The 57,671-nt window shown below is 46.1% G+C and carries 51 protein-coding genes and 1 pseudogene (2 of these 52 running past the window's edge); 39 read left to right on the top strand and 13 right to left on the bottom strand.

Translation table 11 applies throughout. From position 1 onward, the window contains the following. On the top strand, positions 1–1,210 hold the 3' portion of the coding sequence (locus tag GKG41_RS04520) for an adenylosuccinate synthase (protein ID WP_154257382.1). The gene continues 71 nt to the left of window position 1, outside the view; 1,210 of the gene's 1,281 nt are visible here — the last part of the coding sequence; its start codon lies off the left edge, out of view; it ends in the stop codon at positions 1,208–1,210. Between the two features lie 215 nt (positions 1,211–1,425). Beyond that, a pseudogene (locus GKG41_RS04525) lies at positions 1,426–1,648 on the top strand (CGGC domain-containing protein). Positions 1,649–1,791: 143 nt separating this feature from the next. On the opposite strand, the gene GKG41_RS04530 reads toward GKG41_RS04525, so the two are convergent. Next, positions 1,792–2,640 (bottom strand): HAD family phosphatase, encoded by an 849-nt coding sequence (locus GKG41_RS04530; RefSeq protein ID WP_226903056.1) that lies wholly within the window; start codon positions 2,638–2,640, stop codon positions 1,792–1,794. 299 nt (positions 2,641–2,939) lie between these two features. On the opposite strand from GKG41_RS04530, the gene GKG41_RS04535 reads away from it, so the two are divergent. From GKG41_RS04535 to deoD, 13 genes are all read left to right on the top strand, one after another. Beyond that, positions 2,940–3,959, top strand: coding sequence for a LacI family DNA-binding transcriptional regulator (locus GKG41_RS04535; protein ID WP_154257383.1), 1,020 nt, complete (start codon positions 2,940–2,942; stop codon positions 3,957–3,959). A gap of 492 nt (positions 3,960–4,451) precedes the next feature. Beyond that, positions 4,452–5,900 carry an extracellular solute-binding protein gene (locus GKG41_RS04540; protein ID WP_154257384.1) on the top strand — a complete coding sequence of 483 codons (1,449 nt, stop codon included), beginning with the start codon at positions 4,452–4,454 and terminating at the stop codon, positions 5,898–5,900. A gap of 184 nt (positions 5,901–6,084) precedes the next feature. Then, entirely contained in the window at positions 6,085–6,954 is an 870-nt protein-coding gene (locus GKG41_RS04545; RefSeq protein ID WP_072849019.1) for a sugar ABC transporter permease, read from the top strand. Positions 6,955–6,964: 10 nt separating this feature from the next. Beyond that, positions 6,965–7,807 (top strand): carbohydrate ABC transporter permease, encoded by an 843-nt coding sequence (locus tag GKG41_RS04550; protein ID WP_072849017.1) that lies wholly within the window; start codon positions 6,965–6,967, stop codon positions 7,805–7,807. Positions 7,808–7,837: 30 nt separating this feature from the next. Then, positions 7,838–9,970: an ADP-ribosylglycohydrolase family protein gene (locus GKG41_RS04555; protein WP_154257385.1), complete on the top strand. Its 2,133-nt coding sequence runs from the start codon at positions 7,838–7,840 to the stop codon at positions 9,968–9,970. Between the two features lie 2 nt (positions 9,971–9,972). Further along, positions 9,973–12,069 (top strand): ADP-ribosylglycohydrolase family protein, encoded by a 2,097-nt coding sequence (locus GKG41_RS04560; protein WP_154257386.1) that lies wholly within the window; start codon positions 9,973–9,975, stop codon positions 12,067–12,069. Positions 12,070–12,080: 11 nt separating this feature from the next. Next, complete coding sequence (locus tag GKG41_RS04565; RefSeq protein WP_226903059.1) at positions 12,081–12,989, top strand: carbohydrate kinase family protein; 909 nt, start codon at positions 12,081–12,083, stop codon at positions 12,987–12,989. Next, positions 12,983–13,897: a nucleoside phosphorylase gene (locus GKG41_RS04570; protein WP_154257387.1), complete on the top strand. Its 915-nt coding sequence runs from the start codon at positions 12,983–12,985 to the stop codon at positions 13,895–13,897. Before GKG41_RS04565 ends, GKG41_RS04570 begins: the two co-directional genes overlap by 7 nt. 47 nt (positions 13,898–13,944) lie before the next feature. After that, positions 13,945–15,084: an SIS domain-containing protein gene (locus GKG41_RS04575; protein ID WP_154257388.1), complete on the top strand. Its 1,140-nt coding sequence runs from the start codon at positions 13,945–13,947 to the stop codon at positions 15,082–15,084. 11 nt (positions 15,085–15,095) lie between these two features. After that, a complete protein-coding gene (locus GKG41_RS04580; RefSeq protein WP_072849004.1) occupies positions 15,096–15,503 on the top strand; it encodes a secondary thiamine-phosphate synthase enzyme YjbQ in 408 nt (135 codons plus the stop codon). A gap of 74 nt (positions 15,504–15,577) precedes the next feature. Then, positions 15,578–16,525 carry a nucleoside hydrolase gene (locus GKG41_RS04585; protein WP_154257389.1) on the top strand — a complete coding sequence of 316 codons (948 nt, stop codon included), beginning with the start codon at positions 15,578–15,580 and terminating at the stop codon, positions 16,523–16,525. A 9-nt stretch (positions 16,526–16,534) separates the two neighbouring features. Next, positions 16,535–17,656, top strand: coding sequence for a nucleoside 2-deoxyribosyltransferase (locus GKG41_RS04590; protein WP_226903060.1), 1,122 nt, complete (start codon positions 16,535–16,537; stop codon positions 17,654–17,656). Further along, positions 17,653–18,357: a purine-nucleoside phosphorylase gene (gene deoD, locus GKG41_RS04595; RefSeq protein WP_154257390.1), complete on the top strand. Its 705-nt coding sequence runs from the start codon at positions 17,653–17,655 to the stop codon at positions 18,355–18,357. Before GKG41_RS04590 ends, deoD begins: the two co-directional genes overlap by 4 nt. A gap of 185 nt (positions 18,358–18,542) precedes the next feature. Here the strand turns inward: deoD and GKG41_RS04600 are convergent, their stop codons facing one another. Both GKG41_RS04600 and GKG41_RS04605 read right to left on the bottom strand, forming a co-directional pair. Then, a complete protein-coding gene (locus GKG41_RS04600; RefSeq protein ID WP_154257391.1) occupies positions 18,543–19,658 on the bottom strand; it encodes a J domain-containing protein in 1,116 nt (371 codons plus the stop codon). Further along, entirely contained in the window at positions 19,655–21,388 is a 1,734-nt protein-coding gene (locus GKG41_RS04605; protein WP_154257392.1) for an Hsp70 family protein, read from the bottom strand. The genes GKG41_RS04600 and GKG41_RS04605 overlap by 4 nt, the downstream gene beginning before the upstream one ends. Before the next feature lie 189 nt (positions 21,389–21,577). Between GKG41_RS04605 and GKG41_RS04610 the strand changes: the two genes are divergently transcribed. From GKG41_RS04610 to idi, 3 genes are all read left to right on the top strand, one after another. Beyond that, positions 21,578–22,612 carry an aminotransferase class I/II-fold pyridoxal phosphate-dependent enzyme gene (locus tag GKG41_RS04610; RefSeq protein ID WP_154257393.1) on the top strand — a complete coding sequence of 345 codons (1,035 nt, stop codon included), beginning with the start codon at positions 21,578–21,580 and terminating at the stop codon, positions 22,610–22,612. Between the two features lie 89 nt (positions 22,613–22,701). Then, entirely contained in the window at positions 22,702–23,994 is a 1,293-nt protein-coding gene (locus tag GKG41_RS04615) for an FAD-dependent oxidoreductase (RefSeq protein ID WP_154257394.1), read from the top strand. A gap of 45 nt (positions 23,995–24,039) precedes the next feature. Then, a complete protein-coding gene (gene idi, locus GKG41_RS04620; RefSeq protein WP_154257395.1) occupies positions 24,040–24,549 on the top strand; it encodes an isopentenyl-diphosphate Delta-isomerase in 510 nt (169 codons plus the stop codon). A gap of 87 nt (positions 24,550–24,636) precedes the next feature. Here idi and GKG41_RS04625 read toward each other — a convergent pair whose 3' ends face one another. Further along, positions 24,637–25,539 (bottom strand): LysR family transcriptional regulator, encoded by a 903-nt coding sequence (locus GKG41_RS04625; RefSeq protein WP_154257396.1) that lies wholly within the window; start codon positions 25,537–25,539, stop codon positions 24,637–24,639. A 293-nt stretch (positions 25,540–25,832) separates the two neighbouring features. Here GKG41_RS04625 and GKG41_RS04630 point away from each other — a divergent pair, with 293 nt between their 5' ends. From GKG41_RS04630 to GKG41_RS04680, 12 genes are all read left to right on the top strand, one after another. Continuing rightward, positions 25,833–27,260 (top strand): non-oxidative hydroxyarylic acid decarboxylases subunit C, encoded by a 1,428-nt coding sequence (locus GKG41_RS04630; RefSeq protein ID WP_072848989.1) that lies wholly within the window; start codon positions 25,833–25,835, stop codon positions 27,258–27,260. A 17-nt stretch (positions 27,261–27,277) separates the two neighbouring features. Beyond that, positions 27,278–27,484, top strand: coding sequence for a non-oxidative hydroxyarylic acid decarboxylases subunit D (locus GKG41_RS23710; RefSeq protein ID WP_264296063.1), 207 nt, complete (start codon positions 27,278–27,280; stop codon positions 27,482–27,484). Positions 27,485–27,571: 87 nt separating this feature from the next. Next, positions 27,572–28,948: an SLC13 family permease gene (locus tag GKG41_RS04635; RefSeq protein WP_154257397.1), complete on the top strand. Its 1,377-nt coding sequence runs from the start codon at positions 27,572–27,574 to the stop codon at positions 28,946–28,948. A gap of 88 nt (positions 28,949–29,036) precedes the next feature. Continuing rightward, positions 29,037–29,603 carry a UbiX family flavin prenyltransferase gene (locus GKG41_RS04640; protein ID WP_154257398.1) on the top strand — a complete coding sequence of 189 codons (567 nt, stop codon included), beginning with the start codon at positions 29,037–29,039 and terminating at the stop codon, positions 29,601–29,603. Next, on the top strand, positions 29,603–29,992 hold the full coding sequence (locus GKG41_RS04645) for a hypothetical protein (protein WP_154257399.1): 390 nt from the start codon (positions 29,603–29,605) through the stop codon (positions 29,990–29,992). The genes GKG41_RS04640 and GKG41_RS04645 overlap by 1 nt, the downstream gene beginning before the upstream one ends. Before the next feature lie 13 nt (positions 29,993–30,005). Beyond that, positions 30,006–31,481 (top strand): UbiD family decarboxylase, encoded by a 1,476-nt coding sequence (locus GKG41_RS04650; protein WP_154257400.1) that lies wholly within the window; start codon positions 30,006–30,008, stop codon positions 31,479–31,481. Positions 31,482–31,620: 139 nt separating this feature from the next. Further along, on the top strand, positions 31,621–33,453 hold the full coding sequence (locus tag GKG41_RS04655) for an HlyD family efflux transporter periplasmic adaptor subunit (RefSeq protein ID WP_154257401.1): 1,833 nt from the start codon (positions 31,621–31,623) through the stop codon (positions 33,451–33,453). Between the two features lie 79 nt (positions 33,454–33,532). Continuing rightward, positions 33,533–34,375: a hypothetical protein gene (locus GKG41_RS04660; protein ID WP_154257402.1), complete on the top strand. Its 843-nt coding sequence runs from the start codon at positions 33,533–33,535 to the stop codon at positions 34,373–34,375. A gap of 167 nt (positions 34,376–34,542) precedes the next feature. Further along, complete coding sequence (locus GKG41_RS04665; RefSeq protein WP_154257403.1) at positions 34,543–36,093, top strand: efflux RND transporter periplasmic adaptor subunit; 1,551 nt, start codon at positions 34,543–34,545, stop codon at positions 36,091–36,093. Next, entirely contained in the window at positions 36,090–37,469 is a 1,380-nt protein-coding gene (locus tag GKG41_RS04670; RefSeq protein WP_154257404.1) for an ABC transporter permease, read from the top strand. The genes GKG41_RS04665 and GKG41_RS04670 overlap by 4 nt, the downstream gene beginning before the upstream one ends. Positions 37,470–37,473: 4 nt before the next feature. After that, a complete protein-coding gene (locus tag GKG41_RS04675) occupies positions 37,474–38,097 on the top strand; it encodes a hypothetical protein (RefSeq protein ID WP_154257405.1) in 624 nt (207 codons plus the stop codon). Between the two features lie 4 nt (positions 38,098–38,101). After that, entirely contained in the window at positions 38,102–38,836 is a 735-nt protein-coding gene (locus tag GKG41_RS04680) for an ABC transporter ATP-binding protein (RefSeq protein ID WP_347563261.1), read from the top strand. Positions 38,837–38,901: 65 nt separating this feature from the next. Here the strand turns inward: GKG41_RS04680 and GKG41_RS04685 are convergent, their stop codons facing one another. Further along, on the bottom strand, positions 38,902–40,344 hold the full coding sequence (locus GKG41_RS04685) for a trimethylamine methyltransferase family protein (RefSeq protein WP_154257406.1): 1,443 nt from the start codon (positions 40,342–40,344) through the stop codon (positions 38,902–38,904). A gap of 18 nt (positions 40,345–40,362) precedes the next feature. After that, positions 40,363–41,607 (bottom strand): MFS transporter, encoded by a 1,245-nt coding sequence (locus GKG41_RS04690; RefSeq protein WP_154257407.1) that lies wholly within the window; start codon positions 41,605–41,607, stop codon positions 40,363–40,365. 245 nt (positions 41,608–41,852) lie between these two features. Between GKG41_RS04690 and GKG41_RS04695 the strand changes: the two genes are divergently transcribed. Beyond that, on the top strand, positions 41,853–42,269 hold the full coding sequence (locus GKG41_RS04695; RefSeq protein WP_154257408.1) for a GntR family transcriptional regulator: 417 nt from the start codon (positions 41,853–41,855) through the stop codon (positions 42,267–42,269). Position 42,270: 1 nt separating this feature from the next. After that, positions 42,271–42,924, top strand: a complete 654-nt coding sequence (locus GKG41_RS04700; protein WP_154257409.1) for a GntR family transcriptional regulator — start codon at positions 42,271–42,273, stop codon at positions 42,922–42,924. A gap of 117 nt (positions 42,925–43,041) precedes the next feature. Here GKG41_RS04700 and GKG41_RS04705 read toward each other — a convergent pair whose 3' ends face one another. Then, the gene (locus GKG41_RS04705; RefSeq protein WP_173015496.1) at positions 43,042–44,226 is read right to left on the bottom strand and encodes an amidohydrolase family protein; all 1,185 of its coding nucleotides are present in this window, start codon (positions 44,224–44,226) and stop codon (positions 43,042–43,044) included. A gap of 122 nt (positions 44,227–44,348) precedes the next feature. Continuing rightward, complete coding sequence (ald, locus tag GKG41_RS04710) at positions 44,349–45,464, bottom strand: alanine dehydrogenase (protein ID WP_154257411.1); 1,116 nt, start codon at positions 45,462–45,464, stop codon at positions 44,349–44,351. 374 nt (positions 45,465–45,838) lie between these two features. Here ald and GKG41_RS04715 point away from each other — a divergent pair, with 374 nt between their 5' ends. Continuing rightward, positions 45,839–46,696, top strand: coding sequence for a MurR/RpiR family transcriptional regulator (locus GKG41_RS04715; RefSeq protein WP_154257412.1), 858 nt, complete (start codon positions 45,839–45,841; stop codon positions 46,694–46,696). A 28-nt stretch (positions 46,697–46,724) separates the two neighbouring features. On the opposite strand, the gene GKG41_RS04720 is transcribed toward GKG41_RS04715, so the two are convergent. The 4 genes from GKG41_RS04720 to GKG41_RS04735 form a co-directional block, all read right to left on the bottom strand. Continuing rightward, entirely contained in the window at positions 46,725–47,381 is a 657-nt protein-coding gene (locus GKG41_RS04720) for a GTP pyrophosphokinase family protein (RefSeq protein ID WP_173015497.1), read from the bottom strand. Positions 47,382–48,056: 675 nt separating this feature from the next. Next, entirely contained in the window at positions 48,057–48,512 is a 456-nt protein-coding gene (locus GKG41_RS04725; RefSeq protein ID WP_319018955.1) for a rhodanese-like domain-containing protein, read from the bottom strand. A 135-nt stretch (positions 48,513–48,647) separates the two neighbouring features. Beyond that, positions 48,648–49,916 carry an amidohydrolase family protein gene (locus GKG41_RS04730; protein ID WP_154257415.1) on the bottom strand — a complete coding sequence of 423 codons (1,269 nt, stop codon included), beginning with the start codon at positions 49,914–49,916 and terminating at the stop codon, positions 48,648–48,650. Positions 49,917–50,148: 232 nt separating this feature from the next. Further along, positions 50,149–51,060, bottom strand: coding sequence for a hypothetical protein (locus GKG41_RS04735; protein WP_154257416.1), 912 nt, complete (start codon positions 51,058–51,060; stop codon positions 50,149–50,151). A 160-nt stretch (positions 51,061–51,220) separates the two neighbouring features. Here GKG41_RS04735 and GKG41_RS04740 point away from each other — a divergent pair, with 160 nt between their 5' ends. The 4 genes from GKG41_RS04740 (at position 51,221) to GKG41_RS04755 (ending at position 55,335) form a co-directional block, all read left to right on the top strand. Beyond that, on the top strand, positions 51,221–51,721 hold the full coding sequence (locus tag GKG41_RS04740) for an SEC-C metal-binding domain-containing protein (RefSeq protein ID WP_154257417.1): 501 nt from the start codon (positions 51,221–51,223) through the stop codon (positions 51,719–51,721). A 73-nt stretch (positions 51,722–51,794) separates the two neighbouring features. Beyond that, positions 51,795–52,553, top strand: coding sequence for a YdcF family protein (locus GKG41_RS04745; RefSeq protein ID WP_173015498.1), 759 nt, complete (start codon positions 51,795–51,797; stop codon positions 52,551–52,553). A gap of 445 nt (positions 52,554–52,998) precedes the next feature. After that, positions 52,999–54,951, top strand: coding sequence for a threonine--tRNA ligase (thrS, locus tag GKG41_RS04750; RefSeq protein ID WP_154257436.1), 1,953 nt, complete (start codon positions 52,999–53,001; stop codon positions 54,949–54,951). 69 nt (positions 54,952–55,020) lie between these two features. After that, positions 55,021–55,335, top strand: coding sequence for a DUF1540 domain-containing protein (locus GKG41_RS04755; protein WP_072848966.1), 315 nt, complete (start codon positions 55,021–55,023; stop codon positions 55,333–55,335). A 45-nt stretch (positions 55,336–55,380) separates the two neighbouring features. Here GKG41_RS04755 and GKG41_RS04760 read toward each other — a convergent pair whose 3' ends face one another. After that, positions 55,381–56,736, bottom strand: coding sequence for a sodium-dependent transporter (locus GKG41_RS04760; RefSeq protein WP_154257419.1), 1,356 nt, complete (start codon positions 56,734–56,736; stop codon positions 55,381–55,383). Positions 56,737–57,119: 383 nt separating this feature from the next. Between GKG41_RS04760 and infC the strand changes: the two genes are divergently transcribed. After that, positions 57,120–57,614, top strand: coding sequence for a translation initiation factor IF-3 (infC, locus tag GKG41_RS04765; RefSeq protein ID WP_154257420.1), 495 nt, complete (start codon positions 57,120–57,122; stop codon positions 57,612–57,614). A gap of 36 nt (positions 57,615–57,650) precedes the next feature. Beyond that, a protein-coding gene (rpmI, locus tag GKG41_RS04770; RefSeq protein WP_072848961.1) for a 50S ribosomal protein L35 crosses the window boundary here: on the top strand, positions 57,651–57,671 show its 5' end (the start). It continues 177 nt past the right edge of the window; only the first 21 of its 198 coding nucleotides appear in the window; the start codon lies at positions 57,651–57,653; the stop codon falls past the right edge of the window.

Genomic DNA, 57,671 nt, shown 5'->3' on the forward strand with positions numbered 1-57,671 from the left:
AGAATCTGATATTATAGTAAGATTTCAGGGCGGAGCCAATGCAGGCCATACCATTGTTAATAATTATGGAAAATTTGCATTACACACACTGCCTTCCGGTGTATTTTACGATCATACAACAAGCGTAATTGGGAATGGGGTTGCTCTCAATATCCCTATTCTTTTTCATGAGATACAGGGGATTGTAGAGCGGGGAGTACCCGCCCCTAAAATTAAAGTTTCGGACCGGGCGCAGATGGTAATGTCTTACCACATTAAGTTCGATGAGTACGAGGAGGAACGTCTGGGGGGCAAGTCTTTTGGTTCTACAAAATCAGGAATTGCGCCTTTCTATTCGGATAAATATGCAAAAATCGGGTTTCAGGTAAGCGAACTGTTTGAGGAGTCTTCACTGAGGGAAAAGGTAACCCGGGTCTGTGAGATGAAAAATGTTACTCTGGAACATCTTTATCACAAACCTCTGCTTAAGCCGGAAGAGGTATTCCAGGAACTAATGGAATATAAGAACATGGTAGAGCCCTATGTATGTGATGTTTCTCTGTATCTGTGGAATGCTATGAAAGAGGGAAAAGAAATTCTTCTGGAAGGCCAGCTTGGGTCGTTAAAGGATCCGGATCACGGGATTTACCCTATGGTTACCTCATCCTCTACTTTAGCGGCCTACGGTGCAATCGGTGCCGGACTTCCTCCTTATGAAATAAAGAAAATAATTACAGTGTGCAAAGCATACTCCAGCGCAGTGGGAGCGGGTGCATTTGTGTCCGAGATTTTCGGGGAAGAGGCAGATGAGCTCCGCAGACGGGGAGGCGACGGCGGCGAGTATGGTGCCACCACCGGACGTCCGAGACGCATGGGATGGTTTGATGTCGTAGCTTCCAAATATGGCTGCAGAATGCAGGGAACCACTGATGTAGCTTTTACAGTATTGGATGTGCTGGGATATCTGGAGGAGATCCCCGTATGTGTGGCATACGATATTGACGGCAGCATTACCACGGACTTTCCCACAACCTGTATGCTGGAAAAGGCCAAGCCTGTGATTGAGGTGCTTCCTGGGTGGAAGACAGACATCCGCGGAATAAAAACCTATGAAGAACTCCCGGAGAACTGCAGAAAATATATCGAATTTGTGGAAGAAAAGATAGGCTTCCCAATTACCATGATATCCAATGGGCCGGGACGTGAAGATATTATTTACAGACAAATTTAGCAATAGATTCAGAAGCACTGCACGTGAAAGACTTCTATGCAGTGCTTCTTTTTTGATTTTTTTGTGGTATACTTTAACGAACAATGGAAGCCGTGAGTCCGCCAGATGACATGGATGAAAGGGGAGTGCTGCGTATACTTTAGCCGAGAATGGTTTGAAGCAAGCAGGCTTGCAGCCACATGTGCCAACCGGGACCGTATAGGAAGGAGTTGCTTATGAAAGTAGGGATAATCAGATGTATGCAAACAGAGGACTACTGTCCTGGAACCGCAGATTTTCAGGTGGTAAGAGAGAAGGCGGGAGTATTTGAAGGCGTTACACAGCTGTATCCAAAAGGGAACCCCTATCGGATATCCCTGTCCATTTGCTAAAAGAATGAAAGATTTGATTGCAAAGGATGTAGGTGACAGCATTAAGCTTTTAGATTATACACATTAAAAATACATATTTTAGACCCCAGGGAGCTCTTAATACATATCTTGCGGGCAGACGTATGGCGTTCGTTGCAGATATAGTTTAGACTACCAAGATAACAGCCGCAGAAGTTTGTACTGCGGCTGTTATTATAAAATATCAGAGGCTTATTTTACTCCAAATTCCCGGAGCTGGGCAACTGCTTCTCTTCTGGAGGTAAAATGAATGGCGTTAAGACCCTGTGCGCGTGCTTCCGCAACGTTTTCCAAAAGGTCGTCCAGAAATACCGCATGCTCAGGTACAATGTTAAAATCTTTTATAAGCCGCTGATAAATCGCAGGGTCTGGCTTCAGCAGCTTGATTTGATAAGACATATACCCCCCGTCAACCTTTGACAAAAATGAAAGCTCATCTTTTGCCTGTTTATAGAGCGGTTCTGAGAAATTAGAAAGGATATAAAGCCGATAGCCCTTATTTTTTAAAGAGTCCAGCCATCTTTCTGTATATGCGTATGTATGCACTGTCTTGCCGATGTTTTGAAAGGTTTCCCGAATTTGGGTCTCATAGGCGGGATTATTTTCTATAAAAGCCTGCAGGAGTTCCTCTTCACTTAATACGCCGCGATCCCCTTCTACCCAGTCCTCGTTCAGGAACACCGCCTGGGAAACCGCATCTATGGTATTCTCGTCATATCCCAGATTCTGGAGAACATCCAGCCACCCATAATTCACAAGTACCTTCCCAATGTCAAAAATAATAGTATCGATCTGGTATTCTTCCTTATAAAATTCCTGTTCCTTCTTCTTGCCGGGGGTGTCCTCTTTAGGGTGCTGCCATCTGTACACCAGCATAAAGGCATATAATAGAACTGGAATAATGACAGTGGCATAGAGGGACGCCATCAGCAGCGAAGAAGCATCGGGACGGCCGGACAGGGCAAATATCAGAGTTATGACATACATGCCAACCAGGAGAACAACTCCTGTAAGAGCGGCAATTCTTTTTATGTTTTTCACTTTTTTATCTCCTTATTTTAACCTATGTTAGTATTATAAGTATTTTGCTGGCTAGAGTCAACCAAATTCCCTTTTGGGGACGGTGAGAGAAATTTACCTCGAACTTCATATATACATAACTATCATATTCCGGTCTTCCTACTGATTTCCATCCGCCTGTTGGTAATCTGGTAAAAAATATTGATAAAAATATTGACTATTTTATCAAAACCGTTATAATAATTCTAAAGAACGATGTAACACTTCCGGCACGTATATGAATACCGGGAATATGTACAGTAAGATTGTGGGAGAAGTTTATGAAGGTAACAGTAAAGGATGTTGCGAATAAGGCGGGGGTATCTGTGACCAGTGTATCTCTGGTTTTGAACAACAGGCCCTCAAGAATAACTCAGGAGACAAAAGAAAGGATTATAAAGGCAGCGGAGGAATTGGGATACAGGCACACGGCCAAAGAGGCTGCTAATGAGCCGGCAACGAAGCTTTTAGGGGTGATTCATCCCAACTGCAGCAATCCATTCTTTAACCAGTGTATCAAGGGGATTGAGAATCATGCGGCAGTGAACGGGTATAAGGTTGTTCTGTGCAATGTAGAGAATTCTATGGAGCGCTGCCTGGGATATCTGGAGATGCTGGCGGATCTGCGGGTGGAAGGGATTATAGCAATGCCTCCCATAGATATGAATCTCAATGATAATAATATGAAAATGGGCAAGTTCTTTGAGCGCACCAAAATCAGGCTTCTGCTCCTGGATCGGGCCGTAGATCGTGTGTTCTGTGATTTCATAACAGGGGACAATAAGCAGGGGGCATATCTGGCTACTGAGCACTTGATTTTGTCCGGCCACAGAGATATTGGGATTGTCTCAGGACCAAGAGAGGTCTATAATTGCAGAAAAAGGCTGGAAGGATATAAGGAAGCGCTGGTGTATTACGGAATCTCCATTGCCAGGGAAAATATTTACTACGGGGATTTTTCCTCCAGATCCGGGTATCGTGCGGCGGAATACTTTGAGGAACGGGATGTGACGGCGATCTTTGCCTGCAATGATCTGATGGCTCTCGGAGTTTACCAGTATGCCGCAGAGCACGGGCTTAAGATCGGAGAGGATCTTTCAGTGGTAGGATTTGACGATATTCCCTATTGTGATTTGCTGAACCCTCCTCTTACTACCATTCAGCAGCCGGCAGAGCTAATGGGAAAACGGGCTTGTGAGCTTATGATCAAAAGGATTTCCGGGGAGGAGCAGGAACCGGCAAGAGATACGTATTTTGCTCCGTCGCTGATAGAAAGAAAGTCTGTTAAGGTTCTTTTGTGACAGAAGAATAGAAAAGGGCCATGAGGGATACCATAAGGAAAGGCTGAAGATTATTTGTGAATCCTCTCCTTATGGTATTTTTCATGGCTTTTTGCAGCTTGTTAGTCCCTGACGCATGACTTTAAAAACGCGTACAAGCTTGCCGGAGAGGCAACGCCTGTACGGACGATTTGGTTCTGATAATATAATTTGATAAAATATCGGGAAAGTGATAAAAATAGTGGTAAAAATAATTGTTTTATCAATAGTTTACCAATACGGCTGGAACAGTTTACACAAAAGACATAGATATACTTCATGATAAATTAATAATTACCCATTATTACCCTTGAAAATTGTGAAATTATTACGAAAATAAAGGAAAATAAGATTCCATATTGACAAAAAGTGATAAACTGCTATAATGAAAATATAGTTAAATTTATCACTTTTTTACCAAACATTTACCAAAGTTTATGTTCCCCACAGGAACGAAAAAAGGAGGAAGAAGTAATGAAGAGAAAAATGATTGCTATGTTACTGTCACTGGCAATGGTTGGCAGCATGCTCACCGGATGCTCCGTATCCACAGGTTCATCTGACGATGACAAAAAGACAGAGGATGATGCAAAAGGAGAAGAGTCCGCTGACGCAGAAGACGGTACCGTAACAAAATCTGACCCGAATATGAAAGACAGAGAAGAAATCAACTTATGGTTCTGGGGCGCAGAGCCCTATGCACAGGAGGCAATGCAAAAGATTCTGGCTGATAAGTACAATGCTTCTCAGGACAAATATCAGCTGGTGATTGAGTTCAGACCTTCCGTAGACACAGATATGTCCACAGCCCTGGCAGCGAATCAGGGACCGGATATTGTATATGGCTCAGGCCCGTCCTTTGTTATGCCTTTGGTAGAAGCCGGCAAACTGGAAGCTATGGACGCTTACGCAGAGGAATACGGATGGAAGGACAGAATCCTTCAGCCATACTATGAATCAGGTACTGTAGACGGCAAACTGTACAGCTTGGTAAATGGTGTCAGCACCATGGGTGTATTCTATAATAAGAAAGTATTAGAAGATAACGGATGGGAAGTGCCTACCACCATCGAAGAGCTGGAAAGCGTTATGGATCAGGCTCTGGAAAAAGGGCTTTATGCATCTGTAACAGGAAACAAAGGCTGGAAGCCTGTTAACGAAAACTACGGTTCTCTGTTCCTGACACACATTGCGGGACCAGATACTGTTTACAAATGCTTAACAGGAGAGGAAAAGTGGAACAATCCTAATGTGCAGGCCGCTATTGAAAAATCAAAAGAATGGTGGGATAAAGGCTATCTGGCAGGAGAAGATTATGTAAACTTAAACTTCAGCGAGTCCTTACAGTTATTAGCTGACGAAAAATCTCCATTCTTCATTGGGCCATCTATCGCATTCCAGTGGGCAGCCTCTTTCTTTACAGATGACAAAGAAGAAAATATCGCATTCATTCCATTCCCGGCCACAGAACAGGTTCCTGACGAGACATATACTTTAGGTGCCGCATGTACTCTGTCAATCAATGCAAATGTGAGCCAGGAACACAAAGATGAAGCTGCTAAAATTATTGATATGATGATGCAGCCGGAATTCATGCAGGAAATGACAGAAGCATGGCCAGGATACTGGGGAACTCCTCTGAAAGATTTATCAACTGTAGATACCAGCAACATGGGATACCTTTCCAAATCTTTCGTTGACGTAGTACAGAATATTTCCGGTGCCGTAAATGCAGGAAACTTTGGTTTCTACGACAATGTGTTCTTCCCAGCAGCAACTCAGCAGGCAATTGTCAATATCGAAGACGTATGGTATGACACAATATCAGTAACGGATTATCTTGACAACATGGATAAAGAGTTTGCAGCCGAATTCGAAAAAGGCCTGGTTCCGCCAATCCCGAAACCAGCAGGCATTCAGTAATTCCATCAGGAAACGATAACCGAGGCCGGTATGTTTGTGAACATACCGGCCCTATGTTTCTAAACGTTTCCAGGACAGCGCCCGGCGGACAGCCAAGGGTGTCCGGTGAGCGTTGTCCTGGAGAGAACAGGAAGGGCAGTACATAACTCTCAGAAGGAGCAAGAGAAAACAAGGAGGCTGAATCATGAGCAGAAAAAAGTTTAACTGGAATTACTTATTAATAGCGCCTGCGCTGCTAATTAGTGTTTCCATTATCCTGGTGCCGGGTATTTTAACCATTATTTCATCCTTTACGGATTGGAACGGCATCTCCCCCAATATCAATTTTATAGGATTTGAAAATTTCAAAGAGCTGTTTCACGATAAGATCTTTTTCATTTCCATCCGAAATAACGTCATATGGACCGTAATGTTTGTAACGATCCCTGTGTGTATCGGTATGCTGGCTGCAATGCTGCTGCTGAGCCGCAAGAAAACCAGAAGTATTTATCAGGTGGCATTTCTGATTCCCTACGTGCTGGCGCCGGCGGTGAACGCAATGCTGTGGCTGAACATTATCTTCAGCCCTGTGGTTGGTCTGGTTGCCTATTTTAAAGGTCTCGGATTTGATATCAGCTCTCCTTTGGCCAGCATGAAATCAGCCATCTATGCCTGTGCCGGTGTAGACATCTGGCATTACTGGAGCTATCTTACGGTTATCTATCTGGCGGCGCTTCGCCAGACACCCACCGATCAGGTGGAAGCAGCCAGGATCGACGGATGTAATGCCTGGCAGCTGTTCCGGTATATCTATATGCCAAATATTAAGGCAACTGTAAGCCTGATGTTTGTTATGATCGTGATTGGTTCCTTCCTGGCCTTTGACTATGTCAAGCTGTTAACTGGAGGCGGCCCGGCACATTCCACAGAAGTGTTGGGTACGTATGCATATTCCTACGCTTTCAGCTCTATGCAGGTAGGAAAGGCAGCAGCGGTAGGTTTGTTTATGAGCTTCTTCGGATTAATCGCATCGGGAATCTATGCCAGATTAAGCCGCAAGGAAGAAATGCAGTAGGAGGGGTATTATGGCCGTTACATCTAAAAAGAAACGAGTTGCATCTAATTTTATCATACACGCAGTCCTGCTGATTCTTGTTTTTATCTGTCTGTTCCCTATCGCCCTGGTAGTGATCAACAGCTTTAAAGAGAATGCAGATATCGTAAGGAATCCTCTGGCCCTGTCCCAGGTCATCCATCTGGAGAACTATATACAGGCATGGGAAACCGGTAAATTTGCCAAAGGATTTATCAACAGTGTGAAGCTGTCCGGATGTACCATTTTAATCATCTTAGTCTGCTCCACACTGGCTGGTTATGTACTGTCAGGCAAGAGAATTAAGGGAAGCGGCGGAATTCTTATGTATTTTATGATGGCTATGACAGTGCCCATCCAGCTGTTCCTGTTTCCGCTGTACTATGTGTATGCAAGATTTAATTTAATAGGAAACATTCCCGCTACCAGTATGATACTGGCAGCAGTTTACATGCCGCTGTCCGTATTCCTGATGAGGACCTTCTTTTTGAATGTCCCGAGGGATTTGGAGGAGGCGGCCAGAATCGACGGAGCAAATACTGCCCAGGTAATCTGGCATGTAATGCGGCCTGTGGTATCTCCCGGACTGATCACGGTAGGGGTGTTGGTAGGGCTGCAGTCTTGGAATGAGTATCTGATCTCTTCTACCTTCCTGCAGGGAGAGAAGAATTTTACTGCTACTCTGGGATTCCTGGCAATGAACGGAAGCTATGGATCTAATATGTCTATTTTAATGGCTTCGGCGGTAATCTTAATCGCACCTATCGTTATCTTCTTCTTGTGTGCGCAGAAGTACTTTGTGGACGGTATGGTAAGCGGAGCGGTAAAAGGATAATGATACTTACTAATTGGGAGGAAAGAATATATGGAAATAAATCGAATCAAAGAGGACATCTACGCGGGTGTATTGGGAAAGATGATAGGAGTCTATCTGGGACGTCCCGTGGAGGGCTGGACCTATGAAAAAATCCAGAAGTACTTTGGAGAGATCTACTATTATAAGAATCATAAGACAGGAGCGCCCCTGATTGTACCAGATGATGATATTTCGGGAACCTTCGCGTTTTTCAGAAGTTTGGAAGATAACGGCTATGATCCTGAACTCACGGCGGAAGCCATCGGCGATACCTGGCTGAATTACATTATAGAGAACCAAACCATTCTCTGGTGGGGAGGTCTTGCCAGGAGTACAGAACATACCGCATATCTCCGGCTGAAAAACGGAATAAAAGCCCCTAAAAGCGGTTCAGTGGAATTAAACGGGAGAAGCATGGCCGAACAGATTGGCTCAGAGATCTTTATTGACACCTGGGCGCTGGCAAATCCCGGGAATCCTGAGCGCACGGCAAGAATGGCAAAGGCTGCAGCCAGTGTAAGCCACGGGGGAGTTGCCATTGACGCAGCAGTTTATCTGGCGGTGATGGAATCCATGGCATTCGAGGAGAAGAACATAGACGCGCTGCTGGATGGCGCAATGGAGTATGTGGACAACCAGGAGTTTAAAGACCTGGTACAGGAACTGCGTGCCCAGTGCGCAGGTACAGATGACTGGCATCAGGTGCGCCGGTGGATTGCAGACAATCACGGATACGAGAAATATCCGGGGAATTGCCCTATGATTACCAATCATCTGGTTGTCTTAATGGCTCTGCTTATGGGAGGAGATGACTTCCACAAATCCTGCATGATTGCCTGCAGTTCCGGATGGGACACGGACTGCAATTCCGGCAATGTAGGCTGCCTGAACGGGATCCGTCTGGGGCTCGAGGGATTTCAGAAAGGAAACGACCTGAGAAAGGCAGTGGCAGATCGGATGTATATTGTAACCAGTGACGGCGGTTCCTGCATCTCCGATGCTGTTTTGGAAACACGTAAGATTGTAAAGGCAGCGGCTGCACTGAACGGAGAAGAGGTTTGTCTGCCCGGGGAAAGGATGGCATTTGAATATCCGGGTTCCGTGCAGGGTATTATCCCTTATGACAAGGAAACGGAAGAACAGGTGCTCACCAGAATTGAGAATACCTTTGATTCTACCGGAGAATACGGATGCAGGCTCTCTTACGAGAGACTGGGTGCAGGGGTGCATGCCTCTGCCTGCGTGGATACTTTTGTGGATTTGAAACCAAAGGGGAAGGACGGCACCAGCTATTTTGATGTGCTGTGTTCGCCTACTCTGTACAGCGGCCAGACGGTTACCGCCTGCGTAAAGGCTGAGGACGCACAGAATCCTGATTTCAGGTTTTTTATAGAATATTTTAATGAAGAAGATGAACTGGAGGTGCTTAAGAGCCCCGTGTTTGCACTGGAAAGGGGAGAGAACCTTCTGACCTGGGAAGTGCCGGATACAGAGGGACATGCCATCTACCGTTTGGGTATTGCTCTGACCAGTCAGACGTGTGTGGACGGAAGTATTATTCTGAAAACGCTGGACTGGTCCAATGTTCCGGTACGCTATACTATGGGGCGTTCCATGGAGATGACGCCGTCCCTGACTCCGTGGACAACGAAGACCTCCTGGCTGGCTACCTTTGTATCCTCTGCGGACTGCTATTGTCCGGATTACACAACCACCTTTTCTATCTCTCACAGCGGTCATAACGGAGTGGTAACCACGGGAACCCTGGACTGGGATAATTACTCTGTGAGCTCTGCCCTGACTCTGGGACAGCAGGAGGCTGCAGGACTTGTGGCAAGAGCAAAAGGCCACAGAAGATATTACGGTGCGGTGCTCACCAACGGACAGGCAGTAATCTATCGGCAGAAAGACGGGGAGAGGATTACCGTTGCAAGTGAAAGTTTTGACTTTGAATCAGGCGTGGATCACATTTATAATATGAAATTCACTGTGAATAAGGATACCCTTACCCTGTATGTAGACGGGAAGGCGGCAGTATCTGGGCAGGATGAAGCTTATACCTGCGGGGGCGCCGGATTTGTGGTGGATTACGGTGCGATTTTAGCAGACAGATTTGAGATAATAAGAGTAAAAGGAGAATAGAAATGGCTGTTACCCAATTCAGAAACCAGATCTACTCAGGTGTTCTGGGCAAGCTTATTGGTGTATACCTGGGGCGCCCGGTAGAAGGCTGGAGTTACGAAAAGATTCAGGATACCTTCGGGGATATTAAATATTATGTACACGAGGAAGTGGGAGTTCCCCTGATTGTAGCGGATGACGATATATCAGGAACCTTTGGATTTTTCCGGGCCCTGGAGGATAACGGTTATGACAAGCATCTTCCGGCAAAGGCATTTGGAGATACCTGGCTGAACTATATTATTGAAAATAAAACCATTCTCTGGTGGGGAGGTCTTGGCCGCTCCACAGAGCATACGGCATATCTGAACCTGAAAAACGGCATGGAGGCTCCCCAGAGCGGTTCCATAGAGACAAACGGGAAAACGCTGGCAGAGCAGATCGGAGCACAGATCTTCATCGATGCCATCGCCATGGCCTGCCCGGATAATCCGGATCTTGCGGTGGAGCTGGTGAAAAAAGCTGCCAGTGTCAGCCATGACGGGATTGCAGTAGAGGCTGCCTGCCATCTGGCAGCTCTGGAAGCTATGGCGTTCACGGAAAAGGATCTGAATGTTTTGCTGGATCGGGCAGAAACGTACCTGTCTAATGAACAGCTTATCGCTATTATCCGCGATGTGCGGGAGATCTGCAGCAGGGAATCAGACTGGAGAGCTGTGCGGGAGTATCTGAACCCCAAATATGGCTATGAAGTTTTCCCCGGCTGCTGTCATATGGTGCCTAATCATGCCATGGTGATTGCCTCTATCCTTCTGGGAGGAGACGATTTCCAGAAATCCATCAGCATTGCCTCCTCCGCGGCCTGGGATACGGACTGCAATGCGGGTAATGTAGGGGCATTTAACGGAATCCGGCTGGGGCTTGCCGGCATCAACGCAGGGGCTGATTTCAGAACACCAGTGGCAGATCTTATGTATGTAGTGACCTCCGACGGCGGATCTGTGGTGACCGATGCAGTGATTGAAAGCAAGAGAATTCTGAAAGCTGCAGCTATGCTGGCAGGGGAGGAAGCTGAGATTTCCCCTGAGAGGTTTACCTTTGAATTCCCCGGCTCTCTTCAGGGATTTGCCCCCTGTACCTTTGCCCATGGGGCCATGGCACAGGTGGAGCTATCCAATTACAATGAATTTACTGAGGGAAGGAACGGACTGGTTATCGGGTGCAGGCATGTGGCCGATGGGGTGACAGCGGATGTATCCACCCAGACTTTTATTGACTTTTCAAAGCTGGCGGCCAACTTCTCTACGGTGGCCTCTCCCACCTTGTATTCCTCTCAGAAGGTGGTTACCTCTGTAAGCCTTATGGAAGAGGGTGAGGTAAGTCTTCGTCCGTATATATTATACTATGACATTGATAATGTGGAGCAGGTGATCTACGGAGAACCCGTGGTTGTTACAAAAGCAGTGAATACCTTCTCCTGGACAGTTCCGGATACTCAGGGAATGTCTATCTTTAAGCTGGGATATGAGATTTCCAGCGAAAAGCGGTTTGACGGGCACGTGATTCTTCACTCCATTGATTGGAAGGGCGCTCCGTCCAGGTTTGCCCAGCGGGGAATGCTTATGACCTCCATCTGGAATACGAATCCCCTGTGGCTGGCTGGGTTTGCAAGCTCTGCCGTACAGTTTGCCGCAGACTTTAAGTATACGTACTGTGTCTCAAACGTGGAAGATGACGGCCTGGTGACTATTGGAAGCCGGGAGTGGGAGGACTATACGGCAGCATCCACCCTTCATTTTGCCCTGCACCAGTCCGGCGGACTGGTAGTCAGAAGTGTGGGACACCGCCGCTATTACGGGGCTGTGCTTCAGAACAAAAAAGAAGCGGTTATCTATATGCAGAAGGACGGTCAGAGAACCATACTGGGCACCGCGCCTTATGCCTACAAAGAGGATCTGGGGTATGAGTTAAAATTCTCTGCCCATAAAAATCAGCTGTCTCTCAGTGTGAACAATGAGACGATCCTTACTGCTGAGGACGATACCTATACCTGCGGCGGGGCAGGCTTTGTGATATCAAGGGGAACCATGACCTGTGACAGCCTGATTATCTCAGAGTAGGGGGTGCAGATGTGGATTATATAGTTGCATCAACTGCAGTGACAGACGAGATTCGCTTTTCAGATGGAAAAACAGTGGAAAAGGTGGCCGGAGGTGCCGGAATCTACGCCCTGTGCGGTATGAAGCTGTGGAGTGACAGCGTTCTTCTGGCGACGGGGGTAGGGGCCGATTACCGGGAGATCTACGGAGAATGGTATGAAACAAACGGGATCTCCATGGAGGGGCTTCTTGTAAAAGATGAGAAAACCCCTCATACCGTCATCCAGTACTTTGAAGACGGAGAACGGACCGAGACTCCTCTGTACGGACCAGACCACTACAAAAAAATAGAAATTACCCCTGAGGATCTGAAACCCTATTTTTCTGCTTCCAAAGGAATCTATATTTTTAAAAACGACAGCCCGGATTTCTGGGAGAAGATTTTGGAGATGAAGAAGGAATCTTCCGCGGTGGTAATGTGGGAAATCGCTAATGACGCCACCTGCCTGGAGAAAAAGAAGCATGTCAGGGAGATCGCATCCCGCCTGGATATACTGTCAATTAATATGACAGAAGCCAGGGCGCTTCTCGGCCTGGAGAAGAAGGAAGATATTATACAGGAATTTCAGTCCTGGAATCTGAGGCTTGTATTTCTGCGTCAGGGAGCCAGGGGAGCTGTCATGATTACCCCGAAAGAGGCTGTGGAAGTACCTTCCTGCCAGGGGGTAAAGGTAATGGATCCCACAGGCGGAGGCAACAGCTCCTCGGGAGCTGTCTTATGTGGATACTGCCAGGGACATTCCCCGGCAGAATGTGGAAGAATGGGCAGTATTTCTGCCGCAATGTGTATATCTCAGTACGGAGTGCCTAAAAGAATACAAAAAGAGGAACAAGAAGAAGCACTCCGTCTATTAAAATCCATGGAGGATCAGACATGTTAAGTGATGAAATGCGAAAAAAACCATCTATTCAGCGGATGCATAAGCAGTATGAGTATTATAAAAATGTACCGGAAAAGGGCTTGGTGATAAAGGGGCGTCCCGCGCTTACCCAGATCGATCATACAAAGGTAGGCGACTTCGTTTTGATTACCGTAAGGGATCCTCTGTGTGCCTATGATGAGGACCCGGCAAAGAAAATTGCAGACCGTCTGGAGAATGCGGAGCTAATTGGCAATTCCGGAATGTTTACTACATATTCCGGCACATACAAAGGAGCCCGGATAACTGTTGTAAGCGGAGGAAGCGGTTCTCCGGAGATGGAATTAATTCTCTATGATTTCATGGAATATACAGATGCCTCCACCTTTCTCAGAGTCGGAGGTTCCGGAGGCCTGGGAGACCAGGTACATCCCGGTGATGTGGTGATTGCCAGCGGCGTGGTGCGGGAAGAAGGTATGACAAAGGCATATATTCCCGCTGCCTACCCGGCCGCCAGTCACTATGAGGTAATTAATGCTATGGCGGCTGCGGCGGAGGAGTTAAAAGCTCCCTACCATGTGGGCGTTACCCTTTCTGTAGACAGTGATTTTGTGGGTGGCGGCCGGCCGGGTGTGGGAGGATACCTACAGCCGTGGAACATAGAAACTGCCGGGATTTACAACCGTGCCGGGGTGCTTAACGGGGACAGAGAATCTGCTGCTATTGTTACCCTGTCGGCATTATTTGGCCGCAGAGGCGGATCTGTTTGTTCCGTGGCAGATAACCTTTGCACGGGGGAGACCTTCTCTGAAGGGGCAGGGCATAATTATGCCATTGATATTGCGCTGGAGGGATGTGCAGTGCTCCAGCAGATGGATGAGAAAAAGAGAGCTGCCGGGAAGAAAAACTGGAATCCCACGCTGTGGTAACAGGACACAAAGAAACAGACTGTTTGGAAGATATAAGGGAGAAATTTATGAGTAAATATGACAATCCAATGAGCCGTCAGGTATTCAGCCTGCCGGATCTGATTGAGACACAATACGACGATTTAGAAGAAAAAGCGAGGCTTGTTCTGAGCTTCCAGGAGATATTCAATATCCAGAGAATTGTACTCACAGGATGTGGTGACTCCTATGCGGCATCTCTGGCCGCCAAACCGATCTTTGAGATGCTCACAGGAATTCCCACAGAGGTGGTGACAGCCATTGATCTGAGCCGCTATTACTGTGAAAAGCATATGGGGGTTGACTGCAGAAATCCCCTGGTAATTGCGGTGAGCAATTCCGGAACAGGAGCCAGGGTTGCAGAGGCCGTACAGCGCGCCAGGCTCCATGGCTGTTATGTGCTGGGAGTCACAGGAAATGAGAAATCCCCTCTCGGCATGCATTCCGACAAAATCTTAAAACTAAACATCCCGGAATTTGAGGGTGCGCCGGGAACCAGAAGCTATATGGTAAGTGTGATGTCTCTTCTTCTTTTGGCCATCCGCTTTGGAGAGGTGAGGGGCAGCTATACCATGGACCAGGCTATGGACTATCGTTTTGACATGAGGGCACAGGGAGAGGCACTGAGAAAGCTTCTGCCTCAGATGGAAAGCACTTGTGTGAAGGCAGCTGAGGAGTGGAAGGACTTTCCCTACTATGACTTTGTGGGAGCCGGATTCGACTATGCTGCTGCGTGGTTTGGCTGGGCCAAGATGCTGGAGGCCACAGGAAAGGTGGCTATGCATATAAATTCAGAGGAATGGTTCCATCTCAACTTCTTTGCAAGGGATGCCAGAAATCTGGGAACCGTTGTGGTGGGCAATACGACGAATCCAGGCCTGAGCAGAACCAAAGAGATGGTACACTATGCCAATGTCCTGAAACGTCCGCTTCTTGTTGTTACGGATGGAACCAAGGAGGATTTCAATGGAGAAGAGGGAACTTATGTACAAGTGCCCGCTCCCAAATATCCCCTGAATATGCCTCTGACCCAGTTTGCGCCTGTCTGCCTGCTGGCCGGTTATATCTCAGAGATGATAGGTGAGAAGTACGGCCGGGGCTGCGAGGGGGACTGGTCCTTTGCAGAAGGAGGAGCAGGAGTGAAAAACAGCGAGATTATTGTGAAATAGGGGGAAGTCAAATGCTTAAGAATTATAAATTAGAGACAGTATACAACGGGGTTCATGACATTACAGAACAGTTGATTCAGGCGGTAGAGGAGAGCGGCGTGCAGGAGGGTACTTGTCTGGTATACAATCCTCATTCAACGGCAGGGCTGGCTGTATTTTCCCCCTGGGATCCGGATGGGTTTGTGGATTTGGACGAGGAAATTCGAAGGCTGGTTCCCACAAGAATTGACTTTAAACACCAGCACGATACCCCGCAGGATGCTGCGGGACATATTAAGTCTGCTCTCTTGGGGGTATCTGACGGATTTATCATTCACGAAGGAAAACCGCTTATCGGCGGCTCCCAGCATCTGTATTTTCTGGAATTCGACGGCCCCAGAAAGAGAGAGTTTTTTATAAAAATACAGCCAGATGTATAGAACTGGTACAGGAAAAAGAAGAAAACAGCCGCTTGTGCGTCTGTAAAATGAATAAATAAAGAAAGAGGTGCGGTATGAAAAAGATTATATTAGACTGCGATCCAGGTATGGACGATTCCATGGCAATTGTAATGGCGGCAAAATCTCCGGATCTGCAGCTCATGGCGGTAACTACAGTTAACGGCAACTACCCGGTTGATGTCACCTGCGTAAATGCCAGAAAAACACTGGAATTGCTTGGGCGTACAGACATTCCTGTGGCAAGAGGACTGGCAAAGCCTATTATCAGAGAATGCCCGAAGGATCCTTTTACCCACGGAACCGACGGACAGGCAGAGAATCACCTTCCGGCACCGGCCATGCCGCTGAGCGAGCTTGACGCTGTAGATCTTATGATAAAGATTATAAAAGAGAACCCGAATGAAGTGTACATCATTTCCACAGCGCCAATGAGCAATATCGCGCTCGCTATGATAAAGGCACCGGAGATCAAGGAGATGATACCGGCGATCTATGCAATCTCCGGTTCGTTCGGATTGAATAAGTATGCATTCTTAAACGCTACGGGGGATACACCCCAGAGTGAGTGGAATGTATACGTAGATCCCGAGGCGGCGGACCTGGTGTATAATTCAGGCGTAAAATTAGTAGCTCTGGGACTGGACGTAGCTACCCATTTTGATGTGGACTTCAGCGATGATGACCTCAAAAAAATGGAAGAGAGTGATAAAAAAGAGGCAAAGTTTCTTCTCAATGCCATCCATTTTATCCGGAACAGAGGATTTGACGCCTACTGTACAGTGATAGACTGTATGGCGGTTGCCTATGCTATTGATCCTACTCTTGTAGAAACCATGGAGGCTCATGTAGGGGTAGAGACAAAAGACGGACTCACACTGGGAATGACAGTAATTGACAGACGCCACCATTTTGTATGGGAGCACCTGCCTTTGATCCAGGTAGGCTGTAAGGCAGACTGCGGAAGGTTCCTGCAGCTTTTGCTGGAACTGGTACTGAAATAGGAGGAGACTATGCATCAGTATGAAATGTTTAATGGGGAGGCAATCTATATTGCCGGACCTGAGTGCTTTTATGTAAATGGATACGATTCCCTTGGGGCGATGCGGAAAGAGTCTGAGTATTATGGGTTTGAGGTTACCCTTCCAAACGATAATCCTCTGAATCTGGAACATGAGGATCTGAGAAAGAATGCAGATGAGATTTTTGAGAACTGCGCCAAAAGTATGAATGCATCAACCGTGATTATAGCCGATCTGGAGACCTTTCGGGGGTGTGAACCGGACGGAGGCAGTATCTACGAGATCGGCATGGCCTATGCCAGGGGGATCCGCTGCTACGGATACACCAGAGATTTGAGAAATATGGTTCACAAATACCCTCTCGCGGTACTCAAAGACGGGGTGGTATATGACCACGACGGCAGAGTGCTTCCTTACCAGGACCTTCCCTTCTCCCCCTGTGTGATGGCTTCCTGCAGGGTAATTGAGGGCGATTATAGTGACTGTCTGAAGCAGCTGAGGCTGGACATACACGAGGAGCAGAAGGAGTCTGTGATCCGCAGCAGGAAAAAAGAAGCCTTTGTACCCGGCCCCACCCTGGAAAAGCAGGAAAAACCAGTGGTTTATCTTGCCGGACCGGAGCGCTATGACAGTGACGCTGAGCTTCTGTACGAAAAAAGAAAGGCCCTCTGTGAGTCCTATGGACTTCAGGTGTTTACCCCTGCAGATGACGCTCCTGGTGTGGAGAGGATTACCAGCAGGGATCCTTATCTTCAGGCCTACAATGATTTTGACCGCTGGCAGCAGCATGTGCGCAACTGTGACATCATCCTGGCAAATCTAAATGATTTCCATGGCTGGGAGCCTAACAGCGATACCTCTTTTGAGTGCGGCATGGCCTGGCAGCTGGGCAAGCGGTGCTTCGGCTATATGGACAGTACAGAAATAATGAGAAAGCGGATTCCTCATTATGGGGAAGATAAGAATAACAAAGATATCTATGGAAATGATGTAGAGAATTTTAACTATCCAATCAACCTGATGTTCTCCTCATCCATGCCTATTCTGGAAGGGAATTTTGAACAGGCTTTGGAGCAGATGGCAGAACAGCTGAAAAAGGAGGGAATCTTATGAGTACACCCCATAACGCAGCCAACCCCGGAGACATTGCAGACAAGGTCCTTCTCCCGGGAGATCCCCTGAGAGCAAAATTTATTGCCGAGAATTTTCTGGAAAACCCTGTCTGCTACAATGAAGTAAGAGGCATGTATGGTTTTACTGGAACCTATAAGGGAAAAAAGGTTTCTGTGCAGGGCACTGGTATGGGAATGCCGTCCATGTCTATTTATGCCAATGAATTGATGGAGTTTTACGGTGCAAAGCGTCTGATTCGAGTGGGCACTTGCGGAAGCATTCATCCGGAAATTAAATTAAAAGATGTGGTAATTGCTTTGGGAGCCTGCACCGATTCTAATATGAATCATGACCGTTTCGGAACCATTTCCTTTGCGCCAACAGCCAGCTTTTCCCTTTTAGACGCAGCCTATCAACTGGCAGTAAAAGAAGGGATGCCGGCAGTGGTAAGAAATGTATTCACCAGTGATAAGTTTTACGATGACAGGATTAAGGAAAAGACACAGCTGATGGCAGATTATGGTGTGGCGGCTGTGGATATGGAGACCTGCGAACTGTATTCACTGGCGGCAAAACATGGAGTAGAGGCGCTGACGCTGATGACAGTAAGCGACTCCCTGGTGACAGGGGAGGCCTGCACGCCGGAAGAGAGACAGACTACATTTCAGGATATGATGAAGATTGCGCTGGAGATTATATAAATACTGCAGATGACGTTATATAACAGATAGAGTGTATCCGGTCCCGTACCCAGGATGAACGATGAGCTGATACAACGGGCTGGCCGGCTTTTGACTGCATACAGTCAGGATATTATGAGAAAATTAATATAGTACTAATAAATGCCTCTTATCCGGTTCGTAACCGGTAAGAGGCATTTATAACTCTAAAATCTCTTGTTCTTGTTTTTTACCCAGACTGTCAACGACCATATTCCGGCAATTAGCCCATAAAAAATTCCAAAGCAGAGTACCCCATAGCAGACATTGGCCAGAGACTGGCTTCTCATGACGCCAACCTCAATCTGATTGCCTGCAAGAACAAAGATACTCACAAGAATCAAAAGCAGTGCAAACAAAGCATTTTGATACGCCATGTTCAGCCGCTTACGGATACTGACGAAAAGCACAAGGAATCCCAGGGTAAGAATGCCTCCGAGTAAAGAAACCGGTATTTCGGCTCCGCTGCCATGTCCTCCCCGTCCCAGGAGAATCCCGGAACCAAACATAAGAATGACAGCGCCGGCGGAGAAGGCATTTTCTCTGGATCTGACCTTCACCCCCTGATACCTGGAATCCAGTACCCCATATATTTTTTCATAAGCTCCTCTGGGGGGCTTCTGGAACTTGGAAATATGAAAGGCTTTGTCGTGGAGCTTCCATATCGGACGTTTCATCTGCCTGCATCCTGAGAGAAAATCTGCATAGGCGTCCAGGAATACCTGAGTATCCTTCAGACGGAGGAACTGTGCGCTGTTCAGGAATTCATTCCAGGCTTTTATATTGGATCTGGTACGTGCATCCTCTATGAGGGAGCGTGCTTCTGAAACCAGAGCTTCTGCGGCCTCTGCCGTCTGCCGAAGGCGCTGAAACTTTTCCTGTTCAAAAAGCTGCTCATAGTTATACATATCCCCGGTGTCTTCCTCTGAGGAATCTGCCGGCTCATCTGCAGGGTATAGGAAGGAGGGCACTCTGTCAGAAGATGCATCTCCGCCTGCAGCTCCAGGATGATATAAGCCGGATGACGCAGGGGAAGATCCTCCTGAGTGGTGTGGATTACGGGGAGCAGATGCAGAAGGGGCATGGCCGGTTGCAGGAGCGGACGGCGGGATATTTCCTGATTTCGCGATTTTGAGAGCCTCCCCGTAGGCTTCGTGCAGTCTCTGGAATTCCTCAGGAAATTCTTCCGGGTGATAGACAGCGGCCAGCCTGGCATAGGCTTTTTTTATCTGCCGTACATCAGTGGTAGGCAGGATTTCCAGAATATCAAACGGGTTTGTCAATCTTCATCCTCCTCGTACCTATCCTCTTCATAATAATACAGGAAGGGATCTTCTGATTCCAGAGCATCCAGGGTATCTTTCAGCTGCTGCTGTGCCTCCTGCTGCTGCCTGCGGGACCCGTGCTCCAGCATCCACTGGAACTGAGTTAAGGCTTTGCGGACATATTCCCTCCGTTCCTGCACACATTCCACATAGAGGCGTTCGCCTCTGGCCATCAGCATCTTATTCTCTGCCTGATCCTGGGGAGCTGATTTTAATTTTTCCAATTCTTTCATTCTGGCTTCTATCTGCGTGTCGCTCATATAACTGTCTTTGGGAATGACCTCTTTCTGTACATGCATTTGGGTCATGGGCACGAATGCCTCTGTCTGGAGTATTCCATTGATATCATACGTAAAGCGGACTTCAATGGGTACGGCGCCCTGCTTTCTTATAGGAAGAGAGATCTTCAGCTCTGATAGTTTCCGGTTATCCCTGGCATAGTAGGAGTCCCCCTGATATATATTGAATTTTACAAAGCTCTGGAAGTCCCGCGCAGTAAAAAAGGTCTTCTTTTTTGAGCAGGGAAGGGTAGAATTCCGCTCTATTACCGGTTCAAAAAGAGGTTCTGACGGGTTTTGCTCATTGACCACATCGGTGCCGATTGAGAAGGGACAGATATCGGTGAGCAAAAGTTCTTTTATGCCTTCCTCCCTGGACTTCATAGCTGCCGCAAGAGCACAGCCTTTGGCCACTGTTTCATCACAGCGGATGTCTACAATGGGCCGGCGCCCGAATAAATGCTCCAGATAACCCTGTACCACAGGCATTTTACTGGAGCCGCCTACCATTATTACCTGACTGATTTCTTCCAGAGTATAATTGCTGTCAACAATGGCCCGCCTGAGAACCTCCTGCATCCGAAGAAATATAGGACCGCTGATATCTAGAAGCTTTTGGCAGGTATATGAGGAGCTATAGTCTGAGCCATGCAGATGCAGGCTCATCTGTGCTTCCTCCTGCTCTGTCAGCTTGTGTTTGCACAGGAGAGCCTGCTTTTGCAGCAGGGCCTTGGACTGTGGGTCCAGCTTATCCGCAGACAGGTGATGCTCGGCACAAAAGTTTTCTGAGAGAAGACCCTGGAAGTCATCTCCTCCCAAATGATTGTCTCCGGAAACAGAAAGAATTTCTATAATATTTTCAAAACTATCTACAATTGAGACATCCAGTGTACCCCCGCCGAAGTCAAACACCAGAAATACGGCGTCTTCCATTCCCTGCTGGAAGCGAGCCCACAGGGCGGCAGCGCTTGGTTCGTTGATAATGCGTTCCACCCGTATTCCGGCCAGGGCTCCGGCCCTTTTCGTGGCTACCCTCTGTTCATCTGTGAAATAGGCGGGAACACTGATAACTGCCTCCTCCACAGGCTCTCCCAGATAGGACTGTGCATCAGCTAAAAGCTGGCGGATGACAAAGGCGCTGAGTTCTTCCGGGAGATATTTTTTTCCTCCCAGACAGCATACTTCCTTCTGTCCCATGAGCCGTTTAAAACTAAAAGCAGTGGCTTTTGGGTGGGTGATCAGGCGCTCTCTGGCAATCTGGCCTACGAGTATCTTTCCTTCCTCGTCCACAGAGACCACAGAAGGAGTCAGTGTTTTATGAAATTGATTGGGGATTAGGATACATTCCCCATCCTTATAGACGCTAATCAGAGAATTGGTGGTTCCCAGATCAATTCCCACAATGGCCATAGAATAACCTCCCTGTTATGTATGATCCAGGCTTCCCTGCCGTGATTGTGCATGAGGGGAGCCTTACACATACATTTTACTACATTATCTTACAGGTTGTAAATGAAAGCCAGCAATTGGATTCCTATAGAAAGTCTGCTATAATCAGAGAAACAACGTAAAACCATACCATACCGGAGGGAATGCAAGATGATTTATTTTAACTGTGATTATAATGAGGGGGCGCATCCGGCTATCTTGGAGATGCTGGAGAAAACCAATTGGGAACAGACCATAGGATACGGCATGGATCCCTACTGTGAAAAGGCAAGAGAGCTTATCCGCAGGGAGTGCCGCGCACCGGAGGCTGACGTTCACTTTCTGGTAGGGGGCACGCAGACCAATACCACAGCTGTTTCTTCTGTGCTCAGGCCTCATCAGGGAGTGATCAGCGCAGAGAGCGGTCATATCCAGGCGCATGAGACTGGTGCCATTGAGGCCTGCGGCCACAGGGTGATAACCGTTCCGTCAAAAGACGGAAAAATAACGGCAGAGCAGATTCACAGGATCTGGACCGGCCATTGGGAAGACAGCAATCACGAGCATATGGTTCAGCCTAAGATGGTATATCTGTCACATCCGACAGAATCGGGAACGCTTTATTCTTTAGAGGAACTGGAGGCTGTCAGCAATATCTGCCGGGCGTGCGGGATGTATCTTTACCTGGACGGGGCCAGACTGGGCTACGGCATCTGCGCCAGGGACAGCACCGTGAGCCTTCCGGATATTTCCAGATTATGTGATATCTTTTATATCGGGGGAACCAAGCAGGGGGCACTGTTTGGAGAGGCCTTAGTAATAACCAATACTGATTTGAAACCGGATTTCCGTTATTTTATCAAACAAAAGGGCGGGATGCTGGCAAAAGGAAGACTGCTGGGGCTCCAGTTTATTGCATTATTTGAGGATGGAATCTACTATCAGATTGCGGAGCATGCGGACAGAATGGCGGACTGTATCCGGGAAGCCTGTGTCAGAAAAAGGATTCCGTTCCTGTTTGAGACAAAAGCAAATCAGCTTTTTCCGGTTTTGACTCATTCTCAGGTTAAAAAGCTGGAAAAAGAATTTGTACTTTCCCTGTGGGAAAAACTGGAGGGAGACAGATACGGGATGCGGATCTGTACCAGCTGGGCTACAACAGAAGAACAGGTTCAGGCACTAACTGTGGCAATTGATAAGCTGTAATATCTGCTTTAATTTAAAGATATTCCCATCCCGGGGAATATCTTTTTTTGATTCTGCGTACCATGATAAATAGCAGGAGGAGAAGAGATATGAATAGAGTAATCATCGCAGGGGGCGGATGGTCAGGATGTGCGGCGGCTGTTCAGGCTAAGAAAGAAGGAGTGGATGTAACTCTCCTGGAACGCACAGACATGCTTCTGGGAACCGGACTGGTGGGGGGGATCATGCGCAATAATGGAAGATTTACTGCCGCTGAGGAAATGATTGCCATGGGAGGGGGTGAACTTTTCCAGGTGATTGAAGAGAACCTGAAGCACAAAAATATTAGTTTTCCAGGCCATGAACACGGGGACTTATATGATATCGGGCAGATATCGGGAGCTGTATCCCGTTTTCTGAAAGATATGGGGATTCATATTTATACCAAAAGCAGAGTTCTTCATGCAGAGATGAAGGACAGGCGGATGATAAACGTTACGGATACTGAAGGGAATTGCTACAGCGGGGACGGATTTGTGGATGCAACGGGAACTGCCGGGCCAATGAACAATTGCAGTAAATACGGTAATGGCTGTGCTATGTGCATTCTTCGCTGCCCAAGTTTTGGAGGGAGAGTATCGCTTACCAGTCTGGCCGGAGTGCAGGAGAAAATGGGTAGAAGGCCAGGAGGGGCTGTGGGATCTATGAGCGGTTCCTGTAAGCTTTATAAAGAATCCCTGTCTTTGGAGATACAGGAACTTCTTGAAAGAGATGGGGTGGCTGTTGTGCCCGTTCCCCCAGAACTGGTAGAAGATCATCTTGAGAAAAAATCCTGCCAGCAGTACGCACTGCCGGAGTTTCGGGAAAACCTGGTAATATTGGATACAGGGCATGGAAAGCTGATGACGCCTTACTTTCCTCTGGAAAAACTGCAAAAAATCCCGGGGTTTGAAAACGCCAGGTTTGAAGATCCTTATGCAGGGGGAAAAGGAAATTCGATGCGCTACTTTGCCATGGCTCCCAGGGACAATACACTGAAGGTAGAGGGGGTTGACAATCTCTACTGCGCAGGGGAAAAGGCAGGCCTTCTTGTTGGACATACAGAGGCCATCGTAACAGGCGTTCTGGCGGGACATAACTGTGCGAGGAGGATACAGGGGAAGCAGCAAATCACACTGCCGGATACGCTGGCAATCGGAGATATGATTTCTTTTGTAAAACAGGAAATGGAAACCCCCGAGGGGATGGAAAGAAAATATACATTTTCCGGCTCCTGTTATTTCCAGAGGATGAAAGATAAAGGGCTTTATACCACAGATACGTCTTTGATTCAAAAACAGGTAGAGGAGGCCGGACTCTCCGGGTATTTTTCCCACAGCGGAAAAAAGGATTGTGTTTCCTGAAACCTTATCATATAATCAAGAAAAAGATATGGGAGGAGAGACAGTATGGAACCAAAGGTAATAGTAGTAGATTATAAAGATAACCCCATGGGAGAGATGAACAAAAGCGAGGCCCACGCATCACCGAATCTTCACCGGGCATTTTCCGTCTTCCTGCACAAAGACGGCAGAGTCCTGCTGCAGAAAAGGGCAAAAGACAAATATCACTGCGGGGGACTGTGGACCAATACCTGCTGCTCTCATCCCCGTCCAGGCGAAGAAACCTTGGAAGCCGCCAGGCGCAGACTTTGGGAGGAAATGAAAATCACAGCAGGGGATTTGGAGGAGATCCATTCCTTTGTATACTATTACAGCTTTCCTTACGGAGTGACAGAGTTTGAATACGATCATGTAATAATCGGGGAATACAGAGGAACTTTTGAGTTGAATCCCGAGGAGGCAGAAGAGGCAGCGTGGGTGGAGAAAGAAGAACTTCTGCAGGATATGAGGGAGAATCCACAGAAGTATACGCCGTGGTTTCTGATTTGTGCTCCGGAAGTAGTAAAGAGAATATAAAAGGGGACAGGGCAGTTCGAGTTTGGGACACCCCGAACCTATTTTGGGACGTGTTCTTTTTAGAAAGAACACGTCCCCTTTTTACGTTTATCCTCTGGTTGGCGTTAATCCCGTATCAATAAAATAGTGATACAGAAGATCTGCCTGGTGAGAGATATCCCCATGCTTCAGCTTTACGATCCCGATGGTAGTTGTCATTGCCTCCTCGAATGGTATACATTCCAGATTGGGAAAGAGTTCTGTATTCACCATATCTTTGGGAAGTATGGTGAATCCGAGCCCTGCGTCAACCATATTCAAAAGATAAAGGTGCCTTGAGGTGGTAAAGGCAATGTTAGGCTGAAACCCTGCCCTGGCGAACTGATCCAGGCAGAGGTGGTAAATATCGGACTCATGACTCAGTACAACAAATGGAGACTCTCTGAGCTCTTTGAGCGTCAGGGGATGCCCTTTTAGTTTTTGCCCATTTTTTTTGGAGCAGACAAGAGTGAATTTGTCTTCCTGAATGGGGCAGTACTGGTATTGCTCTGAAACAAGATAATTCAGCCGCAGGATGGAAAGATCGATTTTTCCGTTATCCAGCAGTTTGAGAAGTTCCGATTGGTTTGCCTCGGTAATGTTTATCTGTATGGTATGCATGGCGTCCTGAAAAGTGGCAAGCTGCTGGGCAATATGATAATCCTGCATCAGCGGGAGAGTCCCGAAGTAGACGGTCTCTGAAGCCGCATCTTTCTGCAGATAGGACATTTTTGTCATCAATTCTGTGTATGTACGGTTAAATTTCTGTGCGTATTTTAAAAAGATTTCTCCCGCCGGTGTCAGAGAAACTTTATTATTGGAGCGGACAAACAGCTCCAATCCTATTTCCGCCTCCAAAGCCTTAATCTGTTTTGACAAAGATGACTGAGAAATATACATCTCATCAGCGGCGGCAGAGAATCCCCCGAATTCCAAAATTGCTAAAAAATCCTTAACCTGAGCAATCGTCATCTTTCATTCCCCCATTCTTTCTATATATGTATAGGTGTTATACATATATCTTATCCTTTCTATTTTACAGCTTTCCCTGAAAATTTCCACTGCTTTTTGTTATTTTAAGTGATTATTTCTATTTATTGTCTAATTAGGCAATTCCGTTTTGGAATGGCCAGGTGATGAAAGTGAATTGTGCACAAAAACCTCAAGTGATATACTAAGTGTGTCGTCAAAAGAGTAAAAAAGTGCACTATGAAAAAGCATAAAAATAAAAAGTGCACAAAAAATAGGTAAAAGGAGGAATTGAAGTGGCTAAAGTTTACAAGGATTTAAGGAGTTTTTTAGAGACTCTGGAAGAAGAAGGACAGTTAGTCCGTATCAAAGATGAGGTTATGCCGGAGCCGGATATCGCTTCTGCTGGCCGTGCAGCCGCTAACATCAAGAATGGTCCTGCAGTTTTATTTGAAAAGGTAAACGGTTACAAATATTCCGTAGTGACAAACGTTCATGGTTCCTGGGCGAATCATGCGTTAATGTTAGGTATGCCAAAGGATACTCCCACAAAGGAGCAGTTCTTTGAACTGAACCGCAGATGGGATAAGTTCCCGGTAGAACCTAATATTGTTTCCAGAGAAGAAGCTCCCTGTAAAGAAAACGTAGTGGATAAGGACATCAATCTGTTCGAGATTCTTCCGCTCTACAGAATTAATGACCAGGACTCTGGATTTTTCCTTTCCAAAGCATCTGTTGTTACAGCAGATCCGGAAGAACCAGGCAACTTTGACAAGATGAATGTAGGTACATACCGTATCCAGGTAAAAGATAAGGATCGCGTGGGAATCCAGGCATTGGCATTCCATGATATCGCAGTTCAGCTGGAAAAGGCTGAAAGGAAGAATGAAAAGCTTCCAATCGCCATTACACTTGGAAACAGCCCATTAGTTACATTCATGGCCTCCACACCGATTGGATATACCCAGAATGAGTATGAATTTGTGGGCGCTCTGCAGGACGGGGTTCCTACAGATATTGTTAAGTCAGATTTATATGATCATCTGTACGTTCCGGCTGGATCAGAAGTGGTTCTGGAAGGATATATTGAGCCGCGCGTGCGTGAAGTAGAAGGCCCCTTCGGAGAATTCCCGGGCTCCTATTCCGGCTGCCGTCAGCAGTGTGTAGTGCGTATTGAGAGAGTTACCCACAGGACAAATCCTATTTTCGAAAATCTGTATCTGGGAATTCCTTGGACAGAGATTGATTACCTGATGGCTTTGAATACATCCGTACCTCTGTACAAACAGATTAAAGAAAGTATCCCTGAGGTTGTAGCTGTAAATGCTATGTATACCCACGGCATGGGGGTTATTATTTCCACAAAATGCCGTTACGGCGGATACGGAAAAGGCGTTGCTTTCCGTCTCTTGTCCACACCTCATGGAATGCCTTACTCCAAGGTTGTAATCGTAGTAGATGAATTTGTAGATCCATTTAATTTGGAGCAGGTAATGTGGGCACTGACCACAAGAGTAAAACCAGATAAAGATGTGGCTATTATTCCTAACTGCCCGGGTATGCCTCTGGATCCATCCTCCGTACCGGCAGGTATGCATACGAAGATGATCATAGATGCAACAACACCGGTAGCTCCGGAGCCGAATCCAAGAGAAGTAGAACTTCTGGAGCCGCCTGCAAAGACAGAAGAATGGGAAAAAATTATCCGCAGCATGTTTAAATAATAAGGAGGTAATGGAACATGAAGTGTCCGCGTTGTGATAGTGATAAAGTAAGAAAAATGGTTGACTCTCCCGTAGGAAATGCCTGGGAAGTGTATTTATGTGATAAGTGCTACTACTCCTGGAGATCTACAGAGACACCGCACATTCATGATAAATTTAAACTGGACGATGAAAAGATCGCTCATATGCAGGTTATTCCACCTGTACCACCATTAGATAAATAAAACCTGAGCAAAAGAATCCCCGTGCCGGACCAGACTGCATGGCCCGGCATGAGGATTCATAATAAGAGCAAAGAGGGGTAACAGCGAATGAATAAGAAAAGAATAGGTTTTTTTCTAGGTATTGCAGTTGCGGTAATTATTTATTTTCTTCCCTTAAAGGGAATTGAACCGGCAGGTCAGACCTGCTTGGCCTTAACACTTATGACCGTTGTCTGGTGGGCAACTCAGGTTGCACAGTCCGGATATGTAGGCGGTATCTATTTAATGGCACTGGTAATATTTAAAGTAGCGGAGCCGGCTCTCGTATTCAAATCCTGGATCGGTCCTACCATGTTTTTGATTATCGGTGCATATTTGATTGCAGGTGCGGTAAAGGACTCCGGACTGGGAGAGAGAATCGCATACGCATTTATTAACAAATTTGTAAGATCTTATAAAGGTATTATTGTTTCTATCTTTGTACTTACCTTTATTATGAGTGTTTTGATTCCCCATCCATGGCCCAGAGCATTTCTGATTATGTCTGTAATGGCAGTAGTAATTCAGAGTGCCAAAATGCCAAAAGAGGATGCAGTAAAAATCGGATTTACCGTATTCGCAGCATCTGTACCGGTATCTCTGATCTTCCTGACCGGCGACAGTACCATCAACCCCCTGGCAGTAGCCAACTCCGGAGAATCTCTGGGATGGCTTGGCTGGTTTAAGGTAATGGGTGTTCCGGCCATTGTAGCGTCAATACTCACGTTGATTTTAATCCTTATTCTGTTTAAACCGACAAAAGAGGTACATATAAATCTGGATGAAATCCATGAAAAACAAAAAGCTTTAGGCCCTCTCTCCGCACTGGAAAAGAGAACTGCCGTATGGCTTGTAATTGCCATCGTATTATGGGCAACCGACTCTATCCATGGCATTAATATCGGCTGGATCACGCTGGGTGTTGCCATGTGTATGAGTATGCCTGTTGTTGGAGAGGTTCTGACTCCAAAATCCTGGGGACAGGTACCTGTGCATGTATTAATCTTCCTGACATCTGCCATGGCTATCGGCAGTGTGGGCGGTGAAACTGGAATGAACGCATGGCTGGCAGACACAATCCTGCCTTCTACCGTTCCCTCTAACCTGTTTGTACTGGCAGCATTTATTGCGGTTATTTCTATTGTTATCCATATGTTCATGGGTTCTGTTATCGCTGTTATGGGTGTTGCGATTCCCGCGCTTATGGCATTTACATCACCCATGGGCATCAGCCCCCTGGCAACCGCACTGTTTGTATACACAGCAGTAGCCAGCCACTATATCCTTCCGTTCCACCACCTGAATATGCTGGTAGGACAGGGAGAGGAAAATGGAAAGTATACGCAGAAAGAATGTATTCGTCTGGGTATCCCATTAATAGCAGTTGTATTTATTGTAACAGTTTTGATAGAAGTTCCCTGGTGGAAGATTATCGGTCTGTTATAATTAGAGAAGTATTCAAGTATATGTTTCGCAGGCCGGAGACAGTATTACAGCCTCTGGTCTGCAAGTAAAAGATAAAGGCGGTAAAAACATGAGAATAATCGTAGGCGTAACCGGCGCTTCCGGGGTTGAGATGAGTTATTACCTGGTAAGGGCGTTAAAAAACATCGAAGGCTGTGAGGTACACCTTATTATGACCGCTGGGGCAAAGAAGACCTGGGAGTTAGAATGCGATATTCCCCTGGAGGACCTGATTTCTCTGGCAGATGTAGTTCACGAGGATAAAAACCTTGCGGCTGCCGTATCCAGCGGTTCTTATGTGACAGACGGTATGATAATTATGCCCTGCAGCATGAAAACATTGGCCGGTATCACAGCAGGATATGCAGAGAATTTGATGGTTCGGGCCGCTGATGTTTGTATGAAGGAAGGGCGAAAAGTAGTGCTGGTTCCCAGAGAGATGCCTTTTAGCAGACTGCATCTCAGAAATCTGAAGGAGGCAGCAGAGCTTGGGTGTGTTATTGTCCCCCCCATGCTGACTTTTTACAATGGACCGAAAACACTGGAGGATCAGATTAACCACATTGTGGGGAAGGTACTGATGCAGTTTGGGATAACCCATGATAAATTTGTACCCTGGACAGGAGCGGATGAATAATGAAGACATTTCATGTGATGACGGCTGAGGGCAGCAGATATCAGACAGAAGCTTGGGCCGTATCCTGCGGAGAGGATCTCAGTGTCACTATATGCGGGGGTTCCCGGTACCATGTGGGAGCCACTGCCCTGGGATGTGCCCGGCCTCTGTATGAGGGAAAGCCCAGACGCTCTGCAACAGTAAGTGTGCTCTGCGCTTTTGAACATAAAGATGATGAAGTGGCCAGATGGGCGGCCAGATACCTGGCTACAGAACTTGACTGCAGGGTATCCGTGGCAGCCGGAGTACATATTGATGAGGCTGCGGCAGAGGAGCTCCAGATCCTGATGGATAACAGCCGGGAAGTTTGTGATAAAATAATTGCTGCAGTAAAAGAAGCGAACCGTTAAAGGAGGTTTTAAAATGGCAAAAATAGAAGATTTACGTTCCGCTTTGGAATACTTAAAAGAAATTGACGGACAGTTGGTAGAGACAGATGTAGAAGTAGATCCCCGTGCAGAACTCTCAGGAGTGTACCGTTATGTGGGGGCAGGCGGAACTGTTGCAAGACCTACACAGGAAGGTCCTGCCATGGTATTTAACAAGGTAAAAGGACATGAGGACGCAAGAGTAGCCATCGGACTATTGGCAAGCAGAAAAAGAGTTGGTTATCTGCTCAACGAAAAACCAGAGCGTCTGGGCTTTCTGTTAAATGAGGCAGTTTCTGCACCCATAGCACCGGTAGTCGTTGACAACAAAGAGGCTAAATGCCAGGAAGTGGTTCATTATGCAGATGAGCCGGGATTCGATATCCGCAAATTAATTCCTGCTCCTACCAATACTGAGGAAGACGCAGGACCCTATATTACCATGGGACTTTGCTATGCGTCAGACCCTGAGACGAAAGAGTCTGATATTACCATTCACCGTCTCTGTCTGCAGAGCAAAGATGAAATTTCCATGTATTTTGTGCCAGGTGCCCGTCATCTGGGAGTATTTCGTGAAAAAGCAGAGGCGATGGGCAAACCGCTGCCTATCTCTATCAGCGTAGGGGTAGATCCGGCCATTGAAATTGCTGCCTGCTTCGAGCCTCCCACAACCCCTCTGGGATATAATGAATTAGGCGCAGCCGGGGCTATCCGCAAGGAAGCTGTAAAGCTAACCAACTGTCTGACCATCGATGAGAGATGCATTGCCAATGCAGAGTATGTCATCGAGGGAGAACTGCTCCCAGATGTACGGGTTAGAGAGGATGTCCAGTCAGATACCGGAAAAGCAATGCCTGAATTCCCTGGGTATACAGGTGCAGCCAATCCATCTGTTCCAATCATTAAGGTAAAAGCCGTAACCACAAGAAAGAATCCCATTATGCAGTCCTGTATCGGGCCAAGCGAGGAGCATGTAAGCATGGCCGGTATTCCTACCGAAGCCAGTATTATTTCCATGGTAGAACGTGCGATGCCCGGAAAACTTCAGAATGTATACTGTGCTTCCAGCGGCGGCGGAAAATATATGGCAGTGATGCAGTTTAAGAAGGCAGTTCCCTCTGACGAAGGAAGACAGCGTCAGGCAGCGCTTCTGGCTTTCTCTGCATTCAGTGAATTGAAACATGTATTCCTGGTAGACGAAGATGTAGATTGTTTCGATATCAAAGATGTAGTCTGGGCAATGAATACTCGTTTCCAGGCAGATGTAGACCTGATTCCGATTCCTGGAGTCCGCTGCCATCCTCTGGATCCCTCCAATGATCCTGCCATGTCACCATCCATCAGGGATCATGGAATTGCCTGCAAAGCTATTTTTGACTGTACAGTGCCATTTTCAGAGAAAGACAGGTTCCACCGTTCAAAATTTAAAGAACTGGATCCTGCACATTGGGTTCCTGAACTATTTAAATAAAAGAAAAGCGTCCCACTTCATTTGATGAGGTGGGACGCTTTTTTCTCTTCCTGTTTAAGGCTAATTTCAGGAAGCTCCTGTATGATAGATACGATAATAAGGAAGTATTCCAGAATGACACATGTAAAAGGAGCAGGTAATGAGGACAAAGATATCAGGCAAATGGAAGGAATTGAGTGTTCAAAAAAGGATCGTCTGCATCACCAGTGTCACTGCGGTATGTATGGCGCTCGTTGTAATCACAGGAATCTCTGTGTATAAAAAGCATGGGGGGACGGCAGAAACAGCCGGCCGGCAGCGGACAGAAACGGAAATACCCCAGTCAGAGGGGGTGAGCGGCAGCGGATATGTGGCATACGGCACAGTTGTACAGGAATTTACGCTCCCCTTGACAGACGAGGAGACTGCTGCCCCCCTGGTGGTGGAGGAGGTCTGCGTGAGTGCCCAGGATACAGTCACAGAGGGGGATCAAATCTTAAAGGTCACAAAGGAAAGTCTGGAACAGGCGGAGAAATTCCTTGAGAAGACAGTAAAGAATGCTGAGAATGCTCTCGTTACTGAAAGACTGGAATACACAAAAGCTAAGATGGAGGCAGAATATACTTACATATCAGAGGCAGGCTTGAACGAGACTGCGAAAGCTGAATATGAGAGCCAAATCGCTGCTTTGGAAGAAAAAGTGAGCAGTGCCCAGTCTGCACTGGAAGAAGCGTATCTCACGGTCAATGATAATCCCGATTCCATTGCTGAAAAAGAAAATCGGATTGCCTCTCTCAACAGCCAGAGCAGCGAGGCAGAAGCGCAGCTGTCCCAGACACAGGGAGAATTGTCTTCTGTGAAGGAAGTTTACGAACAGAAAAAGTCTGGATATGAAACAGCCCTGGAAGAACTCAGAGCGATTGCGATTGTCTACCGGTATCTGGGTTCTTACAGGGGAAAAGATACCCTGGAGCTGGATGCAGTTCTGACAGAGATATCCAAAGAGGCAGCAGAGTTAGCAGGTAGTTCCGGGGGTACTCAGGCTGCCCAGGCGTTCTCCGTCAGTGCACCGGCAGCCGAACAGAGTGCCGCATCCGGAAGCCGTGAAGCAGAAGAGGCTGTCAGTGAAGCCGGGACAGCCAGTGAAGTAGATACTCTGCTGGAAAGCTTGCAGGGACAGTACAGCACGGCAAAAAGTACCTATGAGGAGTGTAAGAATGCATACAAGGATATAAAATCAGAGAAAGATGAGCTGGACAAAGAAGTGGTAGAGTGCCAGTCAGTTTTATCATCAGCTGAGAAGTCTGTCAGTTCCCTGAATCAGGAAGTGAACCAGCTGACCCAGGAGCTGGAGAAAGCAGCCAGCCAGCTGCCCTCTCTGGAAGCGGCCTATGCGGAAGCCCTGAACAACCAGGTAACCGAAATGGTCTCAGTAAAAGAAACGTACCGCTCCGACATGCTCTCCTACGAGTATGCGAAGAATAATTATGATCTAACCATGGAGAAGCTGGATCAGGAGTTAGAGACAGCAGAAGAGGCGGTGGCCACAGCACAGGAAAATGCGGAGCTTTTGGCAACCCAGTATCAGGACGGAATTGTAAGAGCCGTACGGGACGGAAAGATACAGATGATAGGATGTCAGGAGGGGGATGAATTGTCCGGTCAGAGTTCTCTTGTATTTTACGAAGACACTTCCTATAAGAATATCTCAATTTCGGTTAGTCAAGAGGATGTCACAAGTGTAGAGGTGGGAGATACGGCGATGATTTATATTGAGGAGACCGGACAGCTGGAGGGGACGGTAACAGCGGTATCTGCATCATCGGCTTCCGAGAGTGTCTCTAGTGTTTCTTATACGGTTACAGTGGCCATAGATGGTGAGAGTGAGGGGATAGAAAACGGCACGTCCGCAGCCGTATACCTGAATATGGAAGGTATAATGGGAGGTCCCCAGGAAAATAATCTCAAAAGCCCGGGGGAACAGGATCCTTAATGGAAGCTTATTGCAGTATCAGTTCATAGTGTGTTATAATTCCCATATTATATTTTAGAAAGAATAAATGGGAAAATAGATGATAAGAAAAATAAAACAAATGTGGAAGGCTGTACATATGGAACTGCAGGAGCACAAAAGTTCCTTTCTGGTTTATGTGATACTTCGGCTGGCAGTGCTTCTTATGATGGTACTGCAGCTGTTTAACGGCAATTATGAAAATGTATTTTTGTGCTTACTGACCCTGGTACTCTTGATGGTGCCCAGCTTTATCCAGGTAAATCTGAAGATTGAGCTGCCAACCACACTTGAAATCATTATTCTCCTGTTTATATTTGCAGCTGAGATATTAGGAGAGATACAGGCATACTACATCAGATTCCCAGGATGGGATACACTTCTTCACACTGTCAACGGTTTTCTGGCTGCAGCCATTGGATTTTCTCTGGTGGATCTGCTGAACCGGAATGAAAAAGTAAAGTTTCAACTGTCTCCTGCATTTACGGCTATAGTAGCTTTCTGCTTTTCTATGACCATCGGTGTCATCTGGGAGTTTTTTGAATGTGGTATGGACTTATTCCTGGGTTTTGATATGCAGAAGGATACGGTGCTCCATTCCATTACATCAGTTATGCTGGATCCCACAAAGGGGAATCATCCTGTCACTATCGAGGGGATCAAGGATGTGGCTGTCAACGGAGAAAGCCTGGGGCTGGGAGGATATCTGGATATCGGCCTTCTGGATACCATGAAAGATCTTTTTGTAAACTTTATCGGTGCGGTAGTCTTTTCTGTCATTGGATTCTTCTATGTTAAATCCAGAGGAAAAGGAAAAATGGCCAGACGCTTTATTCCCAGACGGAAAAAGAGAGAGGCCGACTTTTTGCGCATCATTCAGGAAGAAGAAAAAAAGGAAGAATAAAATAGTAAATGGAAGCTAACCCGCGGGGATACCAAAGATAAGGTGTCACCGCGGGTTTTTCTGTGCATGCCTGCGCTTTTTAAGGTTAATTTCAGGAATAACTAGTATGATAAGGTAGAATAAAAAAGGCTTACGAAATTCAGAATATACAGGCAAGGAGTAAAGAAATGAAAAAAAAGAGAATTATAGCCGTTGCTGTCACTGCCGTCGTTGCTGTATCCGCGGTATCCGTTCTCTGCTATTACAGGGGAAATGAAAAAACAGCAGAGGTAGTCACCAAGGAGACAACGGTAGAGAGAGGCAATATTGTAACCGGAATCACAGAGAGCGGCAGTGTCAGTGTAGGAACCCAGACTCAGGAATACGATCTGGAAATTGTACAGGTAGATCTCACCTCAGCAAATACAGGGAGCAGCAGTACGGGGACATCAAATTCTTCAGTATCGAATTCTTCTGGAACCATCAGTCAGCAGGAGACAGAGGAAAGCAGCAAAACAGAAACCGGGGGAACCAATCAGGCAGCCCCGGGCAATATGAGTACAGGAGGTACAGACAGTGTGTCCGGTTTCATCCAGACCTCAAGTGGAAGTACTGCTGTTCCTTCTGCGGGCAGTACAACCGGAACTTCCTCAGAGACAACTCTGGTTGTGGAGGAGGTCTACATAGCACAGGGGCAAAAGGTAAATGCCGGAGAACCGATATTGAAGGTGACAGCGGACAGTACGGACGCCTTTCGGGCAGAATTGGAACGTGCAGTTGCGAATGCCGAACTGGCTTTAAAGGCAGCCGAACTGGAAGACGAAGAGACAAAATTAAAGGCAGAGAGCGAATACGAAACCTATCAGGCAGCCGGCAGCGTGGCAGAAGCGGTGTATGAGGCAGAGATTGCCTCTATTGACAATAATATTGCTTCCCTCCAGTCCCAGCTGGATAGCACCAGTGATGCTGCACAGGCAGCCAGCCTTCAGTCCCAGCTGGATCAGGCAAACCGTGAAGCCGAGACCAAAAAATTGGAGGCCAGACAGAAATATGAAGAGACCATGCTCAATTATGAAAATGCAAAAGAATTGTATGAGGTTTCGATGAACAGTGTTGGTCAGGCGGCAGAGGAGGCGCAGGAGACTTTGGATACCGCCAGTGAAAACTTGGCCGCTTTCCAGTCGCTGGTTATAGACAATACCATTTACGCGGCCTGCAGCGGGACTGTGGTCACCTCTTCCTATGCGGCGGGCGACAGCCTGAATAGCGAGACTCCTCTGGCAGAATATGCAGATGAAGGTGCAGTCACCATAGAAGTTTCCGTCATGCAGGATGATATTGAAAGTGTGACGATAGGAGATGAGGTGCAGATTTCATTTGCAGCTTTTGCAGATGAGACTTATTCCGGCACAGTTACGGCTATAGATGCAGCGGATACCACTTCTTCCACCGTCAGCTATCCGGTTACCATTGCCCTTGACACGGTGCCGGAAAAAGTGCTGACAGGGATGACAGCCAATGTGACATTTATTACCAAAGAAATAGAGGATGTACTTTATGTATCCAATAAGGCAGTGATAGCTGAAGATGCAAAATCTTATGTGAAAGTAAAAGACGACTCCGGCAATGTGCAGAAGGTGGAAGTAACTACAGGGTTTTCTGACGGGGTGCATGTAGAGATCCAGGAGGGACTCAAGGAGGGGGATACCGTTTTGATTGAAAGTAAGGTGGAATCATGAGATCGGGAGAACTGCTGCGTCTGGTATGGACGAATCTGACCCAGAATAAATTCAAGGTGATTATGACTTCTGTGGGGATTATAGTGGGAGCCGCCACCATTGTTATGGTAATAGCCATCGGAAGGGGCGGACAGATGGACGTTGCAGAACAGTTCAAAAATTTAAATGCGGGAGCGATTGATATTTCTTATGAAGGAAACGGAAGCAATATGGGCCAGTTTGAACAGAGAGGCGGGGAAAGCTCAGGGAACGATTTTGGCGGAGGTCCCATGCCGGGAGGAGGTTCAGGGCCTCAGGGAACTTTTGGTTCTGATATGGGCGCTGACTTTTTCAGTGGAGGCATGCAGATGCCGGATATGGGAGCGTTTGGCGGATTCGGGCAGTCTGACCGGATTAACCAGGAAGCGGTTACCTTGTCATTGGACGATGTGGACGATCTGGAGACTTTTGTACCGGATATCACCTCTGTGTCCATCTCCTATTCTACCAAGCAGGAGGTGGATGGGGGAGAGCTGGAGGAGGCAGCCTCCTATACCGTGGCAGGTGTGCAGAGTGGGTTCAGGGACATCAGCAATCTCTCTATGGCTATCGGTGATTTTCTGACAGATGCCAACGATGAGAATATGGAAAAGGTGTGTGTGCTGGGAGCGACAGCGGCAAAAGAGATTTTCGGAAGTGCCTACGAAGCCTATGACGGTGAGATTTATATAGACAACAGGCCTTATGTGGTGAACGGCGTAATAGAAGAAGTGGGAACTGTCTCTTCCGGAATCAGCCCTGATGAAGGCATATTTATCCCTTATAATACTGGAGTCAAGTATATTACAGGCAGCAGCATCAGTCCCACTATTACGGTGATAGCCTCTAATGTGGATGAGATCAGCACGGTGATCACGAATATAGAAACAGTTCTTGCAGAGAGCTATCCCAATACGGAATTTACCATTTCTGATGCGGGAAGCAAGATGGAAGCCGCCGCTGAATCCAATAATATACTGACCATGCTTCTGATTGCCATGGCAGCCATTGTCTTTGTAGTGGGAGGAATCGGGATTATGAATGTCTTATTTGTCACAGTAAAAGAGCGGACAAAGGAAATCGGGATCCTGAAATCCATGGGATGTTCCAAGAAGGATATACTGCTGGAATTCCTGATGGAATCCAGTGTGATCAGTATCATCGGAGGTTTCCTGGGCGTCGGATTCAGCTTCCTTGTTACACCCATTGTAGAACATTTTAGCGTAAGGGTGGAGCTTTCTTTGTGGGGTGCTGTGCTGGCAGTTATCTTTGCCGTTATCACCGGCACTCTCTTTGGATTTTATCCCGCACTCAAAGCATCCCGTTTGATTCCTATAGAAGCATTGAGCGAGGAGTAAAAACATGAGAAAAATGATATGTTTGTGCATCACAGGGATTCTGCTGCTGTCGGGCTGCGGTAAAAGCGCCCAGGCCGGCACTGGTGCAGCAGAAGAGACAGCGCTGAAGGATAATCAGGAAGTAGTCTATGGACAGATAGAAACCATTGTGGGCAATGATATGACCATTGCCCTGGCAGAGGCAGAAGAGACAGAAGTACAGGGGAAGTCCCCTGCTCAGATGACAGAGGAACCAACATCCGCTGACGGAGAAAGCCAGGCTCCTGGCCGGGATAGTATGCCTGATATGGGAGAGATGCCTTCTGACTGGGGAGAAAATTTGCCCGAGGGCATGCCTGCCCAGGGGGAGATGCCCGGCAAAGAGCAGAACGGAGGAGAACAGAAAGATACTCAGGGCAGAGAGGATACCGGGGAAAAGGAAGACACACAGGCAGGGCAGAAGATTACTACCTACACTCTGACCGGAGAGAGAAAAGATATGAGGATCCCTGTGGGCACTACAGTTACCACCAGTCTGGGTACCACTACCACGTTTTCGCGGCTGGCAGCAGGAGATATGGTAAAGCTTGTGGTACAAAAAGAGGAAGACATGAACCAAGTAATTGTGGGTATCTGGATTGTGGGGTGAGAATATGAAATTGCACAGAGTCAAAGAAAAGAAGAATGGGGAGAAACAGACAAAAGAATTTCCGGCTCAGACGGTTATGATACATATGGACAAAATAAACAAAAGCTATCAGATGGGAGAGGAAAAGCTCCATGTACTAAAAGATGTCAGTCTGACGGTAGAGAAGGGGGAATTTCTTGCTGTCCTGGGCCCTTCCGGTTCCGGAAAATCCACTTTGATGAATATGATAGGCTGTATGGATATACCGGATTCGGGAGAGTACTATCTGGATGGAAATGCCATACACGAAAAAAGAGACAAAGAGCTGAATAAGGTAAGAAATCGGGAGATCGGTTTTATCTTCCAGAAATATCACCTTATCTCCACTTATACCGTGGTACAGAACATTATCATGCCTCTTCTTATCCGGGGGATGAGCCATCGGCAGGCACAGGATGCCTGTATGGAGACAATTCGTATGCTGGGACTGTCCGATCGGCTGAATCACAAACCTTCGGAGCTTTCCGGCGGACAGCAGCAGAGAGTAGCTATCGCCAGGGCACTGGTATCAGAGCCTGCCGTTCTGCTTGCGGATGAACCCACCGGGGCACTGGATACCAGAAGCGGAGAAGAAGTCCTGAAGCTTTTTGGTAAACTGAATAAAATGGGCCATACCATAGTGATGATCACCCACGATCTGGAGGTGGCCAAGGCGGCGCGGCGCACGGTAAGGATAGTGGATGGGATGGTCTTTGAGTAAACGAAAGGAAAAAGGAGGCATATGCTCTCCTTTTTCCTTTGTCTCTATGAATGGAAGCTATTGCATTAGAGGGGATTTCCGGTAAAATCTTGTTCTGCGGTTTCTACAAGCTGATCCAGCTTTTTCAGGATGGCGTCCTGCAGCAATTTGGGTCTGTGGGTTTGCAGTAGTTCCAGCATTTTATCCTGAGCTCTTTTTGTCATGGTTTTCGATCCCGCCTTTTGCCAGTCTTTGTAGGTATGGCGGTCCATGAGTGATGGATTCCAGATTTCATCCCGGAAGAATTCAAAGGTATGCTCTTCGGAGAGGAAGTTTCCTCCGGGACCAACATCCTCAATGACCTCCCGGGCAAGATGCTCTTCATCCACAGGGACACCTTCCATCATTCTTCTTGCCATACCGATTAGCTCGTCGCACATAACCAGATGAAGAGGGGAACCTGTCATTCCCAAATCCATAAAGCCCACATCATGGATTAGATTCCCTCCGGTTCCCAGGGCCCCTATAATCTGAAGCATGGCTTCGGCGGCAGACTGGGCATCCACAGTTTTGGAGTCACTGGCACCGGCGGCTGTAAATACCGGGAGGTCCAGAGCGTGGAAGACTTCCACGGAAGCGCTGTGGAGCAATACCCACTCCGGGGCACCGTAGGAATGCTGCATGGTTTTCATATCCATGGGGCCTCCGGGAGCACCACCAATAAAGGGGGCGCCTTTTCGCACTGCCTGGCTGAGTACCAGACCGGTAAGGCATTCGCACAGTCCCACAGACAGGGCGCCGGCCACGGTGACAGGTGCAGTTGCCCCCATAATCATACCAGGCGTATAAACACAGGGGATATTGTTTTCAGCGAGAAGCATCAGTTTCTCCAGTGCATCCCTGGAGTGCACAAAGGGAGTGGTAGGTTCACTGTATATAATGATAAAGGGCTTTTCCTGAAGTGCTTCAAGGCTGCCTGCTGTCACGGCGCACATATCAATGATTATCTGCAGGTTTCTGGCGTTAAATGCCCATCCCACCAGTGGTTTTGTGGTATTACGTATCATGGCATCAATCTCATGAATGTCTGCCAATTCTTTTGTTTTATCACCTATCATACAGAGTGACATAGCAAAATCAATATTTGGCAGGGCATCTGTCAGGACTGCCGCCAGGGCGGCATCATTTTTCACAGCTTTCCGCCGTTCCCCAGTATATGCGTCAAAGAAATTGGGGCAGGTAGGGCCAGGTCCAAAGTATGTATTCTGTTTCCCGAGGTCCATGGCTTCTTTTCCGTTTCGGTCATAGATTTTGATAACACTGGGGGCTGATTCAATGGATGTCTTGACCAGTTTGCGGGGGATTTTCACACGAACACCGTCAGCGGTGCAGCCGGCCTGGACCAAGCATTCCAGGGCTTTTGGTGAGTTTACATCAACCCCTTGTTCCTCCAGGAGCGAAAAGGACTGTTGAATGATTTTTTCCCGGGAATCTTGGGTTAACAGTTCAAAAATAGGTTTTGCAGTCATGGTAATTCCTCCTTTTATTTAAAATAGTTCTGCTTTCTGCTTTTTGATTTTACTAAGTAACAGGCAGGATGCAATCAGTCCCACAACAGAAAAGAGAAGCATAATCACGAACAGATAGCGGTAACCGGCCGCTCCGGGGTATTTATCCAGAAGACTGCCGGCAATAGTATTCATATATACATCCGGCAGAAAACCGATAACTGAGATAATACCTACAGCGGTTCCTGTGACATTCAGGGGTACGTTCACCTCGTCGACAATAGCAAAATAAATGCCTCTCATGGCAAAAATGGCTGAGCACATTAGAATCATAAGCACTACCAAGAATATCAGCATGCTGGCCTTGGAGGGGAGGAAGGCAATCCCGCCCAGAGTTATGACAATCATAACAAAACAGATGGTTACCACTCTTGTTGTAGATTTCATCTTTGTTGCCAGAAACCCTCCGCTTGGGCCTCCCAGCAGCTGAAGCACATAATTACGGATGATCGCAATTAAGGCAGAGATGGAAGCGGTAGCCCCTAATACCTGTGTAAAATAAGGTGTCATATAAGTACTGCCGATATATACACTGTAGCAGGTAATAATAACAAAGGCTAAAAGCCATACAGTGGGCATCCGCAGTACCTCACCTACCATCTTCAGATTGATTCTGGATTCTTCTTCCTGGCTTTGATTGGAATCGTCAAAGACAAACCAAACCAGTATGCCGGCAATGATATTTACAATAGCAATGGCTACAATGATTCCGGTCAGTCCGCCGATGCTTTCTCCTAACTTCCCGAATGCAAAAAGAGAGACGGCTGAGAAAATCGTTGACATTAATCCGCGTCCGCCTTCCAGAAGCCCGAAAAGCTTTCCTTGTTCATCGCTGTTACCAAACTGTCTGGTGGCTTTCAGCATAGCTGCCCAGAAGATCAAAGTGGCAGCACAACCCCATACAAAATGGATAAGGATCTGCATAAGATAACCGGGATAGGTAGCAAAATAAAGGCCTAGGATTCCGGTGATAATGAAGGCTGCTGTGAGAAGCTTGCGGGGAGAGAATCTGTCAGCCATCCATCCTCCGGGGGCATAAAAAATCATGGAGGCAACACCGTATACGCTCATAGTAATACCGAATTGCTTGTTTGTGATACCGATGGCTTCCAGAAGAACATCGTAATAGGTCCATCTAAGATATGGAAGCAGATAAATAGCCGAAGCTCCCATACAGAGAACGAGTAACTTAACATAGCGGTTCACACCTTTTCGTTCTTTCATGAATTAACCTCCTAACTCAATGTCATATAAAATATCGTATACTATATTTTATATGATAATAACAAATAAAACACTAAATGTCAATGAATTTTCAGAGACAATTCAAATAAAAATCTATTTCGCTGTTTACTATTGAAATAATGTAAGATATAACTTAAAATAATGGAGAGTACCCATATTGATAAATGTTGTAAAAAGGAAAGGTTTGTTTTATAATGAGGAAAATATAAAAAAGGGTGAAGTCTTTGATTACAAGTACAAATACGGCAAACGTAGTAATGGATTATTTGAAGGAACAGATTATAAAAGGCGGGTATAAGCCGGGGGAAAAAATTAATATTGATGAATTATCCAAGGAGATCCAGATTAGCAAGATCCCCATTCGGGAGGCGCTGATGCAGCTGCAGCCCGTCGGTTTGGTGAATTATACGGCTAACGTGGGGATGAGAGTGGCTGCCATTGACAATGATGAGGCAACGGAGATACTGGAAGTACTGTCTTTGCTCACTGGCAGAGAGTATACTCTGAGCAGATTAAAAGCAGATGGAGCTATGAGTGTGTATCAGGAATTGATGGGGTATGGGGATATATGCAGCAATAGTCATCTGAAAGAAGTGATTCAGATATATAGCAATCAATTATTACTCTGGAGAGAAGAATAAGATGATACTTAAGAAAAAGCAAACGTTAAATGATCAAATATACGAACATATAAAAACCAGTATCCTGAACGGAGAAATCCTGCAGGGAGAGAAGATTATACCGGATGATCTGGCATTGAAATTAAACGTAAGCAAGACTCCCATCCGTGATGCCATTAACAGACTGCTGCAGGACAGGCTGCTGGAAAAGGATACTAATAGTATTTTTGTCCATATTATGTCAGATGAAGAGATTTCTATGCTGGAGGAGGCAATTATCGCTCAGATTCTGGCCGGATACAGGCTCTGTGTTCTGAAAGGGAAAAGAATCTCTCTGATTCATATGCTGGAACAGCGGCTGAGAGAGCAGAGAGATGCCATAGAGATTGGGGATATGGAAAGTAATATAAGAAGTGCCATGGAATTTGATAAGTCCTTTGTACTGGAGACGGGAAATATCCATCTGATACAGAACATTGAAAGATCCTTTGAACTTTTCCAGATTATGGTGGCAAATTATCAAAGTGATACGGATAACCAGCATATCAGCTATGAGGACCATGCAGATATTCTTCAGGCAGCAAAGAACCAGGAGATAGAGGTAATGGAAGGGCTGATTATGCAGCACCTCCACAGCAGTACCCAGAGAGTAAAACTGGAGATAGGCAGAAAATAAGAGCGGCACTGTGATATGATACCCCTGAAGTAGACAAGGTAAATAACCAAAATCTACTTAGGGGGCTGATCAGATCACTGTACCGCTCTTATTTGTTCTGAATATTAAGTCTGCAATTTATTTTACTACCACACCTGATTTGATAACATTTACAAGGTTGTATTTGAATGCGGAGATGTCTTCCAGCGGGTTCTTGTCCAGAGTTATGATATCGGCCACCTTGCCTTCCTTCAGTGTACCGTAATCCTGATCCTTGTATACAATTCGTGCACTGTCAATGGTAGCCTGTTTGATTATATCCATCTCATCCATATCCCAGAAATCTTTTCTCAGGATAAATTCATCTGCGTTTTCCCCGTGTGTCAGAGGGGTACCGCCCTGGTCTGTACCGAAGCCAATGGTAAGTCCAGCTTCATAGGCCTTGCGAACTCCGACTCTTAAGGATTCCAGAACCTTCTGGGCTTTTGACTTCATGAAAATAGAGGTTTCTGGAACACTGTCAGCCAGCCCGTGAAGAATATTCAGAGTAGGTACAATGTAAGTGGTATCATTATCCTTTAACATCTCAATGGCCTCGTCGTCAAGGATAGAGGCATGCTCAATTGTACGGACACCTGCGATAATAGAATTTTTAATGGCCTGTGTTCCATGACAATGGGTTGCCACATAAGTATCTTTAAAACGTGCTGCTTCCACAACCGCCCTTAATTCGTCCAGGGTATAAATCGGCTGGCCAGGGGCCCCGCCTGGATTCATAACCGCGCCGGTTCCCATGATTTTAATAAAGTCAGCACCTGCTTTCATTTCCTCCCGCACAGATTTCCAGATGGCATCTCTCCCGTCAGCCTCATTATACAGGCCGGCAAAGAAATCATTTCCGCACTCTGTTGGAGTTACAATTTTTCCGGATGCAATGATATTCGGTCCGGGGAAGTTGCCGGCATTGATTGCATTGCGAAGTTCAATGGCAACGTTGTGGGAGGAACCTACATCTCTTACGGTAGTAAATCCTGCCATTAGTGTGTCATTGGCAAATTTTACTGCGTCCAAAGCCTGCTGAACCGGGGATTTTGCATTGTCTACAAGCGTCTCTCCGCCGGAGAGCGTCAGATGGATATGTAAATCAAAAAGACCGGGGAGTACGTATTTGCCCGCCATGTCAACCGTTTCAGCATCTTCCCAGTCTGTTCCGCAGGGAGCAATGCTCTTAATCCGGTCACCGTCAATCAGGATATCACCGGTTGCATTTTCATAGCCTTCTACTAATTCCCCCAAAAAGTTACAGTTTTTTAAAACTAACATAATACCTCCTTCTGCCATCCCCATATGGCATCTGTATTTAATATTGTACTCTTATAGTATCATAGGGAAAATATTTTGTAAATTATAATTTAATGTATAAAATGCATGGTTTATTCGCGCAATTATTTGATTAATTCTTTGATGTTTTTGTAATCCATACCATAGCTGTCACTGACATTTTTACAGGTACTGAATCCGTCATAAGTATTAATGCCTGAGAATATGACCTCATTGTCAAGACAGGCATTTTCAAGACCTTTACCGGCGATCTGAAGACCATATTTTAAAGTGGCATTGGTAAGAGCAATGGTTGAAGTTCTGGGAACGGCTCCCGGCATGTTTCCGACACAGTAGTGAACGACACCGTCAACCTCAAAGGTGGGATTGTCATGGTAGGTTACCCTCGTTGTCTCACAGCATCCCCCCTGATCCACGGCTACGTCCACAATCAGACTGCCTGGCTTCATGTCCTTTAGATATTCTTTTTTAATGAGCTTAGGAGCTGCTTTTCCGGGAATCAGTACAGAGCCAATGACCAGATCTGCCTGAGCCAGCTGGCTTTGGATGTTGGAAGGCGTGCTGTATAAGGTCTGGATGCGGGCTCCAAAGATATCGTCCAGGTAGGCCAGACGTTCCAGATTAATATCCATAATTGTTACGTCGGCGCCCATGCCCACTGCAATTTTGCAGGCGTTGGTACCTACACTGCCTGCGCCCAGGATAACAACTTTAGCTTTGGGAGTACCCGGCACTCCTGAGAGCAGTACACCAGATCCGCCAAATGGCTTCTCCAGATATTTTGCCCCTTCCTGAATGCTCAGACGCCCTGCAATCTGGCTCATAGGAGAAAGAAGCGGAATACTGCCGTTTTTCTCAATCAAAGTTTCATAGGCCACGCCTCTGATACCGGAGGACAACATAGCGTCTGTGAGTGGACGGTCTGCTGCCAGGTGAAGGTAGGTGTAAAGGATTAAATCTTTGCGGAAGTACGAATATTCGGATTCCAGAGGCTCTTTTACTTTGATCATCATTTCGCAGGTGTCCCACACTTCCTTTGGTGTATCCAAAAGGATCGCTCCTGCTTTTTCATATTCTTCTGTGGTGAAGCCGGAACCTATACCGGCGTCTCTTTCAATATATACGGTATGCCCTGCATCTGTATACGATTTGACATTGTCTGGTGTCATTCCCACACGGAATTCATTATTTTTGATTTCTTTTACACATCCTACTTTCATTCTGATTCTCCATTCTTCATTTTTAATCTGACCATAGTACCATGCGCGCTTGGATAATAAGGAATATTATTCTTCAAAATAATAAAAAGATGAAAAATATTCTTTAATATAAATCTAGAATAGCACGTGAGGTATAAAAAAACAATTAGCAGTATAGCACCAAAATTGGGGACAAAAATTATACAAATTTAACAAAATCTAGGAATGATAAATGATATTTTTATAACAAACTTACAATATCAAAGGAAAATTAAGTTGAAAAAGCAGAAGGAATATGTTTAAATAGAATTTATAGAAAGTGAAATAATTCACAATTTGAAACACAGCGAGAGGGGAACGGCTGTTACGATATACAGCGGAAAGTGAGAAGAAGAGTGAACAGTATAAGGGCATTAATATTTAATTCCAATCTGACAAAGACAGAACAGGTCATCGGGGATTTTGTTCTGGATAATCTGGGAGACGCTTGTTTTATGACCTCCACTGACATAGCGGTGCATCTGGGGGTCAGTGAAGCTTCTGTCATACGGTTTGCAAAAAAACTGGGATATTCTGGTTTTATGGAGTTTCAGAAATCGATCCGCTCCTGTTACCAGAAGGAAAAAAACCAGATTTCGGCAAGCTTGGATATCCCTGCGGAACGTCTGAAGAAAAGCAGACAACAGGAGGACAAGAATTATATCAGTAACTATGCCGCCATAGTACAGAATAATCTCACCAGCGCACTGGTAAATAACAAATGGGAGACGTACGAAAAAGCGATTGACTTAATATTAGGCAGCCAGAACAAATATATCCTGGGCACTAGGGCAAATATGGGGCTGGCCGCAGACTGCTATGTACTGCTTAAGAGAATTATACCTGGGGTAATGATAACTAACACATCCGCTGCCAGCGTAATTGATAACCTGAGCGATATAAAAAAGGAGGACTGCCTCATTGCTTTTAGTTTTCCCAGATATTCAGAATTAGACCGGGTGGCCATGGAGATGGCGAAGGATGCAGGGGCGCGGATTATCCTTGTGACAGACAGGCACAGCGCACCTCTGGCTTCCTATGCAGAAGTCATTTTTACAGTAGATATAGATAGCAATGATTATTTTAATTCTTTTGTTGCGGGTTATTTTATTATTGAAATATTATGTGTGGGAATGAGCAGAAGACTGGGGAATGTACATGAAGAGAAATTAAAGCATATTGACCATTATCTGGATATGCTGAGAATCTATTAAAATGAGCGCCTGATATACCGTCAGGCGCTCATAAGGAATGTTCTGAATTTTTTTCTATAAAGCGTCTTGTCTGAAGCATCTTTTTATCCATCTGTTCGCCGATTGCGGCACATTCATTCAGTTCGTGGAATATTTCTTTGATGCTCAGGGAATTATGCTTGTATCGGGTTTGGTGATCCAGACGAGCCCAGAAATCCATAATAACGGTGCGCAGCTGGACTTCAACTCTGACAGGTTCCTGCTGTTTATTTAAAATCACAGGGACTTCAAAAATAAGATGCAGGCTTCGGTATCCGCTTTTTTTAGGGGTTTTGATAAAATCTTTCTCCTTCACCAGAATCAGATCCTCTTCTTCCAGGAGCCGTTTCCGGATGGCATAGATGTCATCTGTATAATCGCATACAATTCTTACCCCGGCGATATCATTTAATTTTTCAGATGCCTTTTTTACACTGATTGGATATCCTTTTTTGGTTAACTTCCTCACAATACTCTCTGCGCTTTTAATCCTGGAACACTGGAATTCTACGATATCACGTCCACATTCACGGCTAAGCTGATCCTTTACCGCTGTAATATAATTTTGAATCTCTTCCACTGCAAGCTCGTATTTATAGATAAATTTTCTTTCCTGCAGTTCCCTGTATACGGGCGGCATATTTTTTTTGTCTTTATTATTCGCCAATCTCATCCATCCTTTCTGTACCAAATAATACATACAAGAATAGTTTATGCCGACTGTCTGAATTTGCTACCAGGAATATGTAAACAGGAAGAAAAATTTTTGTAAAGCTGTATACTTTTCTTATTTTGGTTCATACTATAAGTAATCCACGGAGGGATGCCGCAAAGGCGCGGCGCTTTTCGTGGGGAATACAGAAGAAAAGAATAAGAATACTTATCCTCCCCCTTATAGTAACCCCGCAGCAGTTTTGCTGCGGGGCTATTTTTTTATTACATAGGAAACTGCGTTCCCTATGTAATAAAAAAACCTCTGGGGGATAACACTGCGGCGGAAAGGAAGATGCTGTCTGCGACAGCCCGCCGCAGGCGGAGATTGCGCTTTCGCGCAATCTTTCTTATAAATCCTTCCGAATAAAGCATATTTAAAATAATTTCAATTAAGTTGTATAATTTGAAAAATAGAGGTCATACTATAAGTAATCCATCAGACAGTGCCGAGGCAACAAAGCACAGCTGTTGGTTTTAACCAAAGAAAAAGTAGAATACTTATCCTCCCCTTATTGCCCCTGCAGTTATACGAATCCGTATAACTGCAGGGGCTTTGCATGTATGGCATTCTATGTACACAGATACCATATTCCAATAACTGTATCGCCGATACAGGATACTAGAACCCTCAGCAGTTAATAGGAGCTGTGGTGTCATAAGGCCAATCCTGGTAACTTCCGGCATTGTACACCTGGGTATAACCGGCGTCGGCCAGCAGTTCCACGGCCTCACTGCTACAGTCTTGGGTACTGCAGTATACATAGATGGCAGCATCCTTGTCTGGCAGCTGTTCCTTTGCCAGCATCTTTAAGCTGTTCAGCGGAATATTGATGGCCCCTGGTATATGGCCCATGCCGTAGTCATTAAAAGAACGCACGTCCACAAGAACCATTTCCTGTTTTGCATCCAGCATGCTTTTTAATTCCTCCGGTGTGGTGCTGACATCTGTTTGAGCGGCCTGCGAAGATGCCTGCTCTTTCGCCGGAGCTTTCTCTTTACAGGCAGAGAGAAGTACGGAGAGGGCAAACAGTAAAACAAATAAAACACCGAGTTCTTTTTTAGCGATACTAAAACACCTCCTTATTCAAATCGAACTGTAATCAATTTAGTTACATTTATAACTCTATCATAACAGCAGCACAGAAGTCTGTCAAGTAAAAAAGCCGTATCCGGAACATAGATTTTTCCGGGTACGGCCATTTCTTGAATTTATAAAGGTTTAAACATATTCTTCATCAACAATCTTGTTGTCAGTGGGATATACCTTTCCCTCTTTCATTACAAAGTCACATTCACTGAGAGCGTCACAGTCTGTCAGAAGATCTCTGTGCCATGCGGATACATCAGCCAGTTTTCCGGGCTCAATGGTTCCAATGAGGTGATCCAGACGGAGTATGCCTGCATTTACGCTGGTGGCGGCTTTCAGAGTACGGAAGGGATCCATGCCGGAACGCAGCCAGCTACGGTATTCATACCAGCTTTCATAAGGCTGGTGTACCGCGCAAAAATCAGAGCCGTAACCCAGACGAATCTTGCTTTCACGGATGATTCTGCGGCTTTCTTTCAGCCTTGGAGCAAATTTTTTCAGTTTCATCTGGCTGTCAGCGGTATTCTTTGCAAACATATCATCGTTATCCTCAAGAGTATCCTGGAACGGTGAGAAGGTAGGCACAAGATAGGTATCAGACTCTTCAAACATGCGGGCCGTCTCTTCATCCATAAGAGCACCATGCTCCATGCCGTCGATTCCGAACTGTAAAAGTTTTTTCATCATCCGGGGCGGATACACGTGTGCAGTTACCGGCTTGCCCAGGTCGTGAGCAGTGCGGATGATGGTTTCCAATTCTTCATCGTCCAGATAACTGATCTCAGGGCCTCCGTCCGGGCTCAGAAAACTTCCGGACAGGAAGATCTTGATAAAGTCAGTGCCGTATTTTACTTCTCTGCGGACCTGGGTGCGGAAAAAGTCCGGGCCGCTTCCGATGGTATCTATCTGCATAAAATCAGATAAGGGCTGATTTTCATAGGCATACATACTCATGTCTCCCGGCATACCCGGTCCTCCCAGCATATGTGCCCCTACATTCATACGGGCAGCAGGGAAAAGTCCCCGGTCAATCACACGTTTTGCATCTACGATTCCATATCCCAGAGGCCCCATACCGTTACAGCGGATGGTAGTGAAACCCCTTTCCAGGCAGCGCTCTGCCGTATGTAAAAATGCCAGGGTACTGTAGCCTTCCGAATGGAATAAGATATTATCTACTTCTTGCCAGCGCATCAGGTTGCCATGTACATGGGCATCGATCATCCCCGGGGTTACTGTGAGGTGACTTAAGTCAATGATTTCAACATCTTTGGGACGGCTGAGATTCTTTCCGACTTCTTTGATTTTTCTACCTTCTACAAGAATCTCCATGTTTTCCTGCAGTTCATCCTTGATTCCGTCAAAGAGCTTGCCGCAGATAATTAAGCTTTGCTTTTCCATGATTCTACCTCTTTTCTTCATTTTTTAGTCCCTGAGGACGTAAGGCACAAAAAAATAAATTCATTACAGTGAAAAAGTTTTGCAGACATTTTCATCAAATGTGACAAAAAATCACAAAATTTCACTATTTATATAGATTATATGTCTAAAACAAAACAATGTCAAGCTAACTGAAAAAAAGATATACATATAATTAATACTGATAATATTCATAAAAATGAATGATGGGAAATTAATTTTTCTTTCCGGATTTTTTTTCTTCCGCAATGGTTTTCAACTCTTCCAAGGCATCCTTGAAGGCTCTGGAGGTAGCGCTTGGGTGCCCTTTGAGCATCTGCTTCTTATAGAATCCCAAACGGTTCCGCACAACTCCCTGGTGTTCCCGCTCAATAATAAACTTTTCTTTCAGGCGTTCAATCTCTTCCTGGAACTGTTCATAGGTAGTGCGAAGGCCCTCGCTCTGAGTCAGCTCATCCAGCTTCTCCCGGATACTCTGAAGAAGTTCACCTGCGGTTTCCTTCCCGCGCTCGGCAAAGGAAGGGGTAGAGAAAGCAGCAATAGCGTCCAGACGTGTCTGTACCTTCTGAAGCTCTTCTTTTGCTCTTGTCATGCGCTCCATAATATCTCTGAGATCCAGGGCAGCCTTAAAGGAAAGAGCCATATCTCCGGCAATGACAACAGTCAGTATTACTGCTATCACAGCTGCCAGTGTGACATTCAGCGCCAATACGAAATGCTCAATAGGTTCATGGATAAAATCCACCAGCACGATAGTGAGAAAGCCCCATGCCAGGGAAGTGCCCAGACAGATATGTCCCTGGAAGTTCAGGGGCTTATTGCTGTAATCCCAATATCGGACTTTAAAAAGGCTCTCCATGCAGACCCCTGTAATATATTCCAGTATACTGGCAGCCACTGCCCCTGCTGCAAAGGTAAGAATCAGGCTGTTCCGTACAGGAATGGTCACATACAGCATAAGTACCGCTCCGCTGCCATACAGCGGAAGAAAGGGTCCCCTCATAAACCCTCGGTTAACAAACTTTTTCTTATGTATGGATACATAAGAGGATTCAATGCACCAGCCGATAAAGCAGTAAATATAGAAGAAGAGCAGCCAGTCCACCGTTGTATAGTTATAATTCATAAACTCCCTCCTAGCTTTTGATACAGCTATTATACAATCCTTTCCTTAAAAATAGCAACCTGACAGGGGAAAAATATTAGGATTGAAAAAATCCCCCCTATCGTATATACTATATCTGTTAGAATTAAATACGAATATTAAGCAAAAGGTGGTAAGATACATGGGATTATTACAAGAGTGGAGAGATGTAGCATATTCTCAGGAGGCTGACAAAAGCCAGCTGCAGAAATTCTGGACAAATTATTTTATGATTGAAAAGGGCATCTACGAAAAACTTCTGGTGAATCCTGAAGAGGTGGTAAAAGGTACCGTTAAGGAGTTAGCAGAAAAATATGAAATAGAAGTTATGACCATGGTTGGATTCCTGGACGGAATCAATGACAGCTTAAAGGTTCCCAATCCCATCGAGGAGATGGATGAAGATACTGTTGTGAATCTGGGATTTGACAAAGAACTGTTATATAAGAACATGGTTGACGCAAAGGCTGACTGGCTTTACAATCTGCCCATGTGGGATGATATCTTTACAGAAGATAAGAAAAAGGAATTGTATCTGGAGCAGAAGAAATCAGGTACTGTTGTAAAAGGGCCGAAGATCGGACGCAACGATCCATGTCCGTGCGGCAGCGGTAAAAAGTATAAAAAGTGCTGCGGAAAATAATACGCAGGCGAACAAGGGGCGGGGGAAGCTTTTCTCCCGCCCCTCTCAGGTAATGAAAGGGATGGGAAGCATCATGAAGTTTTTTTGGTGGGCACTGTGTATCATATCTCTGGGATATTATCTGGTAATTATCTCCTATGCAGGATTACAGGCGACGTTTTCCAGGTTCTGGCTGCTTTTGGGCGGGATATTTCTGGTTCTGGGACTTCTGTGCAGCTGGAGCCAGAGGCGGGGAATTGCCCTGCTTACTCTGTTTCCAGTCTGGGCAAAGATAAGCGCGGGTCTGCTTGCAGTTTTTTGCCTGCTGTTGTTTCTGGGAGCAGCAGGCTGCATTGCCTCCGGGATGTGCAGGCTGCCTCCGGGGAATCTGGACTATATTATTGTGCTGGGGGCGAAGGTAAAGGGAGAAATTCCCAGCAAGGCTCTGTATAAAAGGCTGTATGCCGCTGAAGACTACTTAAAGAAGAATCCCCATACCACAGCAGTGCTGTCCGGCGGGCAGGGACCCGGCGAAACGGTTACAGAGGCCAAGGCAATGGAACAATATCTGCTCAGTAAAGGGATCTCCAAACACAGGCTGAGAATAGAAGACAAATCCACAGACACAGTAGAAAATATGAAGTTCAGCCAGGCTTTTCTTTCAGATAAAAATGTCTCGGTAGGAGTTGTAACCAATGATTTTCATGTGTACAGGGGCGTAGCTGTTGGGAAAAAGCTGGGGTATGCGCAGATTTATGGAATTCCCGCCTCCTCAGATATGATTCTGCAGGTGAATTATCTGGTCAGAGAATCCTTTGCAGTGATAAAAGACAAAGCATCCGGGAATATCTAAAAGTGGTTGACAAACTTTTTTCCCGGGTTATAATAAAAAATAGCAGTAATATGAGAACACGCTGAAGAGACAAGTAGAATGTGGAAGGCTCCAGAGAGAGATACAGCTGCTGGAAGTATCTTAGCCGGGAAACATTTGAAGACTACCTCTGAGTGGCCCTAATCCGGCCCGGTGACTCCGTTATCGTCCAATGAAGTGGCTGATGCTCCGGCGGAGCAGGCAGCAAAAAGGGTGGAACCGCGAGCTGATAACAGAGGCTCGTCCCTTGTAATTCCGGCTAAGAATTACAGGGGACGGGCTTTTTTTTGTTGCATTAGGAAAGTTCACCTTACTTCCTATGTAATGAAAGGCCCTCCGGGCGGGATGCGCACTGCACGTAAGGGCATACGTTTGTGCATCTGTGCCGGCAGGGTGGTAAATGAGACGAAAAGAAAGGGAGAATATTATGATAATTACATTGAAAGACGGAACAAAGAAAGAATACAGGGAAGCAAAATCTGTGTATGACATTGCGCTGGACATCAGTGAAGGACTGGCAAGGGCTGCCTGCGCCGGAGAGGTGGACGGGGAGACCGTTGACCTGAGAACTATAGTGGACAAAGACTGTGAATTAAATATTCTGACTGCGAATGACCCAAAAGGGCTGGCGGCTCTGCGTCATACAGCGTCTCATATCCTCGCAGAAGCTGTGAAGAACCTGTATCCGGAAGCAAAGCTGGCCATAGGACCTTCTATTGATACTGGTTTTTATTATGACTTTGAACATGAGTCCTTTACCAGAGAAGATCTGGATGCCATTGAGAAGGAAATGAAGAAGATAATTAAGAAAGGCGCCAGGCTGGAAAAATACACCCTTCCCAGAGAAGAAGCGATTGCTTTTATGAAGGAGAAGGGAGAGCCCTATAAAGTAGAGCTCATAGAAGATTTACCGGAGGGAGAAGAGATTTCCTTCTACTCTCAGGGTGATTTTGTGGATCTGTGCGCAGGTCCGCACCTTATGAACACAAAGGGAGTGAAAGCGTTTAAGCTGACCTCTTCCTCCGGTGCTTACTGGAGAGGAAACGAAAAGAATAAGATGCTCTCCAGAATCTATGGAACAGCATTCAGCAAAAAGGATGAGCTGAATGTATACCTGGAGCAGATGGAAGAAGCCAAGAAGAGGGATCACAACAAACTGGGAAGAGAGATGGAGCTTTTTACAACCGTGGACGTGATCGGCCAGGGACTTCCGCTTCTTATGCCGAAGGGAGAGATCATGATTCGGACACTCCAGCGCTGGATAGAAGATGAGGAAGAAAAGCGGGGATATGTGAGAACAAAAACACCTCTGATGGCAAAAAGTGATTTATATAAAATTTCCGGGCACTGGGATCACTATAAAGAGGGTATGTTTGTTCTGGGAGATGAAGAGGCGGACAAAGAGGTATTTGCACTGCGCCCTATGACATGTCCCTTCCAGTATTACGTGTACAAGGCGGCACAGCACAGCTACCGGGATCTGCCGCTGCGGTACGGAGAGACTTCTACCTTATTCAGAAATGAAGACTCCGGGGAAATGCACGGCCTTACCCGGGTACGTCAGTTTACCATTTCTGAGGGGCATCTGATCATGACACCGGAACAGATCAATGATGAATTCAAAGGGTGTGTGGAGCTGGCACTGTACTGCCTCAGAACGCTGGGGCTGGAGAAGGATGTAACCTTCCGTCTGTCCAAATGGGATCCTGCAAACACAGAAAAGTATATCGGGGATGCTGCGTACTGGGAGGAATCCCAGGGTAAGATGCGTCAGCTTCTCACAGAGTTGGAGCTTGACTTTACTGAGGCTGACGGGGAAGCTGCTTTCTACGGTCCGAAGCTGGATATCCAGGCAAAAAATGTATACGGAAAAGAAGATACTATGATTACCATACAGCTGGACTTTGCCCTGGCAGAGCAGTTTGATATGTACTATATTGATGAAAACGGAGAAAAGAAACGTCCGTTTATCATCCACAGAACCAGTATGGGATGCTATGAGAGAACACTGGCCTGGCTGATTGAGAAGTATGCGGGCAAATTCCCCACATGGCTGTGCCCGGAACAGGTGAGAGTACTTCCTATATCAGAAAAATTCCATGGGTATGCGGCTGAGGTAGAGGCTAAGCTGAAAGAGAATGGAATCCGCTGCAGCGTAGACGACAGGAGTGAAAAAATTGGATACAAGATACGGGAGAGCCGCCTGGCAAAGGTGCCGTATATGCTGGTAGTTGGGGCAAAAGAAGAAGAGGAAGGTGTGGTATCTGTGAGAAGCCGTTATCTTGGAGATGAGGGTCAGAAGCCGCTGGGTGCTTTTATAGAAGAAATTGCCAAGGAAATACGAACAAAGGAAATCAGGAAAATAGAAGTGGAAAACTAGATCAGGGGTGCATAGATTCAGTAAAACGGCACATACTATCTCCGATTCTAATATAAGGAGGTAAATTATATGCCATTATTGAGCTGTACTGCCAAATCATGCATATATAACTGTGATGAATATTGTTCCAAAGGAGATATCCTGGTTTCCGGAGAGGATGCAAAACAGCCGGATGAAACCTGCTGCTCTAGCTTCTGTGAGCGTACCGGGGAATCTTCTTCAAACTCTGCAGGATGCGGATGCAAGACAATCAGTGTTGACTGCGAAGCCTGTCAATGCGTATATAATGACGATGAGAGATGCTCTGCAGACAAGATTACCATTAACGGGGCAAGTGCCTGTCACTGTGATGATACAAGATGCGGCAGCTTTGAGAAAGAATAAAGAGAATTGGGGACAGGAATTCACAAGAATTCCTGTCCCCGTCTTTTATACACTGATCATTCCCAGATTTTCCAGAATAGAAAAGATCAGGATAGCAAGCAGGCAGATAGGTGCAATGTATTTAATAATTACCTCGTAGAATTTTTTGGCCTTAAACTCACCGTTAATAGATACCTCGTCCTCTATCACTTTGGGTTTTATGATATATCCGATAAAGATACAGGTCAGCAGCGCCACCACAGGCATCAGAATGCTGTTGCTCACAAAATCAAAGAAATCCAGAAGCTGGAATCCAAGCGGCCGCAGGGAGTCTAATACACCGTATCCCAGAGAGACAAAGCTTCCCAGCGCCAGTATAAATATGGTAACAGCCAGGGTTGCTGAAGAACGCTTCCACCCGAACTTGTCTCTTAAGATTGAAACCGTTGTCTCCATCAGAGAGATGGAAGAAGTAAGGGCTGCAAACAGCACCAGGACAAAGAAAACAGTGCCCAGTACACCTCCCAGAGTCATGTCGTTGAAAACCTTGGGGAGAGTCATAAACATAAGTCCGGCTCCCTTGTTTAGCGCCGCCTCATCCCCGCCGGAGAATACGAAGACAGAAGGGATAATCATCAGTCCCGCAAGAAAAGCGATTCCTGTGTCAAATATTTCGATCTGTCGTACCGATTTCTCCAGATGGTTATCTTTTTTCATGTAGGAGCCGTATGTTATCATAATTCCCATGGCCAATGACATAGAATAGAACATCTGTCCCATCGCAGCCAGCACTGTGGTGATAGAGAAGCGGCTGAAATCAGGCAGCAGATAATATTTCACACCCTCCATGGCTCCCGGGCGTGTGATACAAAACAGAGTGATTCCAATGGAGAGCACAATAAGTACGGGCATTAGGATTTTGCTGGCCTTTTCAATTCCTTTTTGTACACCGGCAAGTACAACCACGGCATTTAAAATGACGTATAAGGCAAACCATAGAAGAGGACCGCCTGTCTGTGAAATATAACCCGTGAAGAAAGTGTCACCCGCAGCTTCTGCCACTCTGCCGGATGCAAACTCAAAAAGATATTTTGCTACCCAGCCCCCGATGACACAGTAGTAAGGGGTGATAATAAAGGGGACGATACATCCCAGATATCCGATAAAACTAAAACGCTTGTCCAGGGCTTTGAATGCACCTACCGCGCTGAGTCCTGTTCTGCGCCCAATGGCGATTTCAGTGGTCATAAGTGCAAAACCGAAGGTTACAGCCAGAATGAGATACACGAGCAGAAAGATTCCTCCCCCGTATTTGGCTGCCAAATACGGAAAGCGCCACAGATTGCCAAGTCCCACTGCGGATCCCGCAGCTGCCAGGACAAACCCAATCTTACTTGAAAAATTTCCTCTTTTTTTGTCCATAAGTTTCTCCTTTTTCCAGTTCAAGTATTCCGATCTATTATGACATTCTTTTACATAAAAAACAAGGATTTATAAAGAAAATATTAAAATGCTTGACTTACCATTTTGTTTATGATAAAGTATTAAAGGTCTGAGTAAGACATTTGATAAAACAAAGCAGAGTATCCACTCTCACCTCGGCACATAGGCGTGACCCTGGTTAATATTAACTGTAATTCTGCAGTCTGGGACTGCAAAATTATAATGGTATGAAGTGGATAGTGCGGCTATTCGCTTTTTTTGTATGCATGGCAGATACAGCAAGGTGCGTACGGGTGGAGGTAACAGGTTTTAACATTTCAACTATTCAATTATTATGGAGGTGCACTACTATTAGCGATTTAATGATTAACGAACAGATCAGAGACAGAGAAATACGTCTGATTGGTGTGGATGGAGAACAATTAGGTATCGTATCAACGAGGGATGCAATGGCCAAAGCGCAGGAGGCTGGGCTGGATCTGGTCAAGATTGCTCCTACCGCAAAGCCACCGGTTTGTAAAATTATTGATTATGGGAAATACAAATATGAACTGGCAAGGAAAGAAAAAGAAGCCAGGAAAAAGCAGAAGACCATCGATGTAAAAGAAGTGCGTCTCTCACCCAATATTGATTCCAACGATTTGAACACCAAAACAAATGCTGCCAGAAAATTCATATCCAAGGGCGATAAGGTGAAGGTTACTCTTCGGTTCCGTGGAAGAGAGATGGCGCATATGTATGCCAGCAAGCATATTTTAGATGAATTTGCTGAAAAGCTTTCGGATATAGCCGTGATAGAAAAAGCTCCTAAGGTAGAAGGCAGAAGCATGACCATGTTTTTAACTGAAAAACGTTAAAAAATAGAAAAGACAAGTATTAAGGAGGAATATACAATGCCCAAAATTAAAACAAGC

Origin of the sequence: Lactonifactor sp. BIOML-A5, from assembly GCF_009677585.1 — a bacterium.
Lineage (GTDB): Bacteria > Bacillota > Clostridia > Lachnospirales > Lachnospiraceae > Lactonifactor.

What these genes read in the sequence shown, in the direction of transcription:
- GKG41_RS04535 (WP_154257383.1), top strand. Translation starts at nt 2,940, where the DNA reads ATGAAGGTAACAGTAAAGGATGTTGCGAATAAGGCGGGGGTATCTGTG.
- GKG41_RS04540 (WP_154257384.1), top strand. Translation starts at nt 4,452, where the DNA reads ATGAAGAGAAAAATGATTGCTATGTTACTGTCACTGGCAATGGTTGGC.
- GKG41_RS04545 (WP_072849019.1), top strand. Translation starts at nt 6,085, where the DNA reads ATGAGCAGAAAAAAGTTTAACTGGAATTACTTATTAATAGCGCCTGCG.
- GKG41_RS04550 (WP_072849017.1), top strand. Translation starts at nt 6,965, where the DNA reads ATGGCCGTTACATCTAAAAAGAAACGAGTTGCATCTAATTTTATCATA.
- GKG41_RS04555 (WP_154257385.1), top strand. Translation starts at nt 7,838, where the DNA reads ATGGAAATAAATCGAATCAAAGAGGACATCTACGCGGGTGTATTGGGA.
- GKG41_RS04560 (WP_154257386.1), top strand. Translation starts at nt 9,973, where the DNA reads ATGGCTGTTACCCAATTCAGAAACCAGATCTACTCAGGTGTTCTGGGC.
- GKG41_RS04570 (WP_154257387.1), top strand. Translation starts at nt 12,983, where the DNA reads ATGTTAAGTGATGAAATGCGAAAAAAACCATCTATTCAGCGGATGCAT.
- GKG41_RS04575 (WP_154257388.1), top strand. Translation starts at nt 13,945, where the DNA reads ATGAGTAAATATGACAATCCAATGAGCCGTCAGGTATTCAGCCTGCCG.
- GKG41_RS04580 (WP_072849004.1), top strand. Translation starts at nt 15,096, where the DNA reads ATGCTTAAGAATTATAAATTAGAGACAGTATACAACGGGGTTCATGAC.
- GKG41_RS04585 (WP_154257389.1), top strand. Translation starts at nt 15,578, where the DNA reads ATGAAAAAGATTATATTAGACTGCGATCCAGGTATGGACGATTCCATG.
- GKG41_RS04590 (WP_226903060.1), top strand. Translation starts at nt 16,535, where the DNA reads ATGCATCAGTATGAAATGTTTAATGGGGAGGCAATCTATATTGCCGGA.
- deoD (WP_154257390.1), top strand. Translation starts at nt 17,653, where the DNA reads ATGAGTACACCCCATAACGCAGCCAACCCCGGAGACATTGCAGACAAG.
- GKG41_RS04605 (WP_154257392.1), bottom strand. Translation starts at nt 21,388, where the DNA reads ATGGCCATTGTGGGAATTGATCTGGGAACCACCAATTCTCTGATTAGC.
- GKG41_RS04610 (WP_154257393.1), top strand. Translation starts at nt 21,578, where the DNA reads ATGATTTATTTTAACTGTGATTATAATGAGGGGGCGCATCCGGCTATC.
- GKG41_RS04615 (WP_154257394.1), top strand. Translation starts at nt 22,702, where the DNA reads ATGAATAGAGTAATCATCGCAGGGGGCGGATGGTCAGGATGTGCGGCG.
- idi (WP_154257395.1), top strand. Translation starts at nt 24,040, where the DNA reads ATGGAACCAAAGGTAATAGTAGTAGATTATAAAGATAACCCCATGGGA.
- GKG41_RS04625 (WP_154257396.1), bottom strand. Translation starts at nt 25,539, where the DNA reads ATGACGATTGCTCAGGTTAAGGATTTTTTAGCAATTTTGGAATTCGGG.
- GKG41_RS23710 (WP_264296063.1), top strand. Translation starts at nt 27,278, where the DNA reads ATGAAGTGTCCGCGTTGTGATAGTGATAAAGTAAGAAAAATGGTTGAC.
- GKG41_RS04635 (WP_154257397.1), top strand. Translation starts at nt 27,572, where the DNA reads ATGAATAAGAAAAGAATAGGTTTTTTTCTAGGTATTGCAGTTGCGGTA.
- GKG41_RS04640 (WP_154257398.1), top strand. Translation starts at nt 29,037, where the DNA reads ATGAGAATAATCGTAGGCGTAACCGGCGCTTCCGGGGTTGAGATGAGT.
- GKG41_RS04645 (WP_154257399.1), top strand. Translation starts at nt 29,603, where the DNA reads ATGAAGACATTTCATGTGATGACGGCTGAGGGCAGCAGATATCAGACA.
- GKG41_RS04650 (WP_154257400.1), top strand. Translation starts at nt 30,006, where the DNA reads ATGGCAAAAATAGAAGATTTACGTTCCGCTTTGGAATACTTAAAAGAA.
- GKG41_RS04655 (WP_154257401.1), top strand. Translation starts at nt 31,621, where the DNA reads ATGAGGACAAAGATATCAGGCAAATGGAAGGAATTGAGTGTTCAAAAA.
- GKG41_RS04660 (WP_154257402.1), top strand. Translation starts at nt 33,533, where the DNA reads ATGATAAGAAAAATAAAACAAATGTGGAAGGCTGTACATATGGAACTG.
- GKG41_RS04665 (WP_154257403.1), top strand. Translation starts at nt 34,543, where the DNA reads ATGAAAAAAAAGAGAATTATAGCCGTTGCTGTCACTGCCGTCGTTGCT.
- GKG41_RS04670 (WP_154257404.1), top strand. Translation starts at nt 36,090, where the DNA reads ATGAGATCGGGAGAACTGCTGCGTCTGGTATGGACGAATCTGACCCAG.
- GKG41_RS04675 (WP_154257405.1), top strand. Translation starts at nt 37,474, where the DNA reads ATGAGAAAAATGATATGTTTGTGCATCACAGGGATTCTGCTGCTGTCG.
- GKG41_RS04680 (WP_347563261.1), top strand. Translation starts at nt 38,102, where the DNA reads ATGAAATTGCACAGAGTCAAAGAAAAGAAGAATGGGGAGAAACAGACA.
- GKG41_RS04685 (WP_154257406.1), bottom strand. Translation starts at nt 40,344, where the DNA reads ATGACTGCAAAACCTATTTTTGAACTGTTAACCCAAGATTCCCGGGAA.
- GKG41_RS04690 (WP_154257407.1), bottom strand. Translation starts at nt 41,607, where the DNA reads ATGAAAGAACGAAAAGGTGTGAACCGCTATGTTAAGTTACTCGTTCTC.
- GKG41_RS04700 (WP_154257409.1), top strand. Translation starts at nt 42,271, where the DNA reads ATGATACTTAAGAAAAAGCAAACGTTAAATGATCAAATATACGAACAT.
- GKG41_RS04705 (WP_173015496.1), bottom strand. Translation starts at nt 44,226, where the DNA reads ATGTTAGTTTTAAAAAACTGTAACTTTTTGGGGGAATTAGTAGAAGGC.
- ald (WP_154257411.1), bottom strand. Translation starts at nt 45,464, where the DNA reads ATGAAAGTAGGATGTGTAAAAGAAATCAAAAATAATGAATTCCGTGTG.
- GKG41_RS04730 (WP_154257415.1), bottom strand. Translation starts at nt 49,916, where the DNA reads ATGGAAAAGCAAAGCTTAATTATCTGCGGCAAGCTCTTTGACGGAATC.
- GKG41_RS04735 (WP_154257416.1), bottom strand. Translation starts at nt 51,060, where the DNA reads ATGAATTATAACTATACAACGGTGGACTGGCTGCTCTTCTTCTATATT.
- GKG41_RS04740 (WP_154257417.1), top strand. Translation starts at nt 51,221, where the DNA reads ATGGGATTATTACAAGAGTGGAGAGATGTAGCATATTCTCAGGAGGCT.
- GKG41_RS04745 (WP_173015498.1), top strand. Translation starts at nt 51,795, where the DNA reads ATGAAGTTTTTTTGGTGGGCACTGTGTATCATATCTCTGGGATATTAT.
- thrS (WP_154257436.1), top strand. Translation starts at nt 52,999, where the DNA reads ATGATAATTACATTGAAAGACGGAACAAAGAAAGAATACAGGGAAGCA.
- GKG41_RS04755 (WP_072848966.1), top strand. Translation starts at nt 55,021, where the DNA reads ATGCCATTATTGAGCTGTACTGCCAAATCATGCATATATAACTGTGAT.
- GKG41_RS04760 (WP_154257419.1), bottom strand. Translation starts at nt 56,736, where the DNA reads ATGGACAAAAAAAGAGGAAATTTTTCAAGTAAGATTGGGTTTGTCCTG.
- infC (WP_154257420.1), top strand. Translation starts at nt 57,120, where the DNA reads ATGATTAACGAACAGATCAGAGACAGAGAAATACGTCTGATTGGTGTG.